General features: G+C 71.4%; 51 protein-coding genes (1 of these 51 running past the window's edge). 21 read left to right on the top strand and 30 right to left on the bottom strand.

Features of this window, described 5'->3' with window-relative positions:
- The 3 genes in view from JKJ07_RS43000 to JKJ07_RS42990 are tightly spaced (each overlapping or abutting the next) and all read right to left on the bottom strand, a layout consistent with a single transcriptional unit that may run on beyond the window.
- A protein-coding gene (locus tag JKJ07_RS43000) for an ABC transporter permease (RefSeq protein WP_202997799.1) crosses the window boundary here: on the bottom strand, positions 1-450 show its 5' portion. It extends 207 nt beyond the left edge of the window; the window shows 450 of its 657 coding nt (coding positions 1-450); the start codon lies at positions 448-450; the stop codon falls past the left edge of the window.
- Entirely contained in the window at positions 447-1,097 is a 651-nt protein-coding gene (locus JKJ07_RS42995; RefSeq protein ID WP_202997798.1) for an ABC transporter permease, read from the bottom strand. The genes JKJ07_RS43000 and JKJ07_RS42995 overlap by 4 nt, the downstream gene beginning before the upstream one ends.
- On the bottom strand, positions 1,094-2,107 hold the full coding sequence (locus JKJ07_RS42990; protein ID WP_202997797.1) for an ABC transporter ATP-binding protein: 1,014 nt from the start codon (positions 2,105-2,107) through the stop codon (positions 1,094-1,096). Before JKJ07_RS42990 ends, JKJ07_RS42995 begins: the two co-directional genes overlap by 4 nt.
- Before the next feature lie 119 nt (positions 2,108-2,226).
- Between JKJ07_RS42990 and JKJ07_RS42985 the strand changes: the two genes are divergently transcribed.
- The gene (locus tag JKJ07_RS42985; protein WP_202997796.1) at positions 2,227-3,675 is read left to right on the top strand and encodes an aromatic amino acid lyase; all 1,449 of its coding nucleotides are present in this window, start codon (positions 2,227-2,229) and stop codon (positions 3,673-3,675) included.
- A 15-nt stretch (positions 3,676-3,690) separates the two neighbouring features.
- Here JKJ07_RS42985 and JKJ07_RS42980 read toward each other — a convergent pair whose 3' ends face one another.
- The 3 genes from JKJ07_RS42980 to JKJ07_RS42970 all read right to left on the bottom strand — a co-directional run bounded on the left by JKJ07_RS42980 (position 3,691) and on the right by JKJ07_RS42970 (position 6,536).
- Positions 3,691-4,221: a cysteine dioxygenase gene (locus tag JKJ07_RS42980; RefSeq protein ID WP_202997795.1), complete on the bottom strand. Its 531-nt coding sequence runs from the start codon at positions 4,219-4,221 to the stop codon at positions 3,691-3,693.
- Positions 4,218-5,096 (bottom strand): amidohydrolase family protein, encoded by an 879-nt coding sequence (locus JKJ07_RS42975; RefSeq protein ID WP_202997794.1) that lies wholly within the window; start codon positions 5,094-5,096, stop codon positions 4,218-4,220. Before JKJ07_RS42975 ends, JKJ07_RS42980 begins: the two co-directional genes overlap by 4 nt.
- Before the next feature lie 345 nt (positions 5,097-5,441).
- Positions 5,442-6,536, bottom strand: a complete 1,095-nt coding sequence (locus JKJ07_RS42970; protein WP_202997793.1) for an FAD-dependent oxidoreductase — start codon at positions 6,534-6,536, stop codon at positions 5,442-5,444.
- Between the two features lie 30 nt (positions 6,537-6,566).
- On the opposite strand from JKJ07_RS42970, the gene JKJ07_RS42965 reads away from it, so the two are divergent.
- Together JKJ07_RS42965 and JKJ07_RS42960 are read left to right on the top strand one after the other, a co-directional pair.
- Positions 6,567-7,316, top strand: a complete 750-nt coding sequence (locus tag JKJ07_RS42965; RefSeq protein ID WP_236030919.1) for a TetR/AcrR family transcriptional regulator C-terminal domain-containing protein — start codon at positions 6,567-6,569, stop codon at positions 7,314-7,316.
- A gap of 239 nt (positions 7,317-7,555) precedes the next feature.
- Complete coding sequence (locus tag JKJ07_RS42960; RefSeq protein ID WP_202997792.1) at positions 7,556-8,536, top strand: LacI family DNA-binding transcriptional regulator; 981 nt, start codon at positions 7,556-7,558, stop codon at positions 8,534-8,536.
- Here the strand turns inward: JKJ07_RS42960 and JKJ07_RS50710 are convergent.
- Positions 8,533-10,278: an aromatic amino acid lyase gene (locus JKJ07_RS50710; RefSeq protein WP_236030917.1), complete on the bottom strand. Its 1,746-nt coding sequence runs from the start codon at positions 10,276-10,278 to the stop codon at positions 8,533-8,535. The two genes, JKJ07_RS42960 and JKJ07_RS50710, sit on opposite strands and share 4 nt — an antisense overlap.
- Positions 10,275-11,297, bottom strand: coding sequence for an ornithine cyclodeaminase family protein (locus JKJ07_RS42950; RefSeq protein ID WP_202997791.1), 1,023 nt, complete (start codon positions 11,295-11,297; stop codon positions 10,275-10,277). Before JKJ07_RS42950 ends, JKJ07_RS50710 begins: the two co-directional genes overlap by 4 nt.
- A gap of 48 nt (positions 11,298-11,345) precedes the next feature.
- Here JKJ07_RS42950 and JKJ07_RS42945 point away from each other — a divergent pair, with 48 nt between their 5' ends.
- Complete coding sequence (locus JKJ07_RS42945) at positions 11,346-12,356, top strand: SIS domain-containing protein (RefSeq protein WP_236030915.1); 1,011 nt, start codon at positions 11,346-11,348, stop codon at positions 12,354-12,356.
- Between the two features lie 7 nt (positions 12,357-12,363).
- On the opposite strand, the gene JKJ07_RS42940 is transcribed toward JKJ07_RS42945, so the two are convergent.
- Positions 12,364-13,029, bottom strand: coding sequence for a hypothetical protein (locus JKJ07_RS42940; RefSeq protein ID WP_202997790.1), 666 nt, complete (start codon positions 13,027-13,029; stop codon positions 12,364-12,366).
- Between the two features lie 118 nt (positions 13,030-13,147).
- Here JKJ07_RS42940 and JKJ07_RS42935 point away from each other — a divergent pair, with 118 nt between their 5' ends.
- From JKJ07_RS42935 to JKJ07_RS42925, 3 genes are all read left to right on the top strand, one after another.
- Entirely contained in the window at positions 13,148-14,473 is a 1,326-nt protein-coding gene (locus JKJ07_RS42935; protein WP_202997789.1) for an FAD-dependent oxidoreductase, read from the top strand.
- Positions 14,474-14,534: 61 nt separating this feature from the next.
- On the top strand, positions 14,535-15,032 hold the full coding sequence (locus JKJ07_RS42930) for a SigE family RNA polymerase sigma factor (protein ID WP_307834714.1): 498 nt from the start codon (positions 14,535-14,537) through the stop codon (positions 15,030-15,032).
- A complete protein-coding gene (locus tag JKJ07_RS42925) occupies positions 15,029-15,997 on the top strand; it encodes a hypothetical protein (protein WP_202997787.1) in 969 nt (322 codons plus the stop codon). The genes JKJ07_RS42930 and JKJ07_RS42925 overlap by 4 nt, the downstream gene beginning before the upstream one ends.
- 129 nt (positions 15,998-16,126) lie before the next feature.
- Here JKJ07_RS42925 and JKJ07_RS42920 read toward each other — a convergent pair whose 3' ends face one another.
- Complete coding sequence (locus JKJ07_RS42920) at positions 16,127-17,335, bottom strand: MFS transporter (protein ID WP_202997786.1); 1,209 nt, start codon at positions 17,333-17,335, stop codon at positions 16,127-16,129.
- 172 nt (positions 17,336-17,507) lie between these two features.
- On the opposite strand from JKJ07_RS42920, the gene JKJ07_RS42915 reads away from it, so the two are divergent.
- Positions 17,508-18,662 carry a molybdopterin molybdotransferase MoeA gene (locus tag JKJ07_RS42915; protein WP_202997785.1) on the top strand — a complete coding sequence of 385 codons (1,155 nt, stop codon included), beginning with the start codon at positions 17,508-17,510 and terminating at the stop codon, positions 18,660-18,662.
- Positions 18,663-18,687: 25 nt separating this feature from the next.
- Here JKJ07_RS42915 and JKJ07_RS42910 read toward each other — a convergent pair whose 3' ends face one another.
- The 3 genes from JKJ07_RS42910 to JKJ07_RS42900 form a co-directional block, all read right to left on the bottom strand.
- Positions 18,688-20,322, bottom strand: coding sequence for a thiamine pyrophosphate-binding protein (locus JKJ07_RS42910; RefSeq protein WP_202997784.1), 1,635 nt, complete (start codon positions 20,320-20,322; stop codon positions 18,688-18,690).
- Positions 20,319-21,092 (bottom strand): cyclase family protein, encoded by a 774-nt coding sequence (locus tag JKJ07_RS42905; protein ID WP_202997783.1) that lies wholly within the window; start codon positions 21,090-21,092, stop codon positions 20,319-20,321. Before JKJ07_RS42905 ends, JKJ07_RS42910 begins: the two co-directional genes overlap by 4 nt.
- A 71-nt stretch (positions 21,093-21,163) precedes the next feature.
- On the bottom strand, positions 21,164-21,781 hold the full coding sequence (locus JKJ07_RS42900; RefSeq protein WP_202997782.1) for a flavodoxin family protein: 618 nt from the start codon (positions 21,779-21,781) through the stop codon (positions 21,164-21,166).
- 96 nt (positions 21,782-21,877) lie between these two features.
- Here JKJ07_RS42900 and JKJ07_RS42895 point away from each other — a divergent pair, with 96 nt between their 5' ends.
- From JKJ07_RS42895 to JKJ07_RS42880, 4 genes are all read left to right on the top strand, one after another.
- Positions 21,878-23,635: a GAF domain-containing SpoIIE family protein phosphatase gene (locus tag JKJ07_RS42895; RefSeq protein WP_202997781.1), complete on the top strand. Its 1,758-nt coding sequence runs from the start codon at positions 21,878-21,880 to the stop codon at positions 23,633-23,635.
- Positions 23,636-23,720: 85 nt separating this feature from the next.
- On the top strand, positions 23,721-24,404 hold the full coding sequence (locus JKJ07_RS42890) for a response regulator transcription factor (RefSeq protein WP_307834713.1): 684 nt from the start codon (positions 23,721-23,723) through the stop codon (positions 24,402-24,404).
- Positions 24,397-26,250, top strand: coding sequence for a sensor histidine kinase (locus tag JKJ07_RS42885; RefSeq protein ID WP_202997779.1), 1,854 nt, complete (start codon positions 24,397-24,399; stop codon positions 26,248-26,250). Before JKJ07_RS42890 ends, JKJ07_RS42885 begins: the two co-directional genes overlap by 8 nt.
- Positions 26,247-26,498 (top strand): type B 50S ribosomal protein L31, encoded by a 252-nt coding sequence (locus JKJ07_RS42880; protein WP_202997778.1) that lies wholly within the window; start codon positions 26,247-26,249, stop codon positions 26,496-26,498. The genes JKJ07_RS42885 and JKJ07_RS42880 overlap by 4 nt, the downstream gene beginning before the upstream one ends.
- A gap of 51 nt (positions 26,499-26,549) precedes the next feature.
- Here JKJ07_RS42880 and JKJ07_RS42875 read toward each other — a convergent pair whose 3' ends face one another.
- The 4 genes from JKJ07_RS42875 to JKJ07_RS42860 form a co-directional block, all read right to left on the bottom strand.
- Positions 26,550-27,932, bottom strand: a complete 1,383-nt coding sequence (locus tag JKJ07_RS42875; RefSeq protein WP_202997777.1) for a CHASE domain-containing protein — start codon at positions 27,930-27,932, stop codon at positions 26,550-26,552.
- Positions 27,929-28,558 (bottom strand): RNA polymerase sigma factor, encoded by a 630-nt coding sequence (locus tag JKJ07_RS42870; protein WP_202997776.1) that lies wholly within the window; start codon positions 28,556-28,558, stop codon positions 27,929-27,931. Before JKJ07_RS42870 ends, JKJ07_RS42875 begins: the two co-directional genes overlap by 4 nt.
- Before the next feature lie 60 nt (positions 28,559-28,618).
- On the bottom strand, positions 28,619-28,792 hold the full coding sequence (locus tag JKJ07_RS42865) for a hypothetical protein (RefSeq protein WP_202997775.1): 174 nt from the start codon (positions 28,790-28,792) through the stop codon (positions 28,619-28,621).
- Positions 28,793-28,900: 108 nt separating this feature from the next.
- Positions 28,901-29,434: a GNAT family N-acetyltransferase gene (locus JKJ07_RS42860; RefSeq protein ID WP_202997774.1), complete on the bottom strand. Its 534-nt coding sequence runs from the start codon at positions 29,432-29,434 to the stop codon at positions 28,901-28,903.
- 43 nt (positions 29,435-29,477) lie between these two features.
- Between JKJ07_RS42860 and JKJ07_RS42855 the strand changes: the two genes are divergently transcribed.
- The gene (locus JKJ07_RS42855) at positions 29,478-30,041 is read left to right on the top strand and encodes a hypothetical protein (RefSeq protein WP_202997773.1); all 564 of its coding nucleotides are present in this window, start codon (positions 29,478-29,480) and stop codon (positions 30,039-30,041) included.
- A 7-nt stretch (positions 30,042-30,048) separates the two neighbouring features.
- Here JKJ07_RS42855 and JKJ07_RS42850 read toward each other — a convergent pair whose 3' ends face one another.
- The 3 genes from JKJ07_RS42850 to JKJ07_RS42840 are packed head-to-tail and all read right to left on the bottom strand — an operon-like array spanning position 30,049 to position 31,915.
- Positions 30,049-30,570 (bottom strand): GNAT family N-acetyltransferase, encoded by a 522-nt coding sequence (locus JKJ07_RS42850; RefSeq protein WP_202997772.1) that lies wholly within the window; start codon positions 30,568-30,570, stop codon positions 30,049-30,051.
- A 1-nt stretch (position 30,571) separates the two neighbouring features.
- On the bottom strand, positions 30,572-31,354 hold the full coding sequence (locus tag JKJ07_RS42845; protein ID WP_202997771.1) for an SDR family NAD(P)-dependent oxidoreductase: 783 nt from the start codon (positions 31,352-31,354) through the stop codon (positions 30,572-30,574).
- 3 nt (positions 31,355-31,357) lie between these two features.
- On the bottom strand, positions 31,358-31,915 hold the full coding sequence (locus tag JKJ07_RS42840) for a TetR/AcrR family transcriptional regulator (protein ID WP_202997770.1): 558 nt from the start codon (positions 31,913-31,915) through the stop codon (positions 31,358-31,360).
- 61 nt (positions 31,916-31,976) lie between these two features.
- On the opposite strand from JKJ07_RS42840, the gene JKJ07_RS42835 reads away from it, so the two are divergent.
- Positions 31,977-33,155 carry an MFS transporter gene (locus JKJ07_RS42835; protein ID WP_202997769.1) on the top strand — a complete coding sequence of 393 codons (1,179 nt, stop codon included), beginning with the start codon at positions 31,977-31,979 and terminating at the stop codon, positions 33,153-33,155.
- Here the strand turns inward: JKJ07_RS42835 and JKJ07_RS42830 are convergent.
- Positions 33,142-34,074 carry an NADP-dependent oxidoreductase gene (locus JKJ07_RS42830; RefSeq protein ID WP_202997768.1) on the bottom strand — a complete coding sequence of 311 codons (933 nt, stop codon included), beginning with the start codon at positions 34,072-34,074 and terminating at the stop codon, positions 33,142-33,144. The two genes, JKJ07_RS42835 and JKJ07_RS42830, sit on opposite strands and share 14 nt — an antisense overlap.
- Positions 34,075-34,209: 135 nt before the next feature.
- Here JKJ07_RS42830 and JKJ07_RS42825 point away from each other — a divergent pair, with 135 nt between their 5' ends.
- A complete protein-coding gene (locus JKJ07_RS42825) occupies positions 34,210-36,063 on the top strand; it encodes a M48 family metallopeptidase (protein WP_202997767.1) in 1,854 nt (617 codons plus the stop codon).
- Here JKJ07_RS42825 and JKJ07_RS42820 read toward each other — a convergent pair.
- Both JKJ07_RS42820 and JKJ07_RS42815 read right to left on the bottom strand, forming a co-directional pair.
- Positions 36,060-36,740, bottom strand: coding sequence for a GTP pyrophosphokinase (locus JKJ07_RS42820; RefSeq protein ID WP_202997766.1), 681 nt, complete (start codon positions 36,738-36,740; stop codon positions 36,060-36,062). The genes JKJ07_RS42825 and JKJ07_RS42820 overlap by 4 nt on opposite strands.
- A gap of 114 nt (positions 36,741-36,854) precedes the next feature.
- Entirely contained in the window at positions 36,855-39,779 is a 2,925-nt protein-coding gene (locus JKJ07_RS42815; protein ID WP_202997765.1) for a M36 family metallopeptidase, read from the bottom strand.
- 119 nt (positions 39,780-39,898) lie between these two features.
- Between JKJ07_RS42815 and JKJ07_RS42810 the strand changes: the two genes are divergently transcribed.
- Together JKJ07_RS42810 and JKJ07_RS42805 are read left to right on the top strand one after the other, a co-directional pair.
- On the top strand, positions 39,899-40,912 hold the full coding sequence (locus JKJ07_RS42810) for an alpha/beta fold hydrolase (protein ID WP_307834712.1): 1,014 nt from the start codon (positions 39,899-39,901) through the stop codon (positions 40,910-40,912).
- Between the two features lie 48 nt (positions 40,913-40,960).
- On the top strand, positions 40,961-41,353 hold the full coding sequence (locus tag JKJ07_RS42805; RefSeq protein WP_202997764.1) for a hypothetical protein: 393 nt from the start codon (positions 40,961-40,963) through the stop codon (positions 41,351-41,353).
- Here JKJ07_RS42805 and JKJ07_RS42800 read toward each other — a convergent pair.
- Both JKJ07_RS42800 and JKJ07_RS42795 read right to left on the bottom strand, forming a co-directional pair.
- Complete coding sequence (locus JKJ07_RS42800) at positions 41,341-42,159, bottom strand: polysaccharide deacetylase family protein (protein ID WP_202997763.1); 819 nt, start codon at positions 42,157-42,159, stop codon at positions 41,341-41,343. The two genes, JKJ07_RS42805 and JKJ07_RS42800, sit on opposite strands and share 13 nt — an antisense overlap.
- Before the next feature lie 130 nt (positions 42,160-42,289).
- Positions 42,290-42,760 (bottom strand): MarR family winged helix-turn-helix transcriptional regulator, encoded by a 471-nt coding sequence (locus JKJ07_RS42795; RefSeq protein WP_202997762.1) that lies wholly within the window; start codon positions 42,758-42,760, stop codon positions 42,290-42,292.
- An 80-nt stretch (positions 42,761-42,840) separates the two neighbouring features.
- Here JKJ07_RS42795 and JKJ07_RS42790 point away from each other — a divergent pair, with 80 nt between their 5' ends.
- Both JKJ07_RS42790 and JKJ07_RS42785 read left to right on the top strand, forming a co-directional pair.
- Entirely contained in the window at positions 42,841-44,418 is a 1,578-nt protein-coding gene (locus JKJ07_RS42790; RefSeq protein WP_236030911.1) for an FAD-binding oxidoreductase, read from the top strand.
- Positions 44,415-45,260 (top strand): LLM class flavin-dependent oxidoreductase, encoded by an 846-nt coding sequence (locus JKJ07_RS42785; RefSeq protein ID WP_202997761.1) that lies wholly within the window; start codon positions 44,415-44,417, stop codon positions 45,258-45,260. Before JKJ07_RS42790 ends, JKJ07_RS42785 begins: the two co-directional genes overlap by 4 nt.
- 55 nt (positions 45,261-45,315) lie before the next feature.
- Here JKJ07_RS42785 and JKJ07_RS42780 read toward each other — a convergent pair whose 3' ends face one another.
- From JKJ07_RS42780 to JKJ07_RS42765, 4 genes are all read right to left on the bottom strand, one after another.
- The gene (locus JKJ07_RS42780) at positions 45,316-45,972 is read right to left on the bottom strand and encodes a hypothetical protein (RefSeq protein ID WP_202997760.1); all 657 of its coding nucleotides are present in this window, start codon (positions 45,970-45,972) and stop codon (positions 45,316-45,318) included.
- Positions 45,973-46,093: 121 nt separating this feature from the next.
- The gene (locus tag JKJ07_RS42775) at positions 46,094-47,788 is read right to left on the bottom strand and encodes a glycerol-3-phosphate dehydrogenase/oxidase (RefSeq protein ID WP_202997759.1); all 1,695 of its coding nucleotides are present in this window, start codon (positions 47,786-47,788) and stop codon (positions 46,094-46,096) included.
- Between the two features lie 4 nt (positions 47,789-47,792).
- Positions 47,793-49,310 (bottom strand): glycerol kinase GlpK, encoded by a 1,518-nt coding sequence (glpK, locus tag JKJ07_RS42770; protein WP_202997758.1) that lies wholly within the window; start codon positions 49,308-49,310, stop codon positions 47,793-47,795.
- The gene (locus tag JKJ07_RS42765) at positions 49,303-50,148 is read right to left on the bottom strand and encodes an MIP/aquaporin family protein (RefSeq protein WP_202997757.1); all 846 of its coding nucleotides are present in this window, start codon (positions 50,146-50,148) and stop codon (positions 49,303-49,305) included. The genes glpK (JKJ07_RS42770) and JKJ07_RS42765 overlap by 8 nt, the downstream gene beginning before the upstream one ends.
- A gap of 126 nt (positions 50,149-50,274) precedes the next feature.
- Here JKJ07_RS42765 and JKJ07_RS42760 point away from each other — a divergent pair, with 126 nt between their 5' ends.
- Positions 50,275-51,027 carry an IclR family transcriptional regulator gene (locus JKJ07_RS42760; RefSeq protein ID WP_202997756.1) on the top strand — a complete coding sequence of 251 codons (753 nt, stop codon included), beginning with the start codon at positions 50,275-50,277 and terminating at the stop codon, positions 51,025-51,027.
- Between the two features lie 63 nt (positions 51,028-51,090).
- Positions 51,091-52,581: a glycerol kinase GlpK gene (glpK, locus tag JKJ07_RS42755; protein ID WP_202997755.1), complete on the top strand. Its 1,491-nt coding sequence runs from the start codon at positions 51,091-51,093 to the stop codon at positions 52,579-52,581.
- Between the two features lie 297 nt (positions 52,582-52,878).
- On the opposite strand, the gene JKJ07_RS42750 is transcribed toward glpK (JKJ07_RS42755), so the two are convergent.
- Entirely contained in the window at positions 52,879-55,275 is a 2,397-nt protein-coding gene (locus tag JKJ07_RS42750; RefSeq protein ID WP_202997754.1) for an ATP-binding protein, read from the bottom strand.
- Positions 55,276-55,832: the final 557 nt, after the last annotated feature.

The following is a 55,832-nucleotide window of genomic DNA, read 5'->3' as shown; positions in this document are numbered from 1 at the left end:
GGCGGCGCTGCGGAAACCGCTCATCAGCACGGGCAGCGCCATCGGCAGCTCCACCCGGAACAGCACCTGCATCGGGCGCATGCCGACACCCCGCGCGGCGTCCACCACGCCGGGGTCGAGGGTCCGCAGACCCGCGTACGCGGAAGTCAGGATCGGCGGAATGACCAGAACTGTCAGCGCGATCAGCACCGGGAGCAGGCCCAGGCCGAGCAAAGTGACCATCAGCATGAGCAGGCCGAGCGTCGGCAGCGAACGGCCGGCGTTGCCCGCGTTGATGGCGATGAACGAGCCCCGGCCGGTGTGCCCGATGTAGAGGCCCACGGGCAGCGCGATGACCGTGCCCAGCGCCAGCGCGAGCAGCACGTACCACAGGTGGGAGACGATCAGCTGCGGGATGCTGCCCGAGGCGAAGTCCCAGTGGGCGCCGTCGAAGAGGTAGTCGAGATTCACGCCCGGCTCCTCTGCACGCGGGTCCACGGCGTGACCGCCCGCTGGATCAGCACGATGATCAGGTCGGCGATGCCGGCCAGCAGCACCGACAGGATGATGCCGACCAGGATCGGCTCGATGTAGAACAGCTGGAAGCCCCGGGTGAACAGCTGGCCGAGGCCGCCGATGCCGATCAGGGCGCCCACGCTGACCAGGCTGATGTTGGACACCGTGGCGACCCGCAGGCCGGCCAGGATGACCGGCAGCGCGACCGGCAGCTCGACGTCGAAGAGCCGCCGCAGCCGCCGATAGCCCATCGCGGTGGCCGACTCGGTGACCAGCCGGTCGACGGAGCGAAGACCATCGGCGACCGTACGGGCCATGAGCGCGACGGTGTAGATGGTGAGCGCGACCACGATGTTGAGCGGCGACAAGATCTTGGTGCCCAGGATCACCGGCAGGAACACGAACAGCGCGAGCGACGGGATCGAGTAGAGCACGCCGGCCACGTTGATCAGCGGGTGGTAGAGCCACGGGAACCGGACGCCGAGATAGCCGATCGGCAGCGCGATGAGGAAGCCGAGCAGCACCGGGATCAGCGCGAGCGTGATGTGCTGACGCAGCGCGGCCAGCACCGTCTCGGAGTTGTTGGACAGATAAGTGATCATGAAGCCCGCCGCGCCGCCAGATAGTCGGCGAGGTCGTGATGACGTACGACGCCGTCGGCCTTGCCCTCCTCGTTCACCCGCACGGCGATGCCGACCGGGGAGCTGATCGCGAGGTCGGTCACCAGGCGCAGCGAATCGGCCGCGGTGAACGTGCCGCCGGTCGGCAGCACCTGGCCCGACTCCATGAGCCAGCCCGTCGGGCGCCCGGCCTCGTCGAGCGCGAGGGTGCCCGGCAGATCGGCGACCGGCAGCGCGGCCGCGGAGTCGAAGGACAGGCTGCGGATGCCGCGGTCACGACCGACGAACTCGGCCACGAACTCGTCGGCGGGCGCGGTCAGCAGCTCCTGCGGGGTGCCGACCTGGGCCAGCTTGCCGCCCTGGCGGAAGATCGCGACGACGTCGCCGAGCTTGATGGCCTCGTCGATGTCGTGGGTCACCATGGCGATCGTCTTGCCCAGATCCTGCTGCAGGCGCAGGAACTCGCGGTGCAGGCCCTCGCGGACGACCGGGTCGACCGCGCTGAACGGCTCGTCCATCAGCATGATGGGCGGGTCGGCGGCCAGGGCGCGGGCCACGCCGACGCGCTGCTGCTGACCGCCCGAGAGCTGCGCCGGGTAGCGCTTGGCGAACTCGGCCGACAGGCCGACCCGCTCGAGCAGGCTGAGGGCGGCGGTGCGGGCCTCGCGGCGGGTCTTGCCCAGCAGCACCGGCACGGTGGCCACGTTGTCGAGCACCGTGCGGTGCGGGAACAGCCCGGCGCTCTGGATCACGTAGCCGATGCCCCGCCGCAGCAGGGCCTCGTCCTGACCGGCGATGTCCTTGCCGTCGATCAGCACGCGGCCCGATGTGGGGCTGATCATACGGTTGATCATGCGGAGCGAGGTGGTCTTGCCGCAGCCGGACGGCCCGACCAGGACCGTCATCTTCCCGGTGGGCAGTTCGAGCGACACGTGGTCGACCGCGGTGCTGCCGCCGGGATAGACCTTCACGACGTCGTCGAATGTGATCATGGCACTCCTGCGGCAACAGATTTATGAATACGGCTATTCATACTTCAGGTGTAGTGAATAGAATGTCAACGGCCTCGGGGCGGCCTTTACGGTCTGGTAACACTGGTGATGGTGGCGCTATGCAGGCAGAACGGCTCGACGGGGCGAACCTGACGATCGGTGGTCTCGTGGCCATCGCTTCCGGTCGAAGTGGGGTCGAGGTGGAGTCGGCGGCCCTGCGTCGGGTCGGGGAAAGTAACGCGCTGCTGCAGCACGCCCGGGCGCATGGCGCAGTCTACGGGGCCAACACCGGGGTCGGCGCCAACAGGCACGAGCGCGCCGACGACGAGGAGCGCGGGCTGCGCCTGTTGCGGAGTCACTGCGCGGCCGTCGGGCCGGTCGAGGACGACATGACGGCGCGCGCGGTCATGACCGTACGGCTCAATCAGATCCTCGCCGGCGGCTCCGGCATCTCACCGCGCGTGGCGGAGGCGCTGGCCGAGGCGCTGCACGACGGGGCCGTCCCGACGATCCACTCGTGGGGCGCCATCGGCACGGCCGACCTGGCCGCCCTGGCCGAGCTCGGCCTCACCCTGGCCGGCGAGCGGCCCTGGCAGAACGGCAAGGGGCCGACCACCACGATCGACGCCACCGACGCGCTGCCGCTGATCAGCTCGAGCGCGCTCACGGTGGCCACGGCCGCGCTCGCGCTGCAACGCATGCAGAGCCAGCTGCGCGCGTCGGTGGTCGTGGCGGCGCTGAGCTTCCTCGCGCTGCGGGGCAACCCGGAGGCGTACGACGTCGCGGTCCATCGCAATCGTGCGCACCCCGGCCAGGTCGAGGTCGCGCGGCTGATGAGCCGGCTGGTGGCGGGGGCGGCGGCGCCGGTGCGCATCCAGGACCCGTTCGGCCTGCGGGTGCTGCCGCAGGTGTCGGCCCCGGCCATCCACGCCGCCCGCATCCTCGACGACGTGCTGACCGAGGAGGTCAACGCGGCCGTCGAAAACCCGCTGGTCACGCCCGAAGGTGTGTTGCATCACGGCCAGTTTCACACGGCGACGCTGGCCTCCAGCCTCGACGCCGCCCGCGGGGCGTTCCTGCCGGTGCTGTCGCTCTCGACCGCGCGGCTCGGCCTGCTCATGCGGCCCGACCTGACCGGCCTGCGGGCGTTCCTGGCGGCCGGCCCGGTGGGCAGCTCGGGCCTGATGATCAGCGAATACGTCGTGCAGGACGTGCTCACCCAGATCCGTGTCGGCATGACCCCGACCGCGGCCGGCACGCTGAGCATCTCGCTCGGGCTGGAGGAGCACGCCAGCTTCGCCACCCAGGGCGCGCGGGCGCTGCGCACGATGACCCGGCTCGCCCCGACGCTGCTGGCCGCCGAGCTGGTGGCGGCCGTGCGCGCGCTGCGGATGGCGCCCGGGCGGCTCATCGTGGGGCCGCTGCGGGACGCCTTCCAGATGGCCGACGAGGCGCTGGATCCGTCCGAGGACGACCGGCCGCTCGGCATCGACCTCGAGCGGGGCGCCGACCTGTTGCCGCAGCTCGGCGCGGTGCTCGACTACTCGTCGATGGGCCTCAGCGCGTAAGCGCCGGGCCGCCGCCTACCCGTCGATGGGCCTCAGCTCGTCCGCGTAACTGACTGCCCGGCGCCGCAGGACGCCGGCCGGGCTGATCGAATATTGGCCCATACGCCACAGCGGCGGCGAATACGCATGAATGGACACCGAGCCGTCGACCGCGCCGCCCATCCGGTGGATGTGGTCGGGCCCGAACGCGAACGCCCGCCCCGCCTCCACGACCCGGGTCACCGGCTCGCCGCCCATCCGCGGGGTGGCCTCAGTGACCGCGCCCCGGGTCACGGCGACCGCGCCCGAGCTCGTGTCGTGGTCGTGCCAGCCGGTGTCGTCGGCGACGTTCCAGCAGAGCACCCAGACGTCCACGTCGCTGTCGCGGTAGAGCGACGCGTAATGCCGGCTGCCCGTGTCGTGCTTGACCAGGTGCTCCCACATCTGCGGCTGGGCGGCCAGCTCGGCCACCCAGCTTTTGAGCTCTTGCAGATCGAGAACCCGACCGGGTCCGTGAACCTGTCCGGCTTCGGTGACCCTACCGGTCAGGGCCGGCAGAACAGTCATCGCGCTTCTCCTGTCAGGAAGTGATGCGGGTTGGCGGTGAACAGGGCGTGCGTGAAGGCCGCGCCCAGATTCGGGTCGGTGGCCTCCGCGTACGGGCGGTCCGAGCCGGAGACGATCGGGTCGACGCCGACCACGCGGACCAGGGCGTCGATGGCCCGGGTGCCGTACGAGGAGGTCTCGTAGAAGACGTTGGCGTTGAGCGCGCCCAGCCGGCCCCCGCGCGCGGTCAGGCGCTCATGGTGCAGCGGGGCCAGCCCGGCCAGCGCGACGAAACCGATGCGCACGTCGGGTAGACCGGCCACGTGCCACGCGAGCCAGGCCTGGTGCATTTGCGACACGTACGGCACCAGGGCCGGCCACCACGCGGGCAGGCCCGGATCGCACGCCGGTGCGGGGCCGGGGTGCACGAGCACGGGCTTGTTCGCTTTGCGCGCCTCGTCGAGCAGCGGGCCGACGTGCTCGATGCCCTGCGGGTCGGCGAGAGCGGTGGCGGGGAGTTGCAGGCCGGCGACGCGCTCCTCGCGGAGGACCTTGGCCAGCCCGTCCGGGTCGGGCTCGGTCACCCCGGCGGCGGCCCAGACGTGGAAGGGGCCGCCCAGTTCGAGCGCGCTTTCGTGCCAGATGCCGATCAGCTCGGCGCCGTCGTGGGCGGGCAGGTGCTCGATGCCGAGCGGGCTGGAGAGCGAGACCAGGACGCGGTCGGCGCGCTCGCTGGTGCGGCGATGCTCGACGTCGTGCGCGAGCGGATCGACCTCGTACGGGTTCTCGCCCGGCAGATGCAACGTCCAGCCCCGCATGAACGGAAACGCCTGACGGCGGCGCAGCGCCTCAACCAGCCGGGCGGGCCACAGGTGCTGATGGCAGTCGATCAGCATCGTGTCTCCTCGTCAGGTGGGTGAAGCGCTTCACTCACATGAGAAGTGAAGCGCTTCCCTGTCGAAAAGGCAATGTGTTCTCAGGCACCGGAATTACGTGACTCCGGCTCCCGGCCCTGGCCCGGACTGGCCTCGGGTTTCCGCCCCCGCCCCTGCCCCCGCCCCAGACCCGGGCCCCGGCCCCAGTCCTAGCCCCAGCCCCGGCCCTAGCCCCGTCCCAGCCCCGTCCGAGCCCCGGCCCCAGCCCACCCCCAGCCCCAGCCCAACCCCAGCCCCAGCCCGGCCCCGGCCCCGGCCCCGGCCCAGCCCACCCCCAGCCCCAGCCCCAGCCCCGGCTCCGGTCTTCTACCTCGTCGGTGCGAAGAAGTGGACGATCTCGTCGGCCGCGGTGGGGGAGAGCATCATCGCCTGGACTCGTGCGGACATGGCGGCGATCGGGCCGATGCGGGCGAACATCGCTTCCTCGTACGTCTTGATGGCCGAACCGGGGTCGGTGGCGAACGCGGCGGCCAGCTCGGCCCCGTCGAGCATGGCCTGGTTGGCGCCCTCGCCGACCGGCGGCATGAGGTGCGCGGCGTCGCCGACGAGGGTCAGGCCGGGCCGGTGGGCCCAGCGTGTGCCGGCGGGCATCGCCTCGATTCGCCGTACGACCGGGGGCCCGTCGGCGGCCTCGATGAGCGCGGTGAGGCCGGGAGCCCACCCGTCGAACTGCTCGAGCAGTGCGCGTTTGCTGCCGTAACTGTGCAGATGGCGTTCGTCGGCGCGCAGAGTGACGCCGACCCGGAGGTCGCCGCTGCCCTGGTGTTGCGCGGCCAGAATCCGGTTCGCGCCGACGCACCACAGGTTGCCGGGACCGACCAGAGCGGCCAGCTCCGGATGGCGCCGGTCGGCGTCGTGGGCGGTCAGCTCGGCCAGGACGGCCACGGCGGACAGGGGTGCGTCGGTCAGCAGCGGCCGGACGACCGAGCGGGCCCCGTCGGCGCCGACGAGGACGTCGCAGTCCGCGCCGCGGCCGTCGTCGAACGTCAATCGGAAACCGCCGCCGAGCCGGGGCGTCGCCTCGACGATCCGGTGCCGCCAGGCCACCGCGTTGCCGGGGAGCGAGTCGAGCAGGATGTCGCGCAATACGCCGCGGTCGATCTCGGGCCGCCCGGAGAAGTCGCCGGGCTCGGGCCGATGGTGCACGAGGATGCGCCCGGCGGGGTCGAGGATGCGGTGCTCCTCGCCCTCGGGTCGCGCCTCGGCCCGGAACCGATCGGTGAGCCCGGCCTTTTCGAGGGCGTGCTGGCCCGACTCCGGGTGCAGGTCGAGCAAGCCGCCCTGGGTGCGCGCGAACCGGTCGGCCTCGCGCTCGTACACCACCGCGTCGATGTCATGCCGCCGCAGGATCCGGGCCAAGGTCAGGCCGCCGAGACCACCACCGGCGATCGCGATACGCATAGTCGAGTTCCTTGCCGTACGCTGTACCTCATGGATACGCCGTACGGTAGCGCGCCTTCGCCCGTCTGGGAACGCCCCGAACCCCAGCCACGCGCGGCGCCGGTCCCCCTGAGCCGCGCGAAGATCGCCGCCACGGCCGTCCACCTGGCCGACTCGCAGGGCCTCGACGGCCTGTCCATCCGCAAGATCGCCAAGGAGCTCGGCGTCGGGCCGATGCGCCTGTACGACTACGTGACCAACCGCTCGGAACTGCTCGATTTGATGGTCGATGCCGTGTACGCCGAGATCGCCGAGGCTGCCCCGCAGTCAGAGTGGCGGGCCGCCGTGCTGGCCGTCGTGCACCGCACCCGTGCGGCCGCGCTCGACCATGAATGGTTCGCCGACCTGCTCGGCGCCCGCCCCCACCTGGGTCCGCACGCGCTCGCCGTGGGGGAGTCGACCGCGGCCGCCCTCAGCCAGGCCCCCGGCCTGCACGACGTGGACGCACTGCAGCGGGCCCTGGGCGTCCTGAACGCGTTCCTGGTCGGGGCACTGCGCGCCGAGATCACCGAGCGGCAGGTCGCCCGAGCCACCGGCACCGACGAGTCCGAGTGGCAAAGCGCCCTCGGCCCCTACCTGACCCGCATGCTCGAAACGGGCCGCTACCCCACCGTGTCCCGCCTCGTCCACGACGGCGCCCACCTCGACGCCGCCGAGACGTTCCACCACAACCTGACAACCATTCTCGACGGCATCACCACTACCTCGCCAAGAGAGAACCCAAATCTCCCGCCCGGTTGATCTACCTGCTCGGCGGAGCGCCCCGCGCGGATCGTGGCGCCCAACCGGTCCGGCGTGCGCGGGGTGCGGTTATGGGGCGCGCGGCCGCCCTCAACCGAGCCGACGTGACCCAAGGGCCGGTCGGGCGTGCGCGGGGTGCGGGTTGTGGGGCGCCGCCGGTCGTGGGGCGCGGCCGGTCCGCCGCCATCCTCAGCGGCGGCGGGGCCGTGGAGGCGGAAGGGCAGTGTTACATTCGGCCGATGTCACGGCAGCAGGGGCGGCGGACCCTGCAGGATCTTGCCACCGCCGCGGGGCTCTCGCTGGCCGCGACCTCGTACGCGTTGCGCGGCATCCGGGGCTCACCGGCCACCATCGACCGCGTTCGGCAGCTCGCCGACGAGATGGGCTACACCGTCGACCCGATCGCGCGGGCGCTGGCCAGTGGGCGTACGGGGTGGATCGGGGTCTCCGGCTCGCTGCGCGATCTCTGGCAGCAGGACTTTTCGGTGCTGCTCACCCGGGCCCTGCGCGGCAAGGGGCGGTTCGCCACGATCGCGGACGCGGACGCCGACCCGGAGCTCGAGCGCCGCATCGTCGAGCAGTTCGTCGCCCAGCGCGTGGATGGCGCGCTCGTCTCGCCGGTCGACCCCACCGCGGCCTACTGGCGACTGCTCGGCGCCGAGGTCACGGTCGTGTCCATCGGGGATGCGCTGACCGCCCGGCCCGGCTCGGGCAGCGTGCTGTTCGACAACGCGTACGGGGTCCGCACGGCCCTCGCCCACCTGGTCGAGCTGGGTCATCGGCGCATCGGGCTGCTCGCGCCCGCGCTGCCGTCGACGCCCGGCCGCCCGGCCCAGCTGCTCGCGCCCGAGATCGCCGAGGCGCTCGGCGTCGACCTGGTCGCCATCTCGGCCCCCGCCGCTACCAGCGAGGCCGTCGAGATCGTGGCCGACCTGCTGGCCGGCTCGGGCCGCCCGACCGGCGTGTTCTGCCTCAGCGACTCGCTGGCGTTCGCCGTCTACCGGGCCGCCCGCGACGAGGGCCTGCGCATCCCCGAGGATCTGTCCGTCATCGGCTACGACGACCACCAGCTCGCCGTCCTGGTCGAGCCGGGCCTGACCACGATGGCCTGGGACGAGGACGCCATCGTCGAGGCGGCGATCAACCAGCTGGAGACGCCCGGGGGAGTGCCGCTGTTCCGGCCGGAACTGATCGTTCGCGGTTCCACCTGCGCGATCTAGCGTTCGGCCAGCCTGCCGACGATCGTGTCGATGTCTCGCCCCCAGGGCCGGTCGGCTGTGCCCGGCGGCAGCAGGGCGTCGAACTCGGGCAGCGTCACCGGCCCGCCGAGCCGGCCCGCCTGAACGACCGCCAACAGCTCACAAGCGAGCACCTCGCGCAGCCCGGTGATCACCTCGTCGAGGCATTCCGCGGCCTCGAAGCCGAAGCTCTGCACATCCTCCTGCCCGAGCGACGTCTCGATCGCGCCGCTGAGCGCGGGGACCGCGAACCGCCGCAGTCGATGAGTGACGCCGACTGCGCGTTTATGCACGGTTGCCATGCCCGCGTGCAGCCCCGGGGATTCGGAAAGCTGCCGGTTGAGTCCGGTCAGGTTCGCATCGAGCAGCCGGTGCAGCCGGGCGGTGCCCAGCTCGGCCAGATGCACCAACGCGGTGGTCAACGCCGACACTGCCGCAACAAGGTCAGTCCCAGCAAACCCGAATGTGCCCACGAACTCGCCCTCGAGATGCGCGGGAGAGTCGGTGACCGCCTCAAGCGCACGATCAACAGCCGCCTCAAGCCCATCAACGGCCCGCAAGGCAACGGCCAGAGCCGGCGCAGTAACCCGGAACGACACAGGCGCCTGCAGGGCCCCGACTATATTCGCGCGCGACTCGCTCAATACTGTGCGTGGTTCGCTCACCTCGCCGTGCGGCTCGCTCGCGAACTCGCGCGGGCTGCTCGTTCGGCTTGGCGGTTCGCTCAGGTCGGGCGGGTCGCTCACTTGGCTGTGCGGTTCGCTCAGGTTGTGCGCGTCGGTCGCTTGGCTGCGTGGTTCGCTCAGGTTGTGCGCGTCGCTCACTTGGCTGTGCGGTTCGCTCAGGTTGTGCGCGTCGGTCGCTTGGCTGCGCGGTTCGCTCAGGTTGCGTGGGGCGCTCGCCTGGCTGCGCGGGTCGTTTATCTTGGCGCGCAGGTTGCGTATTTTGTCGAGGACTGCGCGTAGTTCGTCGCTGTCGGCGAGTGCTGCGTGCAGAGGGTCGTGGCTGGCGTGGATGACTTCGTGCGAGGCCGCCGTGGCCAGGATGACTTGGTCGGTGAGCGAACGGGTGGCTTCGGCGGCGAGCACCGCCAAGCCGGTCAACCCGGGCACGCCCTCCAGGAACGCGATGCCCTCCTTGGGGCCGAACGGGCGGGGCGCGAGGCCGGCCTTTGCGAGGGCGGTCGCCGCGTCGATGACGGTCGCGTCTTGTCCGATGGTGTTCGTGACCTGGCCGGTGCCGTTGAGGACCGCGCCCGCGTGGGCCAGGGGGATGATTTCGCCGGCTGCGCCGTTGCCGCGGGCCGGGATCGCGGGGATGACGTCGCTGTCGAGCAGGTCGATCAGGGCCTGGCACAGCGACGGTGACACACCGGCGGCCGGATGCAGGAATGTGCGCAGGCGGGCGGCGAGTAGTGCGCGAGCCTGTTCGGGGCGCAGCCAGGGAGCGGAACCGACCGAACGTCCGGTCATGAGCGTGTCCTGGTGGCGGGCCTGGGCGTCCGGGTCCAGCCGCAGGCCGGCAAGGGCGCCCATGCCGGTGTTCACGCCGTACACGGTCTTGCCTTCCAGGTCGTGCAATGTTGCGCGGCGGCCGGCGGCCAGGGCGTCCAGGAGCGCCGGAGCGAGCACTATGCGACAACGTCCGCGGGCCACCTCGGCGATTACTGCGCGGTTGAGGTCGGCCGGGTGCTCGATGGTGCGTACGGGCAGGGCCGGGGTCATCGGTAGCGCAGCATCGTGCCCGCGTCGGCCTCGGAGGCGCGGGTCAGGATGAGGTGGGCCAGGGCCACGTCGAGGATCGACAGGCCGCGGTGCCAGAACAGGATGCGTTCGTCGTCGCGTTCACGGCCTGGCTTCTGGCCGCTCACGATCTCGCCGATCTGCGCGTAAAGCGTCTGTTCGCTCAGCCGTCCGGTGTCCACATGTGCGCGCAACGCTCCGAACCGGCCGGACTGTGACTCGCGCCAGTCGTCGACGACCACCTTGTCCATCACGTCGAGCAGGTCGAGCTCCACCGCGCTGACGGTGCCGTAGGGGACGACGAACGCGCCCGGCTTGACCGCCGCCGTACGCAGCAGTGGGGTCGGCTTTTCCAGGCGGGACGCCTCGACCAGGATGTCGGCGCCGTCGAACGCCTCGTCGGCGGTGGCCACCGCGCGCACGGGAGTGCTCGTAACTGCGCGCAACTGCTCGGCGAAGGCCTCGCGCGACTCGGCGCGGCGGCTCGTCACCCGGATCTCCTCGAGCGGGAACAGGCTGTCGAGCATCGTGACGTTGGCGAACGCCGTGCCCCGCGCGCCCACATGGCCGAGAACCTTCGAGTCGGGCCGGGCCAGATGCTTCGCGCCGACCGCGGTCATGGCCCCCGTACGCACCTCGGTGATCCACGTGGCATCCATGATCGAGAGCGGGACGCCGGTGGTCGGGTCGTACACGTTCATCAGCGCGAGCTCGCTCGGCAGCCCCTTCTGGTAGTTCGGCACGAAGTCGCCGACCACCTTCACCCCGCTCAGCCCGCGCTCGCCGAGCGTGTCGACATGCCCGCGCAGCACGTTGAAGTGGCCGACCCCGCCATTGTTGGGCACCAGGTGCGTACGGGGCTCGAAAACGGTCTCACCGCGACCGTGAGCAGCGACGACGTTCTCCACCGCCGCGATCACGTCGGCCGGCGTGATGGCCAGGGCGTCGATGTCGGCGCCGTTGAGAAACCGGATCCAAAGCGCCGCTCCCGTGTGAATCATGTAATGCACCCTATAACCTTGGTGTTTCGAAGTATTCAGCTTGCGCGCATGGGCGGTCCGATGACGCTGGAAAAACGGGCGGTGGCCGAGCGGGCCGTGGACAAGCAGGCGGTGGACGAGCAGGCGGTGGACGAGCAGGCAGTGGATAAACGGGCCGTGGCCGAGCGGGCCGTGGCCGAGCAGGCGGTGGATAAACGGGCCGTGGCCGAGCGGGCCATGGATGAACGGGCGGTGGAGAAGCGCTTGGATACCGGCCGCGCCGAGGACTGGCTGCTCGACCTCGCGCAGCGGCACCGCCTCTCGCCCACCCAGCGTCAGATCGTGCAACGGATGCTCGGCATGTTCCCCGACGTGGCGTTCCTGTCGACGATCGAGATCGCCGAGCAGACCGGGGTGTCGCAGCCGACCGTCACCCGGCTGGCCACCGCGCTCGGTTTCGCGGGCTATCCCGAGTTCCGCGCGTCCATGCGCGAAGTTGTCCTTTCGCGCAACACCGACATCCCCGACCGTCACAGCGCCGTCGATCTCGAGGTGGCCAACCTCGGTGCGCTCAAAAGAGTGCTCGATGCTGAGCGGATGACCGCCGCCGTGCAACTTCTGGCCGCCACCTCGCCGCTCGGCGTGATCGGTCTGCGCGCCTCCGCGGCCCTGGCCGACTATTTCGGCTATTTTGCGCGGCGGGTGCTGCCCGCCGTGCACGTCGAGACCGACGCCAGCTGCGTCGACGACACCCTGCTGGAGCTGCGTCATCAGGGCGCCACGGCGGTGCTGGTCTTCGCGATGCCGCGCTACCCGGCGGCCACGGTCGACGCGCTGAGATCCGCGCGTCGGCTGGGCCTGGCCACCGTGATCGTCACCGACAGCGCGCTGGTGCCGTTCGCCCCGGACGCGGACGTGCTGCTCGTCGCGCCCGTGGGCACCGGACTGGTCTTCGACTCACACGCCGCGGTGGTGGTGCTGGCGATCAGCCTGCTCGACGCGATCGCCGGCACCGACCCGGTGCGTACACAGGAAAGGCTGGAGGCCCACGAAGCGCTCGTCGACCGATGGGCGTTCTGAGGCAAAGCTACTGAAGCTTGCACTCCTCCTTGATGCCCGCGTCCCGCCAGATGCGCTTGAACTTCCCGCCGGTGTATTCGTAGCGGTAGAAAAGGATCAGATCGGGGCACGCCCTGGCACCCTTCGCGCTGGTGCCGTAGGCCTTGATCCCGATGATGCCCTTGTTGAAGAGCACCTGCTCAACCACCGGCTCGTCCATCTTGGCGACGTCCTCGAGCAGTGTCCCGACGCGCTTGGCGCCCCGCGGCTCGGTCGTGTTCTTGAAGACCTCGACCGTATTCGCCCAGTACGAGGTCGATGCCTCGCAACTGCGGGTGACGATCGTGTCCATGATCCCGTCCTTGGTCACGTCCTCGTGGACGGCGTCCAGGATTTCCACCTTCTGACCCTCGTACGGGCATGGTTTGACGACGTCGGCCCAGTCCTTGACCTGCGGCTGCCGGGTCTTGGTGGCAGTCGGCGAGGGCGAGCTCCGCACCGGCTTGGGAGCGCTGGTCGTAGGGGCTGTCGTCGGCGGCGTCGTGGGGCTGCCGCCGAATCCGCTGTCCGCCGAGGCGGTCGGGCTGGGCGTGCCGGGCGCCGCGGTGGTCGGAGTGTCGCGCACCCCGCAGGCGGCCGTAGCCGTGAGTGCCAAGGCGAGAGTCGCAAGAAGGGTTCCCCGTGTGAATCGCATGCCGGTGACCCTACGTAGGTGATCGGCCACGGCGGATCCCCGATTGATGCCATCGACGCGCCGTCGGGTTCGCGACGTAGGGCGTTGAGTGTCGGTGGGTGGGCCTACCCTCGGCGCCATGGATGTGGCAGTGGTGGGTGCCGGGCCGACCGGCCTGTTCATGGCGGTCGCCCTGGCCCGTCGCGGCCATCGGGTGACCGTGGTCGACCGTGACCCGGGCCCGGCCCCCGACGGCAGCTGGGAACGTCGCGGGGTCATGCAGTTCCACCACCCGCACGGTTTCCGGCCGCAGATCCACCAGGCGCTGCAGGGCGAGATGCCCGAGGTGCTGACGGCGCTCGACGAGGCCGGCGCCGAGCGGGTCGTGTTCCGTGGTGGCGACGGACTGCCGGCCCCGTACGCGGCCCTGCGCTGCCGTCGCGCGCTCTTCGAGCAGGTGCTGCGTGCGTTCGCCCTCGCCGAGCCGGGGGTCACGCTGGCCCACGGTCACGTCGACGATGTGCTCCGCGAGAACGGGCGCGCGGCCGGGTTGCGGGTCGACGGCCGCGACGTCTCCGCCGATCTGGTGGTCAACGCCTCCGGCCGGGCCTCCCGCATCGCCGCCGACCTGCGCGCGCCGGCCGAGGGCGGTGACTGCGGCCTGTCGTACGTGTCCCGGCAGTATTCGCTGCTCCCGGGCGCGGAGCCGGGCCCGATGAACGCGCCCGTCGGCATCATCCAGACCCTGACCGGCTATCTGATCGCGGTGTTCCTGCACGACCACCGCACGTTCTCGGCCCTGTTCATCCGGCCCGCCGACGACCGCCGGTTCGGTGCGCTCCGCTTCCCGGCGGCGTTCCAGGCGGCCGCCCTCGCCGTCCCCGCGCTGGCCGCGTGGGTATCGTCCGACCGCAGCGAGCCGATCACCCCCGTCCTGCCCGGCGGGCGGCTCCACAACACGTATCGGGGGCAGCTCGACGCCGACGGCCGGGTCGCGCTGCCCGGGCTGCTGCACGTGGGCGACTCGGTCTGCACGACGAACCCGTCGGCCGGGCGGGGCATCGCGGTCTCGCTGCGCCAGGCGGTGGCTCTGCTGAACCTGCTCGACGCGCATCCGGGCGACCCGGCGGCGGTGGCGCTCGCGTTCGACGAGTGGTGCCTGGTCAACGTGCGGCCCTGGTACGAGGACCACGTCTACTGGGACACGGACATCTTGCGCCGCTGGGCCGGCGGCGACGTCGACGTGACCCGGCGGCTGCCGAGCGACCTGATCATGGAGGCCAGCGAGAAGGACCAGTCGCTGCTGCGCGTGGTCGGGCCGTACATGGCGATGGAGGCGTTGCCGTCCACGCTGGACGAGGTGGAGCCGCAGGCCCGCGCGCTGTTCGCCTCGGGCTGGCGTCCCACACCCCATCCCGGCCCGACCCGCGACGAACTGGCCGCAACTTTCCAGGAATTCTCGTAAGCACTTCCGTCTGTTCGAGGCGTCTTTGTATATGAAGGCTCGCGAACACACGGGAGGGCGAGTGCACACCGGATTCGAGGAGTATGTGAGGGCGCGCGGCGATGCGCTGCGCCGCTTCGCCTATCTCCTCTGCGGCGACCGGCACCTCGGCGAGGATCTCGTTCAGGAGGTCCTGGTCAAGGCCTATCGGCGATGGCCCAAGATCGAGCACGACCAGCCCGACCATTACTTACGCACGGCCCTGGTTCGCTCGCACGTCTCCTGGCTGCGCCGCCGCTCCCATGCCGAGCAGCCCGAGCAGATCAAAGACGATTCCGCCGTATGGGGTGACTTCGCCGACGAGCAGGCCGTGCGCGACGACCTGTGGTCGCGGCTGGGCGGCCTGACCCGGGCCCAGCGCGCGGTCCTGGTGCTGCGCTACTACGAGGATCTCGGCGACCAGCAGATCGCCGACGTGCTCCGCTGCTCCACCAGCACCGTCCGCGTGCACGCGTCCCGGGGCCTGGCCCGCCTGCGCGCCGACCTCTCGCCCGCCTCGTTGAAGGGAGTGCCGCTGTGACTCTGGAAGAAGACCTCCGCACCACCCTGCAGGACAGGGCCGCTCGCCCCTCCGCCCATCCCGACCCCGACCTGTGGGAGAACGTCGCCGCCGGGGTGTGGCGTCGCCGTCGCCGGCAGCGGGCCGCCGCGATCGGGTCCGCCGCGCTGGCCCTGATCGCCGTCGCGGTGGTGCCGCCCCTGCTGACCCGCAGTTCGGCCGCCCCGATCCCCGCCGTGTCCGTCCCGCCCACCGCCGACTGGGAAGCGCCGGACTGGCCCCCGGTCGTCTTCCCGATGCGCCCGTCGTGGGTTCCGCCCGGCGCGGGCACCCGGTCGGTGTCGCTCCTGGGCCCCAACACCCACCTGTCGTACGAGCGGGAGGGCAGCGTCCTGTCGGCCGAGGTGGGCCCGCTGGTGGGCTCGTGGGAGGTCGAGGCCGAAGGCACCCACACGTCCACGGTCAACGGCCGCCCGGCGGAGGTCCACGTCTCCAGCACGTATGACGGGGCCGGCCCCGGCGACGAGTTCGTCGGCGTCCGCTGGCGACTGCCCGACGGCCGCTGGGTCCAGGTGCTCAGCATGGGCCCGCGCTCCGAACCCGACGTGTTGCGCTTCGCCCGCGGGCTGACCGGCGGCAGCATCCCCGGCGCCCGGCCCTCGTTCGACTTCGTCGCCGTGCCGCCGGGCTTCACGCTGCAGCACGAGAGCGAGGGCTACACCTGCGTGGCCCCCGCCGCCACGGTCCCGCGCGACCGCAACCCGAGCGGCGGCGTCTGCGTTCAGCTGCTGTCCGAGTTGGAGCCGCCCGTCGAGCCCGGCATGGCCACCACCGTCAACGGCCGCCCCGCCGAGTTCCACTCGACCACCCTGACGATCGAGCTCGGCCGGAGCCGCTGGCTCGAGCTCGCCTGGGATCAGGACGTGACCCCGCTGTCCAGCGACGAGATCGTCCGCTTGGCCGCCGGCATCACAGTCCGACCCTGACGGCGTTCCCCGGGCTGGAGGCGGCGCGGCCCGGGGCCCACCGTGCCGGCCCAACCGGGTGCCGGCCCAACCGGGTGCCGGCCCTCGACGACATCGTGCTCCTGGCCGGCGGGCGTCGCCGGGCGGTGGCTACTGAAGGCGATCGCCGGTGGTGGGTGGTCCTGCGGACGCGACGCGCTGGATCAGGAGGGCGGCCGCGGCGAGCAAGACGCCGCACGTCAGCAGGGCCGTGGGTGTCGTGGCGTGGGCGGCGACTGCGGCTATGGCGAGCCCGCAGGTGATCTCGCCCAAGTACTTGGCCTGCGCGGCCAGTGAGTGCACTGTGGCTCGGACGGCGCTGCCGGCCTGCTGGTTGACCCAGATCGTGGTGAAGGCGCGGGTCAAAGGCAGCGATCCGGCGGCCAGCACCACGGCGAGGCTGCCGCTGAGCTCCTCGGGCGTGACGGCCAGCCCGGCCGCGCCAAGAGCGGCGATCACACACGTGGCGACGAAGCCGCGCCGCAGCACGGTGGGGCCGTTGATGTGGGGCCGCACCACGTGGAGCGCGGCCGCGCCGGCCAGGCTCATCAGCACGCCGAGGGCGCCGAGCCAGAGCACCGGGTCGACGGCGAGGCCGAGGTCGACGAGCCGCAGCGGGTAGAGCCGGCCGAAGGCGCCGGTGACCCCGTTGACCAGGAACGTGGCCGCGAAGATGCCCAGCACCAGGCGGCTGCCGCGCACCAGGGACGAGCCGCGGCGCAGGATCGACCGGGCGGCCCGCCAGCGGTGTGCGGCGACGGGCCGGAACCGGCGCTCGGGGAAGCGGGCCACGACGTACAGGCCGAGCAGGAGCATCGCGACCCCGGCCGACACCATCGCCGGGCCGGGGCCGATGAGCCAGGCCAGCCCGCTCACGGCCACCAGCCCGGCCACCGTCCCGGTGAGCTGGGCCTGCTCGGCGCGCACCAGCACGACGGCCACGCCCGGCGGATCGTCCAGCTCGTCGCTGATCCAGGCCACGTCGGCCCCACCGGCGAAGTTCCACGCCAGCCCCCACGCCATCTGCGTCACCAGCAGCGGCCAGAACCCGTCGACCAGGGCCGTGGCCAGCATCGACGCGCCCATGAGGACCTGCGAGACGACCAGCGACCACTTCCGGCTCACCGTGTCGGCCAGCACGCCCGCGGGGATCTCCAGCACCAGGGCGGCCAGCGACTGCCCGACCCCGATCAGCACGAGCTCGGACGCCGTCAGGTGGGCCACGGTCACCAGATAGACGCTGGTGACCGCCCACCACCCGCGATGCAGCAGGGCGCGCCACCAGGTCCACCGCACGAACACCGTGGCGAGCCCGGTCACGTTCACGCAACCTACAGGCGCGGCCCGGCGCCGTCGCCGCCGCGAGAAGGTGACATCTTGGTAGGCATGCAGTCACAACCAGCGCGGCGGGCGAAGTGAGCTTTCGGTCGCACGACCGCCGTGGCGCCGGCACGACGCCGACATGCCGGCCGCGTCTACTGGTGCGGTGCCCGTGACCCAGCAGCGTCCGCCCGCGATCGGCCTGGCGTGGGCCGACGCGTACGCCGCCGCCCGTGACCTGCCCACCGCGCTGCCCGCCGAGACGTGTGCGCCCGAGGACGCCCACGGGCGCACGCTGGCCGAGCCCCTGCTCGCCGCCGCGCCGGTGCCCGCCTTCGACGCCGCCGCGATGGACGGCTACGCGGTGGCCGGCCCCGGCCCGTGGCAGGTGGCGGGCCTGATCCTGGCCGGAACCCCGGATCCGGCCCTGCTCGCCGCCGGCACCGCCGCCGAGATCGCGACCGGCGCCCCCGTCCCCGCGAACACCGAGGCCGTGCTGCCCTACGAGGACTGCCACGTCGACGGCGCCACTGTCCACGGCGCCCGCGGCCCCCGTACGCACATCCGCCGCGCCGGGGACGACGTCGAGCCGGGCGCCCTGATCGTCCCCGCCGGCCGCACCCTGACCGCCACCCGGGTCGCCGCCGCGGTCCAGGCCGGCGTCGAGCAGGTGCGGGTGCACCGCCGCCCGTCCGTCACCCTGCTGGTCACCGGCGACGAGGTCGTGCTCGCCGGCCGCCCCGGCCCCGGCCAGGTGCGCGACAGCTTCACCGGCATCGTCGCCGCCGTCACCACCCGCGCCGGCGGCGCCCTCGAACACTCCCGGCACGTCGGCGACAACCCGGCCGAGCTGCGCAAAGCCCTCGACCGAGCGGACACGGACGTCATTGTGGTCAGCGGTTCGTCCTCGGCCGGCGCCGCCGATCATCTGCACGCGCTGCTCGACGAGCGCGGCGCCGAGTGGCATGTCCGGGGCGTGGCCTCGCGCCCGGGGCATCCCCAGGCCTTGGCGTCGCTGCCCGGCGGGCGCTGGGTCGTCAGTCTGCCCGGGAACCCGTACGCGGGAATGGTCTCGACTTTGACCCTGCTCGAACCCCTGCTGGGCACGCTGGCCGGACGCCCGCCCGCGACCTTGCCGGCCGTGCCCGTGACCGGCAGCGCCAAGCTGATGCCCGGTGGCGTGCGGATCGCACCGCAGCGAAACGGCGTGCTGCTGCCACCCGGCGGTTCGGCCGGGCTGGCCGCCGTGGCCGACGCCGACAGCCTGGCCGTGCTGTCCGACAACTGGACCGAAGGCGACCCGGCGCCGCAGTTGATCATGCCGTAGGGGGAAGGAGAGGCCGCATGAAGAACTAGTGGCCCCGGAACGCCTCCTCCAGCCACCAGGACGGCCGTCCGGCGGCGACCTTCGCGTCCACCACCATCGGCACCTTGCGCGGCCCGGCCAGCCAAGCCGTGACCGGCGCCAGATCCGGCACCCGGCGCACGGTGACGGCCTCACACCCGTACCCCCGGGCAATGGCGGCCAGATCGGTCTCCGGGAACGTCACCGTCGACAGCGGATGCCCGTGCGGCCCGAAGTGGTGCACCTCCGCCCCGTACGCCTCGTCGTTGTAGACCACGATCAGCATGCCCAGCCCGAGCCGCCGTACGGTCTCCAGCTCGGCGATGCTCATCAGGAACCCGCCGTCGCCGCAGGCCGCCACCGGCACCCGCCCCGGCGACGCCAGCGCCGCCCCGAGCGCCGAGGCCAGCCCCAGCCCGACCGACTGGAACGCCTGCGTGAAGCAGAACCCGCGCTGATCCGGAACGGACAGGAACATCGACGGGTAGCCCATGAAGTTGCCCGAGTCGACCGCCACCACCCGTTCGCGGGGAAGCAGGTCGTCCAGCGCGATGCTGACCGTGCGCGGATCGATGTGCTTCTCGTCGCCGTCGTCGTCGTACGCGACGTCCCGCCACCGCCCGGCCGCGCCGATCCGCTCCTGTACGCCCGCCGTCCGATACCCCTCGTTGCGCATGGGCAGGGCCGTGCGCACCGACCGGGCGGTGCTGCCGACGTCCCCGACGATGCCCAGGTCGACGCGGTGGTGCGCGCCGAGCGCGGCCGGGTCGAGGTCGACCTGCACGACCGTCGCCGACGGGCCGACCAGCCCGCCGTGCCGGGTCGTCCACATGTTGAGCGACGCGCCCCAGCCGACCACCACGTCGGCCGCGCCGATCAGCTCGGCGGCCAGGGGAGTGGCGAACCCGCCGGACACGTCGAGGTTCCACGGACCACCGGCGAACAGGCCCTTCGCCGCGGCCGAGGTCGCCAGCAGCGCCCCGCACGCCGCGGCCAGCGACGACAGCGGGTCGCGGCCGTTGATCGCGCCGCGGCCGGCGATGAACACGGGCCGTTCCGCGGCGGCCAGCAGCGCGGCCAGGGCGGCGACCGCGTCGTCGTTGGCCTGCGGCCGCTCGACGGCGACGGCGGGGCGCGGCTCGGTCATCTCCGCCTCGGCCGCCTGCACGTCCAGGGGCAAGTTGAGCACGACCGTACGCCGTTCGCTCGTGGCCAGCCGCCAGGCCCGTACGGTGTCGGCGACCGCCGTGGCCGGGCCGTGCACCCGATCGCTCGCCGCCCCGACCGCCCGGGCCAGCGCGTCCTGGTCGACGCGGAAGTTCGACCGCAGCGCCGTGGCCGCGGGTTCGGCCGCGAGCACGAGCATCGGCGTCCGGCTCTTGGCCGCCTCGGCGATCCCGGTCATCGCGTTGGTCAGCCCGCAGCCCTGGTGCACGGTGACCACCCCGACCCGGCCGCCGACCCGCGCGTACGCGTCGGCCGCCGTCGCCGCCCCCGCCTCGTGGCGCGTCGCGACGAACCGGGCGCCGTGCTTGACCAGGGCGTTGGTGACGTGAAAATTGCCGCTGCCGACCACGCCGAACACGTGCCGGGCGCCCAGCTTGGCCAGGGTCGCGCCGACTATCTCGGCGACTGTGGTCATCGCTCGACCAGGGCCAGCACCCGGGCCGGGCTGCCCGAGCCGCCGACGATCGGCAGCGGCGCGGCGATCACGACGGCCCCGGTCGGGGGCAACGTGGCCAGATTCTGCAGCTGGGTCAGGCCGTATTTGCCCGCCCCGAGCACGTACGAGTGGCAGGGGAACGCGGGGTCGAACCCGAACGCCTGCCCCGCGTCGGTGCCGACGGTCTCGACCCCGACGCCGACCACGGGCGCCTCCTCGGCGAGCCATTTCGCGCACTCGACGGAGATGCCCGGGGTGTGCGGGCCGGTCTCGTTCGCGTTCAGGAAGCCCGCCTGGTCGTCCGAGCGCGCGTCCCAGCCCGTACGGACCAGGAGCCACCCGCCGGTGGGAAGCGGCCCGTGCTGGGACTCCCACGCCCGTACGTCGTCGATCTCGAGCAGGAAGTCGGGATCGGTGGCCACCCGGTCCGACACGTCGATGACGGCGGCCGGCGCGACCAGCTTGAGCGGCGCGATCTGCGAGACGTCCTCGCCGTCCTTGGCCGTCACCCAGTGGACCGGGGCGTCCAGGTGGGTGCCGGTGTGCTCACCCGTGTGGATGTTGTTCCAATACCAGGCGGGTCCGCGCTCGTCGTACCGGCTGATCTCCTCGAGGCCGAAAGTGATCGTGTCGGAGAACGGCGGCGGCAGCTTGAGGATCGGAGTCTCGCTGGACAGCGGGGCCGTCAGGTCGACCACTTCGACCGACCCGGTCCGGATCGCCGTCACGAGCTCCTGCAGAACGCTCATCGTCACTCCACCCTGTGATCACCGCCACGTCGCCCAGAGCCTACGGCGACGTCACGCGCTCAGGGGAGTGCCTATTCGGCCGGGTAAGGGTTTTCGGTCAGGGCCCGCGCCAGGTGGGAGACAGTGGAGGCGAGCGACTTGACCGACTCGCCCGTGGTGTCGGGCTTGGGACCGGCGTCCTTGTAGTCGACCTTGCCCAGCGCCTCGCCGACCCAGTAGGCGGACGCGGCCGCGGGGATGGTGAAGCCGACGTCGTTGAGGGCCTGGATGACCTCGGCGATCACGTGGTGGGCGCCGTCCTCGTTGCCGACCACGACGACCGCCGCCACCTTGTCGTACATGGACGGGCGGCCGCGCGAGTCGGTCTCCGACAGCTCGGCGTCGAGGCGTTCCAGCACCATCTTGGCCACGCTCGACGGCTGACCGAGCCAGATCGGCGTCGCGATCACCAGGATGTCGGCCGCGAGAAGCTTCTCCCGTACGGCGGGCCAGCCGTCCCCGCCGCCCTCGTCGGTGCTCACGCCGAACTTGATGTTCTGGTCGGCCACCCGGATCAGCTCGCCGTCGACGTCGTGGTCGGCAAGCGCGTCGAGGACCTGCCGGCCGAGCAGGTCGCTGCTGGATTCCTGCGGCCCCGGCTTGAGGGAGCAGCCCAGCACCAGGGCACGCAGCGTACGGGAGTCGGACATGATCCCCACCTCGAATTGATCACGATTGTCGGCGGGTCGGGTGCCCAGCGCCGGGCAGATCAAACGCTTGTCCCAGGGAAACTGTACGGTACGACCATGAACGACCGCGGCCTTGGCGACCGGTCCCGGCTGGACGCCCTGGCGCGCACCGGGCTGGGTCCCGTCCCCGATCCCGTTTTCGACCGATTCACGGCAATGGTCCGTACGGTCCTGCGCGTCCCCGTCGCTTTGGTGTCGCTGGTCGACGAGTCGCGGCAGGTTTTCCCGGGCGCCTGCGGGCTGGGCGAGCCGTGGCTGGGCCGGCGGCAGACCCCGCTGTCCCACTCGTTCTGCCAGCACGTCGTGATCAGCGCCGAGCCGCTCGTCGTGACCGACGCCCGCACCGACCCGCGGGTGACCGGCAACCTGGCCATCGCCGACCTCGGCGTGGTCGGCTACGCCGGGATGCCGCTGACCGACGCCGACGGCCACGTCCTGGGGTCGCTGTGCGCCATCGACACCGAGCCCCGGCAGTGGACCCCGGCCGAGCTCGACCTGCTCGCCGACCTGGCCGCGGCCTGCTCCGACAGCCTGCGCCTGCGCATCGCCACCCGGTCGGCCGGCCGCCGGGCCGAGGACGCCCACGCCGCCCTCGACCGCACCCAGCTGCTGCTGCGCGCGAGCGTGGCCCTGGCCCGCACGGCCACCGTCACCGACGTCACCGACGCGGTCCGCACCCTGGTCGGCGGCACCCTCGACCCGGATTACGTGGGCATCTCGCTGCTCGAGCCGGACGGGCGGATCAGCCTGCAGTCCGGCGAGTCGCTGCCCGCCGCGGTGGCCGGCCGCTGGCAGCGGTACGCCGGCGACGTGCTCACCCCGTCGGGGCTGGCCGCGGCCACCGGGCGCCCGGTGCTGCTGCCCGACCTCGCCACCGTGGCCGCGCGGGTGCCCGACGCCCTGGCGACGTTCCGCGAGATGGGCTGGGAGTCCGGGGCGAGCGTGCCGCTGCCCGGCCCGGCCGGGCCGATCGGGGCGCTGACCTTCGTGTGGAAGCAGCGGTTCGAGGTCGACGTGCTCGACGAGGCGGTGCTGGCCGCGCTGGCCGGCTACGTGAGCCAGGCGGTGCAGCGGGCCGACTACTTGTTCTCCCGCGAGCAGGTCGCCGCTGTGCTGCAGCGGGCCATGCTCAGCGACCTGCCCGACGCCGCCCCGCTGCAGCTCGCGGCCCGCTACGAGCCGGCCGCCCGCGGCGAGCACGTGGGCGGCGACTGGTACGACGCGGTCAGCGTCGGGCCGGGCGAGCTGGCCCTGGTCGTCGGCGACGTGACCGGGCACGACATGCGCGCGGCGACCACGATGGGTCAGTTGCGGAGCATGCTGCGCGCATATGTGATCGACCGGCACGAGCCGCCGTCCGCGCTGCTGCGCCGCCTGGACAGCGCCATGCAGGTGCTGGGCGACCGCATCCCGACCACCGCAATCCTGGCCTACGTGCAGTCGGTCCCCGGCGGGCACCGCCTGCAATGGGCCAACGCCGGTCACCCGCCGCCACTGCTGCTCGAGGCCGACGGCACGGTCAGCCCCCTGCCCGGGCGCGACATCCTGCTCGGGGTGCAGCGCCGGATGCCCCGCACGAACCACACGCGCGACCTGCCGCCCGGCTCGACCGTCCTGCTCTACACCGACGGGCTGATCGAAACCCGGCACGACGTCATCGACGAGCGCAAGGTGCACCTCCGCCGGACCCTGAGCGGCCTCGCCGGGGCGCCGCTGCCCGAACTGCTCGACACAGTTCACCACCGCCTGGCCGGCAACGACCACGAGGACGACGTGGCCATGCTGGCCGTGCGCACCCCGGGGCCCGCCGTCTGAAGCCCTGACCGCGACTTGTCAGGATCCTGTTGTCATCCCGTTGTGCTCCCGTTCCGGCATGCGCACGCGTCCTAAACTCGCCGCCGTGTGTGCGTATGTGCTCGTGGCCGAGGACGATCCCAAGCAGGCCGAGCTTCTCCGGCGCTATCTCGAGCACGAAGGTCACACGGTGCTGGTCGCCGAGGACGGCCGGGCCGCGCTCGAGCAAGTTCGCGCAACTTCGCCCGACCTGCTCGTGCTCGACGTGATGATGCCGCGCGTGGACGGGCTCGACGTCTGCCGGATCCTGCGCCGCGACTGCGACCTGCCGATCCTCGTGCTGACCGCCCGCGGCACCGAGGACGACCTGCTGCTCGGCCTCGACCTGGGCGCCGACGACTATCTGACCAAGCCGTACAGCCCGCGCGAGCTCGCCGCCCGCATCCGCACCCTGCTGCGGCGCGCCAAGCTCACGGTCAAGACCCCCGACCCGGTGCTGCGGCTGGGCGATCTGCACGTCGATCCCGTACGGCACGAGGTGCGCGCCGACGGCCACCCGGTGACGTGCACGCCCGGCGAGTTCCAGCTGCTGCACGCGCTGGCCGCCCAGCCCGGCCGGGTGTTCACACGTGAGCAGTTGGTGCTGCGTCTGCACGGCGACAACTTCGTCACGGCGCGCACGGTCGACGTCCACGTGATGAACCTGCGCCGCAAGATCGAGCCAGACCCTTCCCACCCCGTACGCCTGCTGACCGTCTACGGCGTCGGCTACAAGCTCGCCGATGCGTAGGTCGAGCCTGCTCCTGCGGCTGCTCGCGCTGTCGGCCGTCGTCTCCGTGCTCTCGGTCGCGGCCACGGCCTGGCTCGCCGTCCGCACCACGACCCGCGCGATCCAGCAGGAGCAGGTGCAGGCGCTCACCGACGACGCCAGGATCTACGACGCCCTGCTCGGCTACGCGGCCACGCACAAGGACTGGTCCGGCGCCGGCCCACTCGTCGACCAGCTCGCGGCGAGCACCGGGCACCGCATCGCCCTGACCACCCGAGCCCGTACGCCCCTGGCCGACTCCGGCGGCGGCACGCTCCCGGCCCGCGTGTCGGCCACGGTCGACCCGCTCGGCGTCGACACCGCCCTGCTGCCCGGCGCCCGCGACGACCGCATCGACGCCCGCGCGGTCGGCCCCTTCCGGCTCACCCCGGCCGAACGCGCGAACCTGCGCGCGATCGCCTCCCGGGTCGCGGGCTGCCTGCGCGAACCCACGGCCGCCCCGGCCCAGGAGGGCGAGCCCCGGTCGGTCTACCGCAACGCCGTGGTCGTCGACGGGCCCAGCGGCCGTCCCCACATCGAGACCCCCGGCAACGACGTCTCCACCGACCTGGCCTGCTCCGGGCCGCGGGCCACGCTGGCCGAGCCGACCGAGACCGAGGCGCGGGCGCTGCGCCGGCTCGACACGCTCGTCGACGCCTGTGTGCAACGTCAGCGCCTCCCCGCCGTGCGGGTCGGCCTCGACAACACCTGGACGTGGGCCGACCAGGCCGCGGCGCGGGCGGGCCAGGCGCGGGCCGGTGCGGTCGCCGACTGCCTGGCCGGCGCGCGGCGGGAACAGCTCACCGGGCACGTCGCCCCCGCGGCCCTGCTCTTCGTGACGACACCTGGCACCACCGCGCCGCCCGGGTTCGACCTCTCGCCGCGCAACCGCTGGCGCGTCATCGGGGTCGCGGGGGTGGTGCTGCTCGTCGCGGTGGGCGTGACGGCCCTGGTCGGGGTGCGGATGGTGCGGCCGTTGCGCGCTTTGACGGCGGCGGCCGGCCGGATGCGCGACGGCGACGACGGCACCCGGGTGGCGGTCACCGGCCGCGACGAGATCGCGCGCCTGGGGACGGCCTTCAACGCGATGGCCGAACGCCGGCACGAGGTCGAGCAGTTGCGCCGCGCGATGGTGAACGATGTCGCGCACGAGATGCGCACCCCGGTGACGAACATCCGCGGCTGGCTCGAGGCGGCCGACGAGGGGGTGGTGCCGCTCGACCGTGAGCTGACCGCGTCGCTGCTCGAGGAGGCGCTGCTGCTCCAGCACGTCATCGACGACCTGCAGGATCTGGCGGCGGCCGACGCGGGTGAGTTGCGGTTGCATCCCATTCCCGTACGGGCGGAGGAACTGCTCGGGGCCGTCGCCGACGCGTTCGCCGAGGCCGCCGATCGGGCCGGGGTCGCATTGATCGTCGACGCCGCGCCTGTGGTCTTCCCGGCCGACCCGATTCGCCTGCGACAGGCCCTGGGCAATCTTGTCGCCAACGCCATCCGGCACACGCCCCCGGGCGGCCGGGTCACGCTTTCCGCCCGTACGGGGGAACTCGCCGTCGCGGACACGGGACCCGGCATTCCCTCCCACCAGCTGCCGATGGTTTTCGAGCGTTTCTGGCGGGCCGAGCCGTCGCGCAACCGGCGCACCGGGGGCAGCGGACTGGGGCTGTCGATCGTTCGCAAACTGGCCGAGGCGCATGGCGGTTCCGTGGCCGTGACCAGCACTTATGGGCAGGGTGCGACCTTCGTCATAACCCTGCCCGGGGGCGGAAATAATGCCGCCCCTCCCGAGGTTCTACCGGTCGATCTCCTCGGGAGGACAGAGACATGAAGAACGGCATTCACCCCGACTACCACACCGTCGTCTACCGCGACCGCAACGCCGACTACGCGTTCCTCACCCGGTCGACGGAGAACAGCGACAAGACCGTCGAGTGGTCGGACGGCAACACGTACCCGGTGATCGACGTGCAGATCTCGGCCGCCAGCCACCCGTTCTGGACGGGCCGCACGCGGGTGCTCGACACCGCCGGCCGCATCGAGAAGTTCCGCGCCAAGTACGCGAAATACGCCAAGTAAGGCAGCCGAACGCCCGGCACCCCTCTCCTGGGGTGCCGGGCGTTTCCGCATTCAGCTCGTGTTGCGGGTCGCCAGCACGCGCGCCGGGCCCGTCGGCTCGGGCGCGACCGTTTCCAGCTTCGCCGGCGGTTCTTCTCGCCGGGCGGGGCGTTCTCGGCCGACGGTGGTGGCTCCGTCACTACCTCGGGACGGGTCGGCGGAGCGAGTCGCCGCTGCGACCAGAGCAAGAAGAAGCAGCGTGATGAACGACCCGATCATCCATGCCGCGACTTCCAGATGATCTGACGGCGTTCGCAGTTCCTCGATCGGTGTCAACTCGAGCTGCCATTGGCGCTGGCCGGCGGTGAAGTTCACCATGCGCGCAGCCGACGCCTCCTCCGTGCCGGGCCACTCATACGAGGCGACCATTCTGGGTGCGGCCTTCACGGTGATGTCGCGCAGCCGGACGGTGAAGGAACCTCCGCCGCCCCTACCGCCCTGCCGAAGCAGGTCATCCAACCTCAGGCCCGTGACGACCCAGCCCCGGAAGAGGTTCCCCCCGGGCTTGCCCGCCGACTGGGTGAAGACCGGAGCGGCGAGAACCAGCGCCTGCTGCCGCTCCTCCGCTGGTATCGACGCGTCGCGCAACAGGAAGCTCGGGCTGCTCGCAGCCATGACGCCGGTGTCGCGCGATTGGCGCAGTGCCTCGGCGGCCTGCGGTGAAGCCGAGAGGTCCAGGCCGGAGGAAGTCCCACCACCCAGAGCGGCCGTGAGGACAACGACAAAGTGCTCATCGGACGTCTTGGTCGGCTCAAGGGTCAGACCGGTCGCGCCGCGGTCACGCCATTCGGACTGTACCTGGGGAATCTGGGCCGAGTTGGCTGCGACGACGTAATGGACTCCAGACGCCGCGGATGACGAGCTCCATGCGGGACTCGTCAGTGTCTCGAATGTCGAAGCGTCCAGCTCGGGCTGAACGCTCAAAGCGACCGCAAGGGAGTTGAGCGAATCGGTGTACTGCGTGAGGGCCGCTTGGAACGCCTGCTCCGCAAGATCGGCTTTCTCGGACGTCACCTGATTCGCCCGGATGTGATCGGCCCGCCGCAAGCCGGCCACCGAAAGGCCGGTGCCCACCAGTCCCAGCAGCACAACGGCCACGAGCGCCAGCGACCGGCTTCGCGCGGACGCTACCTTCTTGGTCGCGGCCGCGGCTCGCCGCGCCCACGCCTTGGCGCCGACCCGCCGGTGAAGAACGCGGTTACGCCCGGTGGCTGACGGCTCCGCGTCCACTTCGCGTTCGATCAGGTCGAGTTGGCGGAGCAGTTCGTCGTCGGTCAGGCGGGCCGTCACCGCCTCGTCGGCCAGGTCGATGACCTGGGTCATCAGGTCGTGGAGGGGCGTCTCGGCGTCCTGGTGCGGGATGTCGACCGGGTCACGGTCATCGAATGGACTCACCGTGCGACCTCTCTGGGTGTGGACGTGACGACCGGGACGGGATGCCGCCGGGGGAGATCCGGGACCCGTTCCCGCTCGAGTTCCTGTTGCAGGCGCCGCCGGGCCAGTTGCAGATTTTTGCGGACGGCGGCCTCGGTCTTGCCGATGGCGGCGGCGATGTCGGCGGTCGGCACCTGGTCGAAGAAGCCGGCCATCACGGCCCGCTGGGCGGGCGGCAACGTGGCCAGCAGCTCCGTTATCCATTGCCGCTGCACGCATTCGGTCACCGAGCCGTCGTTGCTGTCGGCGTAGGAGCCCGCGGGTCCGGCCTGATTGAGCTGGTCGGCGCGCCGGGCGGCATTCTTGCGGAGCCGGCCGATGGCCCGGGTCACCATTGTCCGGGCGTACGCGTCTTTGTTGTCGATGTCGTGCCAATGCCGATAGATGTAGACCAGCGAATCCGATGCGGCTTCCTCGGCGTCGGGAATGCTGCCCCAGATGACCGCGCCATAGTTCACCAGCACCGGATACAACCGGTTGAAGAACACCTTGAACTCGGCCGCGGGCGGTCGTTCCGCTGGTGGGCTGATCTCCTCCTGGCCCATCGGCACCTGCTTCCGCTCGTCATCGCGTGAACCGGCTGTCATCCAGAAGAGGTGCCGGACTTGCACGAGTGCGAAGTCTTTGGTGCCGTTTTATGGGGAAGTTCAGCGATGGGCCAGCACGATCACCGAGGCGAGCAGCACCGCGGCGATCGCGGCGACGACGGTGGCCGGCAGGGAGGTGGTCAGCAGGAACACCCCGCCGACACCGGTGAGAATGCCGTTCACCACGATGACGACACTGGCGGCCGACCATTGCGAGGCCCGCGCCCGTTTCACCGAACGCCGATTGTCATTGATTCCCATCGCCACACGCCCCTCGTTCCATGGCACGACAGTTATGCCCCATAGAGGAGCGGCGACGGCCATTTCGTGAAGCGAGACCTTTCAGAAGACGTGGCCGAGCAAATCGATCTCGCCCGTCGGCCAGACCATTTCTCCCACCGGCCGAACCATCATCTCGTGCGGCGTCACCGCCTGGGCCAGGCCGATAGTGTGATGTTCGTTGATCTTCACCCAGGTCAGCGGATTGTCCACCCGCGCGAACCCGTGGCGCCGATAAAGGCCGTCGTCATCGGCGAACAAAATGACGAAATCCATTCCGCAGCCGCCGGCATAGCCCACGACCTCGTCAAGCAACCGGCTCGCCAGCCCCCGCCCGCGGCGGTCCTCCCGGACACACACATCGACCACCCCGAACGTCCGCAGCACCTGCTCGCCGACCCTGATCACGCGAAGCTCGACCCCGAGCTGCGCCACCACGGCGGGTCCGTCGCTGACGACGTACCGGAAATGGGGTGGAATCTTGAAATAACTGCGCTCCGGATAGCCGGGGAAACAGGCCCCGAGCAGCCCCTGCAGAGCCAGGTGCAAGGAGGAATCGATCTCGGCCTCGGGCAACCGCCGCACATCCGTAGTCACCCGCAGACCCTAACGAGACCCTTGTCGATGGCACGATCGGCCCGTGCGAGTTCTCTTCGACGGGCTGGTCCCGGTGGCGTACCGCCAGATGTACGTGTGCAGCCGTGAGATCCCGGACATGGCCAAGGCGTTCGCCGGTCAGGTCAACGGGTTGTGCGGCGCGGCCCAACCGGGGGAGCTGTTCCTCATGACGGGCACACACAGCGGCAGCGTGCGGCTGACCGTCGAGCGGCACGACACCGAACCGCCCGCCGCGGCCGCTGAGTGGCAGGAGGTGGTCGAGGTGCCCTTCCAGCCCCGGCGGGCCACGGTCGACCTGGTGCCGTGGGGTGCCGCCGCCCTGGCCGCGCTGCCCCTGGTGCCCGACGGGCAACCACTGCCTGCCTTCCGCGTGCGCTACTGCGCCCTCGGCATGGACGAAGGCCGGAACCCCTTCGGCACGTACGACCCCGACGAGCTCGCGGACGACGACTACACCTACATGAACGACCGCCCTGACCGCTACCTGCTCGCGCTGTGGCCCGACGAGAGGCTACGTGACGTGATCGTGCAAGAGACCAGCAAAGCGGCCGCCACCTGGCATCGGTGGGCCGCGAAACTCATGTGAGAGCTGGTCAGGGCGCGACCGTGCGGCGCAGGCGCAACGACTTCACGCCCTGCTCGGCGCCGAGGCCGTCCCACGGGGTCACGGCCTCGACGAACTCGAAGCCGCGGGCTCGGTAGAACGGCTCGCCCTTCGGGTTGCCCTGGTAGACCGAGACCCACTGCTCGCGGGCGCCCCGGCCGACCTGTTGGCCGGTGACGAAGTCGAGCAGGCGGCTGCCCAGGCCGCGTGCTTGCACGTCGGGGCGGACGTACAGGACGAAGAGCTCGCCGACGCCGGGGCCGGTCAGGCCGCCGCCGGCCGCGCCGAGCACCTCGCCGTCCGAGACTGCGACCGCGTAGCCCAGCCACCCGTCCGACGCGCCGCCGCCGACTTCGCCCTCGATGCGCGTGGGCGTGTAGTAAGTGGCGATCGCCTCGTCGATGGCCGCGGGCGGCAACAGGCCGGCATACGTGTCCCGCCATCCCGCGGCGCACACTGCGGCGATCTGCGCGGCCTCGTTCGTACGGGCCAAGCGAACGATGACTGCCATGTCAGGGGAGGATAGCGTCCACGTAGCCGCCGTCGACGCGTACGGCTCCGCCTGTGGTGGCCGACGCGAGCGGGGAAGACAGATAGACCACCATGTTGGCGATCTCCTCGGGCTCGATCAGCCGTTGCAGCAGTGACTGCGGGCGGTGCCGGCGCATGAATTCGCGCTGAGCCTCGTCCCAGGGCAGATCCTTGTCGACGAGGGAGTAGACGAAATCCTCGACGCCGCCGGTGTGGGTCGGGCCGGCGATGACGCTGTTGACGGTCACGCCCGAGCCCGCCGCCTCCTTGGCGAAGCCGCGGGCCACGCCGAGCAGGGCGGTCTTCGAGACGCCGTAGTGGATCATCTCGGCCGGGATGACGACCGCCGAGTCGCTGGCGATGTAGAGCACGCGGCCCCAGCCCCGGTCGCGCATGCCGGGCAGCGCCGAGCGGGTCAGGCGGATCGCGGCCAGCACATTGACCTCGAAGTAGCGCCGCCAGTCGTCGTCGGTGATCTCGAGGGCGGGTTGCGCGCCGAAGATGCCCAGGTTGTTGACGAGGATGTCCACTTCGCCGAGGGCGTCCAGCGCGGCGGCGGCGCCCTCGTCGGTGGTCACGTCGGCCGGGGCGGGCACGAAGTCGCCGTCGCCCAGCTCCGCGAGCGCGCGTTCGACCGAGGCGGGGGAGCGGCCGTTGACCCCGACCCGGGCGCCGGCCGCCGCCAGCCCGGCCGCGATGGCCCGTCCGATGCCCTGGGTGGATCCGGTGACCAGGGCGGTCTTCCCAGCGAGGTCAAGGCGCATGCGTTATCGAACTCCTTCGGCTACTACGGTCACGGTCGTGTGCACGAGCGCGCGGTCGAGGGGCTTGCGCTCGACGAACTGGTGGATCGTCCAGCCCTCGATCAGCGCGTCCAGGGCCCGGCAGGCGGGCGGGGTGAAGTGCAGGGCCAGGCTCGCCCAGCTGCGTTCCAGCCACTGCCGGCCGAGCTCGCCGACGTCGTCGTGGTGATTCCCGTACGCGTACATCTCGTTGATCAGGGTCAGCTCGCGCGGGGTGGCGTACGTCTCCCCGCAGATCAGATCGGTGACCGCGTCGATCGCGCCGGACCGGTCGGCGGCGCCGCGCAGGACGGCGTCGTAGTGAGCCGACATCGACTCGCCGAGCCGCCGGAACGCCTCCGTGAGGATCGTCTCGAGGCTGTCGAAGTGGTAGGTCAGGGAGCCCAGCGGCACCCCGGCCGCCTCGGCGATGCGCCGGTGCGTCGTGCGGTGCACGCCGTGCTCCGCGATCACGGTAAGGGCCGCGTCGAGGATCCGCTCCTTGCGCAGCGGGTCGTTGGCCACGCGCCTGGACCCGCCCATCGGCCTATTGTAGGGCCCGCCCCCAAGTGTGTACGTTCGTACGCACTTGGAGAGGGAGCTCATGGACCGCACCACCACGCACCGCCGCAACGCGCTGTTCGCGCTGTTCTTCCTGCCCGGCCTGGCCATCTCGTCGTGGGTGACCCGCACGCCGGACATCCGCGACCAGCTCGGCGCGTCGACCGCCCAGATGGGCCTGGTGCTGTTCGGCCTCTCCGCCGGCTCGATGCTCGGCATTCTCAGCTCGGGCCGGTTCGTCTCCCGCTTCGGCACCCGTCCGGTCGTGACCGCCGGCATCCTGACCACCGTGGCCAGCATGCCGGTCGTCGGGCTGGGCGCCGGGTTGTCGCAGTTCTGGCTGGTCACGCTGGGGCTGTTCCTGTTCGGCCTGGGCATGGGCGGCGGCGAGGTGGCCATGAACATCGAGGGCGCCGACGTCGAGCGCCTGCTGGAGCGGGCCGTCCTGCCGACCATGCACGGCTTCTTCAGCCTGGGCACGGTGGTCGGCGCGGGCATCGGGATCGGCCTGACCGCCACCCGGTTCTCCGTGACCTGGCACCTGATCGCGATCGGCCTGATCAGCGTGCCGGTCGCGCTGGGCGCCATCCGGCGGATCCCCGCGGGCGTCGGCCTGACCGCCAGCGGCAAAGCGAACAAATCGCCCAACGAAGCGGTCTGGCGCGACAAGATCCTCTGGCTCATCGGCATCGTCGTCCTGGCCATGGCCCTCGCCGAGGGGGCGGCCAACGACTGGCTCCCGCTCATCATGGTCGACGGCCACGGCCTCGACGCCGCCCTGGGCTCGGCCGTCTACACCGCGTTCGCCGCGGCCATGACGATCGGCCGGTTCGGCGGCGGCTGGTTCCTGACCCGGTTCGGCCGCCCCGCCGTGCTCGGCGCCAGCGCGATCATCGGCGGCGTCGGCCTGCTGCTGGTCATCGTGGCCGACAACCAGGTCGTGGCCGGCGCCGCCGTCCTGCTGTGGGGCGTCGGCGCCGCCCTCGGCTTCCCGGTCGCGCTCTCGGCCGCGGCCGACTCCGGCGCGAACCCGACCGCCCGGGTCTCGCTGGTCGCCACCGCCGGCTACGTCGCGTTCCTGGTCGGCCCGCCCGCGCTCGGCTTCCTGGGCGAGCACTACGGCCTGCGCAACGCGATGATCGTCGTGCTGGCCCTGCTCGCCGCGGCCGCCGTGGTCGCGCCCACGCTCAAGAAGAAGGAGGCCGTGCTCAGTCCACGGTGAGGACGACCTTGCCCTGCACGTGACCCTGCTCGATCAGCCGGTGCGCCTCGGCCGCCTGCTCGAGCGGGAACTCCTTGGCCACCTGGATCCGCAGGCGCCCGCCCGCGGCCAGCGAGCCCAGCGTCTCCAGCTCGACGCCGTCGGGGCGCACGAAGACGTACCGGCCGCCCTGCTGCTTGACGGCGGGGTCGACCACCGACGCGTGCCGGATCGGGTGCCGGACCAGGGCCGCGATGGCCTTGAGGTCGTCGCCGCCGTGGAAGTCGACCGCCACGTCCACCCGGCCGTCGCCGCCGACCAGGTCGGCCAGCTGCTTGGGCAGCTCGTCGCCGTATTCGACCGGCTCCACGCCGAGCGAGCGCAGGAAGTCGTGGTTGGCGTGCGAGGCCGTGCCGATCACCCGGGTCACGCCGAGCGCCCGCGCGATCTGCACGGCGATGTGCCCGACGCCGCCCGCGGCCGCGTTCACCAGCAGTACGTCGCTGGGGCCGACACTGGCCGCGGTCAGCGCCTGCAGCGCGGTCAGCCCGGCCAGCGGCAGCCCGCCGGCCTCGGCGAACGAGATGGCGGCGGGCTTGTGCGCGCACGCCCGCTCGGTGACCGACACCAGTTCCGCGTACGTGCCGTGCTGGATGCTGTCCTTGCGGGCGTACGCCATGACCTCGTCGCCGACCCGGAAGCGCGTCACCGCGTCGCCGATCTGGTCGACCACGCCCGCCACGTCCCAGCCCGGGATGAGCGGCAGGTGGTGCGGGTAGGCGCCCTGCAGATGCCCGGCCCGGATGACGTGGTCGACCGGGTTCACCCCGGCCGCGCGCACCCGGATCCGCACCGTGTCCGGTCCCACCAGCGGATCGGGGAGCTCCCGCAGCGTCATGACGTCCGGGTCGCCGTACTCGTCCAGCGCAATTGCCCTCATGACAGGCATATTTCCCTATCCGGCGCGTTCATTCGGCGGATGCGCCGAAATCCTGATTGCCCCTCGATCGACAGCGCTGTAAATTCCGCTGGCCGTCCGGCGGTCAGGCGGTGTCACGGGGAGGAAGAACCGCTCATGAATGCTGCCCTGCGCGCGGCACTGTCGGTCGCCATGCTGATCGGCTTCTACGTTCTCGGGGTCGTGCAGCTGGCCGTGGCCGGCTTCCTGCTGTACGAGATCTGGACGCACCTCAGCGGCACCGGCGCGGCCAAGCTGAGCTGGCTCGTGATCGTCGGCTTCGGCGCCGTCGCGGTCGGCCTGTGGAAGGCCCTGCGCACCAAGCCCGGCGAGCCCGAGGGCCTGCTGCTCACGCCGCAGCACGCCCCCGACCTGTGGCGCCTGGTCGGCGACATGGCCGTCGCGGCCGGCACCCGCGCCCCCGACGAGATCCGGCTCGTGCCCGAGGTCAACGCGGCCGTCACCGAGGACACCAAGCTGCTCGGCCTGGCCGCCGGCACCCGCCGCCTCTACCTGGGCGTCCCGCTGCTGCAGACGTTCACGATCGACCAGCTCAAGTCGGTGATCGGTCACGAGCTGGGCCACTACTCGGGGTCGCACACGCGGCTGGCCGCCGTCACCTATCGCGGCCGCCTGGCGCTGCGCGAGACGTTGAGCCGCGTGGGCCGCTTCAACGTGGCGGGCTGGGTCTTCAAGGCGTACGGGTGGCTCTTCCTGATCGTCAGCAACGCGGTCACGCGCCGCCAGGAGCTCGAGGCCGACGAGGTGTCGGTGCGGGTGGCCGGCGTCGACGCGGCCACGTCGGCGATGCGCGAGATCCCCGTCGTGGCGGCCGCGTGGAACTTCTACTTCGGCCGCTACATCGCGTACGGCTGGGAGCAGGGCTTCGCCCCCGACGACGTGTTCGGCGGCTTCCGGCACCTCTACTACGCCCGCGCGGCCGAGCTGGCCCGGATGCGCGCCGAGGAGCCCGACAGCGAGACCTCGCGCTGGGACACGCACCCGTCGACCGGCGAGCGCATCGCGGCCATGCGGGCGCTGCCGGCCATGCGCCACCCGGCCGACGACCGCTCGGCCACCATCCTCTTCTCCGACCTGCACCGGGCCGGCCTGGCCCTGCAGGGCGAGGTGGTCGACTTCGGCGACCGTCAGGTGCTGCCCTGGCCGCAGTTCACCGCGGCCGCGATGGGCAAGCAGATGCAGAATCGGGCCGACCGCGTCTTCCGCTCGGCCGCCCGCCTCACCGGCGTCCCCGAGAGCGGCCTGTCCGAGATCTTCGGCCTGGTCGCGGCGGGCCGGCTGGGCGAGCTGGCCGTCGAGTTCTTCCCGCAGAACTCGCGGGCCGAGGCCCCGGCCCTGTTCGCCGACATCATGGAGGACCTGATCGCGCTGGCCGCCCTGCACAGCAACGTCGTGCACTGGCAGCACTCGTGGTCGGAGCCCGCGCGGCTGGTCGACAACTGGGGGCACCCGGCCGACCTGACCGAGGTGGCCAAGCTCGCGGTGGCGCCCGAGACGCTCGACCTCGCCCTGGCCCGCATCCACCACGCCGGCGTCGACATCCAGGCGGCCCGCGTGGTCGAGGCGAAGGCCACCGCGACCGGCGCCGACGTGATCGGCCTGATGGCCAACGTCAAGGTCGACGGGCAGGAGACCGACCTGATCCTGCTCAGCCGCGGCTTCCTGTTCGTGCCCGCGCCCAAGGACAAGGACAAGGGCGAGGAGCGGATCGGCCGGATGCTCGCCTCGAACGACGTGGCCGAGCTGGCCCGCACGTACAGGTTCGTGCCGTTCGAGGAGGTCGTGGGCACGCAGGTGCACAAGGCGGTCCCGATCAACGCCGAGCTGCGCCTGCACAGCGGCACGACGATCACGCTGAAGGAGAGCTACACGGGCGACACCGTCGGCGACAGCCGCGACACCCTCGCCGACGTGCTCCGCCAGCTGGGAGAGCGCGCCAACCGCGCTTAGACGCGGGGGCCGTGGATCTCGCGGTGCAGGCGTTCCATGCGCCGGTCGAGGCGGGCGGCGTCCTCGGCCGCGGCCGCCAGCTCCTCGCGCAGGGCGCCCGGCACCGCGGGGTCGTACTTGTAATGGATCTTGTGTTCCAGGCTGGCCCAGAAGTCCATCGCCGCCGTGCGCAGCTGCACCTCCACCGGCACGTGGACCACGCGCTCGGACAGGAAGACCGGGATCTCGACGATCAGGTGCAGGCTGCGATAGCCGTTGGCCTTCGGCTTGGCCACGTAGTCCTTGGTCTGCAGCAGCGTGACGTCGGGCTGGCGGGTCAGCATGTCGGCCACGGTGTAGACGTCGGAGACGAAGCTGCACACGATCCGGATGCCGGCGATGTCACGGATGCGCAGCCGCAGGTCGTCCAGCGTGAGCGGGCAGCCGATCCGCTTCGCCTTGGCCGTGATGCTGCTGGTGGTCTTGAGGCGCGGGCTGACGTGCTCGATCGGGTTGTGCCGGCCGCGGTGGGTCAGCTCCTCGGCCAGAATGCCGATCTTGGTGCCGATCTCGGCCAGCCCGAACTTGTAAACCAGGAGGAAGTGGGACAGTTCCTCACTGATGTCGCGAAACGGCTCGGGGAGGGGGTGCCCGCTCGCCCAACGCGTGATCTCGCGATCGGCGTCCTCGGTCGTCACTTTTCCCGTCTCCTGAGCCCGGTGTCCGCACCTAACCGTAGGCGCAGCGTGCCACCATTCTCCTGCAGACGGGTGAAGTGGGCGGACCGGGGCCCGCCCACTTCTTTTCAATACCTATTTCCCGTACGCCTGGAACTCCGCGACGCGCACGTTGAGCGCCTGCGGGCTGCCCGTCGCGCAGTCGGTGACCGCCCGCGGGTCGGCGTCCTGCTCACCGGCGTACTCGGGACCGCCGGTGCACTGGTTGGTCACGACCTCGAGGCGCAGGTGCGTGGCCGTCGTCGGCTTGATGTCGAACGACTTCACGACCAGGTCCTTGACCCGGGGCCGCGGCGCGCCGGCCGGGAAGGCGTCCGGCTTGCTCGTGTAGACGGTCTTGAACTCCGAGCCGTTCGCGCAGGTCACCGTGGCGGTCGCGGTGCACGCGAGCACCTTGAACTGCCGCAGCGCGGTGTAGCGGTTCTGCGTGAGCGGGTCGGGGTCGCCGGTGATCGCGGGCCGCAGCTGGGCGCTGACCTGCACCCGCCGTACGGTCTGAGCTCCGCCGGCCAGGTCGACGGTGACCTGCTTGCCGGCCACCGCGCTGCCCAGCGAGGCCCAGTTGGTGGCCTCGTCGTCGTCGGTGATCCGGGCCAGGTTGATGCCGTCACCGGTCGCGACCGCGCCGGCGGCGCCCGAGGCCAGGTTGTGCGGCATCTTGACCGTCAGCGTCCGGGTCTGGCCGGCCTTGAGCGACGTCGAGCCGACCCGGGCGTGACCGTAGCCGGCCGCCTGGGTCAGGAACCCGTACGAGCCCGCGACCAGCTTGACCTCGTCGGGCAGGGCCGTGGCGGGGTCGGTGTCGGCCACCGCGACCGCGCGGGCCTGGTAGTCGCCCACGTAGAGCTTGGCGTTCGGCACCGGCCGGCCGTTCTCGTCGACCGGCTTGAACTTCACCGTCGCCTCGGTGGCGTGCGGCGACGAGAAGCTGGGCGTCGGGTTGGCGTCGCCCGCGCCGTTGCTGACCGCGCCCTCGCCGAGGCCGCGCTTGGCGAACGCGTTCCAGATGATGTCCTGGTTGGCCCCGCCGAAACGCACCTGGTCGGCGCCGAGCAGCGCGTTGCGCGCGTCCACCTGGCTGTTCGCGCTGTTGGCGAGCAGCAGGAACGAGTCGACCACGAGCTGGATCCAGCGCCGGTTGCCCGGGCACTCGGTGACGGGCCGCTTGCCGTTCGCGCACGCCTTGTTGACCGCGGCCGAACCCGAGCCGTAGCGCTTGAGGAACGCCTCGCGCACGTCGAAGTTCGTGGCGCTCCAGAGCTCACCGGAGGCGTGCACCTGCAGGCCGACGAAGTCGTAGTCGACGCTCGAGTAGTTGAGCGGGCTGTCGCTCATGTTGTAGTTGCGGATGCCGGCGATCGGGTCGGTGGTCACGTACTGACCGATCGTGTAGCCCTTCTTGCCCTTGGGCGCGTAGCCGTACTCCTGCAGGTATTCCATCGCGAGCAGGTCCGACCAGCTCTCGCTCATGCCCTGCGGCGAGCTCAGGCCCGCGTCCGGCCCGGCGATCATGCGGTTGGTGATCGCGTGGGTGTACTCGTGCCCGATCACGGACATGTCGTAGTCGCCGTCGACGCAGGCGCCGTAGAAGGCGGCCGCGACCGGCTGCCACAGGTACATGTTGGTGATCGGCGCCTCGCCGTCGGGCGGGGTGATCTGGTTGGCGTTGTTGCGCGCCTCGAAGTTCGGCGGGCCGCCGCTGATGCCGCCGGCCTGCGCGTTGCCCTGCTCGTAGTCGTTGCCGAGGCCGCCCGCGGTGCCGTTGTCGTCCTGCATGTTCCAGGTCGCCTCGGTGAAGCCCAGGTGGTACGACCAGTCGTGCATGCGGTTGTGCATGCCGAACAGGTTCGCGCGGGCCGCGTCGATGTCGTTGCGCTGCGGCGTGGTGAACACGTCCGGCGAGCAGCGCTCCCGGTACCACTGGTTCGTCCACTTGTAGTCGTAAGCGCGGTCGGGCTTGGGCGTGGCCGTCTCGGTGCCCACGCTGAACGCGTCGTTGGAGTTCCAGTTCTCCACCGCGATCGCGTTGTTGCCACGCGTGGTGAACGTCGGCTCGTTCGTGGCCGGGTCGACGTCCCAGGGCAGCTTCGACGCGGTGGTCGCCACGACCTCGTCGCAGCCCCGCAGCGGGCCCCAGCACCAGGTCAGCCGGTCGTCGGACGAGGAGTAGTCCAGCGGCGGCGAGCTCGGGAAGACGTCCCACGACGGGTCGTCCTCGCTGTGGTCGACGATGCTCTCGCGCACCAGCACGCCGCCGTCGCGGGCGTCGACGTAGGTGGTGAAGGCCTCGGGGTCGGCGCCCTGCAGGTCGGCGCCGAAGGTGACCTGGTACGCCGCGCGGGCGCCCTCGGTCGCGGTCGGCACGGCGACCAGCTTGTTGGCGATGACGGTCGGCGCGGCGATCCCGGCGTCGCGCGCGGCCAGCGTCACGGCCTGCTCGGCGGTCAGCGTGGCCGGATCGGGCGCGACCGCGTCCCGCGAGAGCGACGAGCTGACGAACCACACCTTGCCGTCGCGCACGCCCACGTTGAGCAGGCCGTCGCGCCCGGCGACGAGGTCACCGAACTTCTGCCGGAACACGACCGCGGCGCCCTCACCCAGCTTGGCCGTGGTCAGCACCTCGAGGGCGGCCGCGCCCCGGGCGGTCAGGCCGAGAACATCCAAATTCTTTCCCACGTACGCCCTGGCCGCCGCGACCGGATCGGCCGGGAGCCCCGCTTCGAGCGGCTCACCGGTGGTGGTCAGCGAGGCCGGCGTGCCGAGCGCGTTCCAGCGGGCCTCCGCACCCGCCGCGGCCGCACGCTGGCCGCTGGTCGGGGCGAGCCGCCCCTTCCGGTTGTCGATCACGTGGTCGTGGTGATTGTCGCCCTGAACTTTCGCCTTCTCGGCCTGGGCCGGGGCCGCCGGGGCCGCGTTTCCGCCGGATGCGGCGGTCAGCACGATCGCGGCCGCCAGGAACCCGGCAGCGGTTCCCGCCAACGCACGGGGTGGGGTGCGCACGGTACCTCCTTTGTGGAACGGCTGTTACCACCAAACATCCGATCGCACCCGGGACCTGCGCGACATAGTACAAACATCTAAATACATCTATAAGTATGTGATGCTGTTTTACTGATCGGGTGGAGACCCGCTTCGCCCGCACCGCCGACGGCGTGACGATCGGCTATCAGGTGCTGGGCCGCGGCCCCGCCCTCGTCTGGATGCCGTCGCTCAGCAACGTCACCGCGCAGTGGCGCATCCCCGCGCTCCGGGCGGCCTATGAGGCCCTGGCCCGCGAGTGCACGCTGGTCCTCTACGACGGCCGCGGCACGGGCGCCTCCAGCCGCGAAATCGACCTGTCCGACCTGGGCGTCGAGGCCCACCTGCGCGACCTGACCGCCGTGCTCGACGCCACCGGCCTGCGCCGCGCGACGCTGCTCGGCTACTACCACTCGGTGGCGACGGCCATCGCGTACGCCGCCGCCGAGCCCCGTCGCGTCGAGCGCCTGATCCTGTACGGCGGCGCCGCGCGGATGGACGAGGCCATGCAGCCGGCCCAGACCCGGGCCCTGCTGTCGCTGGTCGACCAGGACTGGTCGCTGTTCGCCGACGCCGCCGCCACGGCCTGGCTGGGCTGGGACGGCACCGAGTCGGGCCGCTGGACTGCCGAGGCCTTCCGCACCGCGACCACCCCCGCGATCGCCAAGGCCTGGTTCTCCGCCGCCCGCGACATCGACGTGACGCCGCTGCTGCCGAAGATCGAGGCGCCGACGCTGGTCCTGCACCGTCAGGGCACCCAGCAGATCCCGGCCGACGTCTTCCGCCGGCTCACCGGCGCCATCCCCGGCGCCCGCCTGGTCGAGCTGCCGGGCTCGACGCCCACCCTCTTCGTCGAGGACCCCGCAGCCGACCTGTCCCTGGTCACCGGCTTCGTCACCGACGGCCGGATCAGCCGCACCACGGTCACGGGCGCGCTCACCCGGCGCGAGCACGAGGTGCTGCACCGCCTGGCCGCCGGCGACTCCAACGCCGAGATCGGCGACAAGCTGGGCATCGCCGTGCACACGGTCGAGCGGCACCTGGCCAACATCTACCGCAAATTAGGCGTACGGGGGCGGACCGCCGCCGTGGCCTACGCGCTGCGCGGCGTCTAACGGATTTCCGGGAAGCGAACCGGCTCCCCGCGGCCCGACACTGCTCCCATGACCACCGACACGTCGTGGCGTTTCGCCCGCGCCACCACCCCGTACGTCCGTGCCCTGGCCGGCCGCCGCTTCTCGCCGTGGGCCGTGGTGCACCACCGGGGCCGGGTCTCCGGACGCGAGCTGGCCGTCCCGGTCGTGGTGATGGCCACCCCGGACGAGTTCGTCATCAACCTGCCGTGGGGCGCGCGCACCAACTGGGTCCGCAACGTCCAGTCCGCCGGGAGCTGCACGATTCGCTGGAAGGGCGCCGACCACCGCGCCGACTCCCCGGCGATCCTCGACGAGGCGGCCGCCCGCCCCTACTACTCCCGTACGGCCTGGTGGATCGCCCGGAAGCTGTTTCCGGCCGACGCCTGGCTCCGGCTGCGCCGCGCTGGTCAGGGGATGTAGTCCTCCAGCCGGGCCGGGGTGAGGCCGGCCTTGTGGATGGCGTTGAGCACGGCCAGGAAGTCGTCGACGAACCGCGGCCGGAAGTGCATGAGGATGATGTCGCCGGGCTGCACGGCCGTGCCCTCCTGGAAGCGGACCTTGCCCTTGTGGGTGGTTTCCTTCCAGAAGAACGCCGCCTTCATCCCGCAGTCGTGGGCCGCCCGCAGCGTGGTGGCGTCGTGCGCGCCGCCGGGCGGCCGGAACAGGGTCGGGCGCTTGCCGTAGAGCCGGCCGAGCTGATCGGCGCCGCCGCAGATCTCGTGCTTCTGGAACGCGTACGACCGGCCCTTGAGCACGGGGTGGCTGATCGTGTGGTTCTGGATGGTGGCGCCGGTCGCCTGCAGCTGCTGGAAGTAGCCGGGGTTGTCGCTGATCGCGTTGACCTCGAGGAACAGCGCGATCGGCACGTCCGCGGCCTGGAACAGCTTGACCGCCAGCGGGTTCTTCTCCCAGCCGTCGTCGATCGTGATGAAGGCGACCTTCTGGTCGGTCGGGATCCGGCTGAACCACCCGGCGGTGCCGTTGGCCGGCAGCGTCACCTTCGTCGCGGGCGGCGGCGGGGCGAAGCGGGGCACGCGCGGCCGCAGGTTGGCCGGCAGGGCGGCGCGCGGATCGGCCACGACGGGCGCCGACTCGATCGACGGGGCGGCCGACGGCGACACGCTCGGCGAGGACTCCGGCACCGGCGTGGCGTGGTCACCGCAGGCGGCCATCACGGAAAACAACCCTGCGATCGCCAACGCGCGATATGCCCTGCTCAGTGTCATGTGTGCGCCCTTGGGGTAGATGGTTCTCCCTCACAGAGACGCGCACAACGGACGAGCTGGTCACCTGATCCGCTGAATTGTGCTCTCGGTCACGCTGTGCCGGATCCGCGCGACAGCGGACGGTGACGGGTCAGGCCTCCAGGGCTTCCGTGACGATCGCGCACGCCTCGGCGGTGTGCATCGGGCCGAGGCCGGCCGCCTTGTCGAGCAGGCGGCGGAACAACGCGCGTTCGCGCTCGTCCAGGCTGCCCAGCGCGGCCTGCTCGGCCTCGGCGACCTGGCCGCACAGGGCGGCCACGGCGTCGCGGCCGCGATCGGTGGCGACTATCTGCCGCTGGCGGCGGTCGGCCGGGTTGGGCTGCCGTTCGACCAGGCCGGCTTCGACCAGATCGTCGATCAGATACGTCATCATGGTGCGGTCGATACCGAGCTTGGCCGCGAGCACGGCCTGGCTGGGCGGCGTGCCCTGTACCACCTCGCAGAGCGTCTGATAACCGCGCTCGCCCTGCGGGAAGTCCTTCAGCTTGGGGCCGACCATCTCCGCGTACGACCGCAGCAGGAGGCCGAGGGCCGCTCCGAAGTCCGCTGTCGTGTTGCTCACCGCGCTATCCTATCTGTTGGACAGATCGTCTTCTCGCAATACTATCTACTCGCACGACGATCGTTTCTGCGGAGGATTCGTTGATCACGGAACAGAAGATCGCGCTGGACCCCGCGACGTTCGCGGAGTCGGCGGTCCACGTCGACGGCCCGGTGGTCCTGGAGGATCGCGAGGGCGGGCTCGACCCGTGGACGGCGGCCGTCTGGCTGGCCGCCCGCGACGAGAACGTACGGATCACATTGCCCGCGGCCCCGGCGGCGGTCTCGGAGGAGATGGCCGACAAGGCCCTCGACACCCTGAACACCCTGGCCGGCTCGCGGGTGACCACGCCCGGGGCGGCGAGCCGCTTCGACGACCTGCCGGCGTCGCTGATCAAGCTCGAGCCGGGCGATCCCGGTTATCGCGGCCGCAGCTCGACCTACATGCGCGGCGGCCGGCCGGCCCTGATCCTGCGCCCGCGCACCCCGGCCGAGGTCGCCGACGCCCTGGCCTTCGCCCGCCGGCATCCGGAGCTGCAGCTCGGCCTGCGCAGCGGCGGACACGGCATCAGCGGCCGGTCCACCAACACCGGCGGCCTGATCATCGACGTCGGCGCCATGAACAGCATCGAGATGCTCGGCACCGGGCTCGTCCGGGTCGAGCCCGGCGCCACCTGGAAGCAGGTCGGCGCGTTCCTCGACAAGTACGACCTGGCGCTCGGCTCGGGTGACTACGGCGGCGTCGGCGTGGGCGGGCTGGCCACGGCGGGCGGCATCGGGTTCCTGTCCCGTTCGCAGGGTTTGACCATCGACCGGCTGCGCGCCGTCGAACTCGTGCTGGCCGACGGCAGTCAGGTGCGGGCGAGCGACACCGAGAATCAAGACCTTTTCTGGGCCGTACGGGGTGCCGGCGCGAACTTCGGGGTGGCGACCGCGTTCGAGTTCGAGGCCGAGGAGGTCACGGAGGTCGGCTGGGCCCAGCTCGCGCTGGTCACGGACGACCTGGCCGAGTCCCTGCGGCAGTACGGCGAGGTGGCCCGCGCCGCGCCCCGCGACACCACGGTCTTCTGGCTCACCGGTCAGCCCCGCCAGGGCCAGTCCGTGATCCAGATGTACGGGCTGGTCGACTCGGGCGACCCCGACACGATCATCGAGCGGCTCACCCCGTTCGCCACGACGGGCATGCTCGCGCAGCAGCAGGTGGTCGTGGCCCGCTACACCGACGTGATGGCGCAGGCGGCCGACGTCGGCGCCGAGGGGCACCACGGCCGCGGCGAGCCGATCTCGCGGTCCGGGTTCCTGCCCGAGCTCACCGAGGAATTCGCGCGCGACGTCGTCCAACTGCTGCGATCCGGGCAGACGTTCTTCTTCCAGCTGCGGCACATGGGCGGCGCGATCGCCGACACCCCGTCCGACGCCACCGCGTTCGCGCACCGTACGCCCGAGTTCTCGGTGACCGCGATCGGCATGGACCGGCAGGGCCTCGACGCCGCGTGGGACCTCTTCCTGGCCAAGCACTTCGACGGGCTCTACCTCAGCTTCGAGACCGACCAGCGGCCCGAGCGCCTGCACGACGCTTTCCCGCCCGAGACGCTGGGCCGGCTGCGCGAGCTCAAGCGCCGCTACGACCCGGCCGCGCTGTTCCGCGACAACTTCCCGATTCCTTTGGAGACGTCATGACCGACTACGGGCACGATCTGCTCTTCGGCACCTTCGTCACGCCCAACGCGCGGGCCGTCGACCTGGCCGTCGCGGCCGACCGGGCGGGCCTCGACCTGGTGACGTTCCAGGACCATCCGTACCAGCCGGCGTTCGTCGACACGTGGACGCTCATGTCGTGGGTGGCCGCGCGCACGTCGCGGATCCGGATCAGCGGCAATGTGCTCAACCTGCCGCTGCGCCCGCCCGCGGTGCTGGCCCGGGCGGCGGCGTCGCTCGACATCCTGAGCGGTGGCCGGATCGAGCTCGGGCTCGGCGCGGGCGCCTTCCCCGACGGCGTCGCCGCGATGGGCGGGCCCCGGCGGACTCCCGGCGAGGGGATCGAGGCGCTGACCGAGGCGATCGGGATCATCCGGGACCTGTGGCACACCGACACCCGCGAGCGGGTCGACCACAAGGGCGAGTATTACCAGGTCAGCGGGGCCAAGCGGGGCCCGGCGCCGGCGCACGACATCGGGATCTGGATCGGCGCCTACAAGCCGAAGATGCTCGCCTTGACCGGCCGGCTGGGGGACGGCTGGCTCCCGTCGCTGTCGTACCTGCCGGACGGGGCCGCCTCGCTGACCGGGATGAACGCCCGCATCGACGAGGCCGCCGCGGAGTCGGGCCGATCGCCGTCGAGTGTGCGACGGCTGCTCAACATGGGTCCGCAGGACGCCGGGGTCGAGCAGCTGGCCGAGCTGGCGCTGACCTATGGGATCAGCGGCTTCATCGTGGCGTCGGATGACGCAGCCACCGCCGAGCACCTGGCGGCCGAGGTGGCCCCCGCAGTCCGCGATCTGGTCAAGCGCGAGCGCGGCTGACGCCCCTGGGCGGGGTGCTGCCGGCGCCGGGGTTCGGCGCCGGCTGTGCGGCCCGTCAGGCGCGGGGGCGGGCGGTGCCGAGCTTGGCGTCGATGCCGGCGACCGTGGCCCCGGCGGTCGTCTCCGTACCGTTCAGGTTGACCGTGGCGCCCACCGGCAGGTTGGACAGGCCGACCTTGACCCCGTTGAGCTCGATGTTCGCCTTCGGGTCGACGTTCAGCTTGACGGCGGCGGCCGGGGTGCCGGTGTTGACGGTGACGGTGCCCTTGGCGGCGTCCACGGCCGAAACCGTGCCGTTGAGGTTGAGCTGCCAGCGCGAGAGCGCGGTCAGCGACTTCGCCGAGTACGTGGTGCCACCGGTGACCGTGCCGACCACGACGATGCGTGCGCCGGCGGGCAGGGCGGACAGCGCGACCGTACGCCCGTCGAGCAGGATGACGGCCTTCTCGGCGACCGGGTACGTCGCCGTGCCGCCCTTGCCGTCGAGCGTGACCAGCTTGACCGTGACCTTGCCGGCGCCGGCCGACACGACCGAGCCCGCGCCGGCGAACGGCGCCGGAACGTTCGCGCCCACGTTGACGTTCACGTTCGCCCCGGTGCCGGTGCCGGTGCCGGTGCCGACGCTGGCGGTCGCGGCCAGGGCCGGCGACGCGGCGGCGAGGGCGACGCCGGCGACGGCGGTGATGACGGCGGCACGGTGACGGAGGCGCATCGAAACTCCTTGGGGCTGACTCGGTTGAGGTGCCCCCAGTGATCGGTCGCCGCCCGATCACATGTAGTGCTCTCCTGGTGACGTTAGGTAGCGGATTGGTTGACCGCCCGGCGTCCGTTTCTCAGTCGGAGACGGGCACGACATCGGGGGCGCCGAGCCGGGTCGCGTCGGCGGTCTCGTCGTCGGGCTGCTCCTGCGACTCACGTTCGGCCTCCACGCGTACGCGGTAGTTCTCCACCTCCCGGGCGGTCTGCTCGGCCGTCCATCCGAGCACCCCGGCCATCAAGTCGGCCGTTTCCTGCGCGCAGACGGTTCCCCGGTCGAAGGTCTCGATCGAGATCCGCGTACGCCGGGTCAGCACGTCCTCCAGGTGCCGGGCGCCCTCGTGGCCGGCCGCATAGACGATCTCGGCCCGCAGATAGTCGTCCGCGCCGGTGAGCGCCTGCCCGAGCGACTTGTCCGCCTCGATCAGTCCGAGCACCTCGTGCACGAGCGACCCGTACCGGCCGAGCAGGTGCTCGACGCGCGCCACGTGCAGACCCGAGCGGGAAGCGAGCACTCGCCGCTGGTTCCACAACGCCGGGTAGCCCTCCGCGCCGACCAGCGGCACCCTGTCCGTGCACGACGGCGGCACCGAACGGCCAAGACCGTGCACACAAGCGTCCACCGCGTCCTTGGCCATCACCCGGTACGTCGTGTACTTGCCGCCCGCTACCACGACCAGCCCCGGCACGGGACTGCCGACCATGTGCTCGCGCGACAACTGCGATGTCGCCTCCGACTCGCCCGACAGCAACGGACGCAGTCCCGCGTACACACCTTGCACGTCTGTGCGCGAAAGCGGCGTCGAGAGCACGGAGTTGACATGTTCGAGCAAGTAGTCGATGTCCGTACTGGACGCTGCCGGGTGCGCCTTGTCGAGCGACCAATCGGTGTCGGTCGTCCCGACGATCCAGTGGCGGCCCCACGGGATCACGAACAGCACGCTCTTCTCGGTGCGCAGGATGAGCCCGGTCGACGACTGAATACGATCGCGCGGCACGACGAGGTGGATGCCCTTCGACGCGCGTACGTGGAACTGACCCCGCTCACCGACCAGCGCCTGCGTGTCGTCGGTCCACACGCCGGTCGCGTTGATCACCTGTTGCGCGCGCACCTCGAACGTACGGTCGACCTCGAGGTCTTTGACCCGGACGCCGGTGACTCGCTCACCTTCGCGCAGGAAACCGACAACTTCGGTGCGCGAGGCGACGTGCGCGCCGTACGCGGCGGCCGTGCGGGCCAGGAACATGGTGTGCCGGGCGTCGTCCACCTGCGCGTCGTAATACTGCAACGCGCCGACCAGAGCATCTTTGCGCAATGCCGGGCAGACCCGCAGTGCCCCCGTACGAGTGAGGTGCCGGTGCCGCGGCATGCCGCCGCCCAGCGCCAGCGTGTCGTAGAGCGTGATGCCGGTGGCCGTATATGCGCGTTCCCAGGCGCGATGCTTGAGCGGATAGAGGAACCGCACGGGCCGCGCGAGGTGCGGCGCCAGGCGCGTCAGGCTCAGGTCGCGCTCGTGCAGCGCCTCCCGCACGAGGCCGAAGTCGAGCATCTCGAGGTAGCGCAGGCCGCCGTGCAGCAGCTTGCTCGAGCGGCTCGACGTGCCGGACGCGAGATCGCGCGCCTCGACCAGGCCGGTGGACAGGCCCCGGGTGACGGCGTCCAGCGCCGCCCCGGAGCCCACCACTCCACCGCCCACCACCAGGACGTCGAGCTCGGCGCCGGCCAGCGCGGCCAGCGCCGAGTCCCGATACTGCGGAGAAAGTGCAGTCATCAGCTCAGTCCACGTCCACCCAGTCCAGGGTGCGTTCGACGGCTTTCTTCCACTTGCCGTAGCCCTCGGCCCGCTGCTCCTCCGACCAGGACGGCTGCCAGCGTTGCGACTCGTTCCAGTTCTCGCGCAGCTCGTCGGTGTTCTTCCAGAACCCGACGGCCAGCCCGGCCGCGTACGCGGCGCCGAGCGCGGTCGTCTCGGCCACCACCGGCCGGCTGACCGGCACACCGAGCACGTCGGCCTGGATCTGCATGGCCAGGTTGTTGGCCGTGATGCCGCCGTCCACCTTGAGCACGTCGAGCGTCACGCCGGAGTCCTGCGCCATGGCGTCGACGACGTCGCGGCTCTGATAACAGATGGATTCGAGCGTCGCCCGCGCAATGTGCGCACTTGTGTTGAAGCGGGACAGGCCGACGATCGCCCCGCGCGCGTCCGACCGCCAATAGGGAGCGAACAGCCCGGAGAAGGCGGGCACGAAGTAGACACCGCCGTTGTCCTGCACCTCGGACGCCAAACGCTCACTTTCCGCGGCGTCGTTGATGATGTGCAACTGGTCGCGCAGCCACTGCACGGCCGACCCGGTCACCGCGATCGAACCCTCGAGCGCGTACACCGGCGCGGCGTCACCGAACTTGTAGCACACCGTCGTGAGCAGGCCGTTCTCGCTGCGGACGAGTTCGTTGCCGGTGTTGAGCAGCATGAAGTTGCCGGTGCCGTACGTGTTCTTGGCCTCGCCGGGCGAGAAGCACACCTGCCCGACCGTGGCCGCCTGCTGATCGCCGAGGTCACCGGTGAGCGGCACCTCGCCGCCGAGCGAGCCGGGCCACCGCGCCACCCCGTACGTGTTGGGGTCGGACGACGGCCGGATCTCGGGCAGCATCGAACGAGGAATGTTGAAGAACCCGAGCAGCTCGTCGTCCCAGTCGAGCGTCTCCAAGTTCATCAGCATCGTGCGGCTGGCGTTGGTCACGTCGGTCAGGTGCTTGCCGCCGTCGACCCCGCCCGTCATGTTCCACAGCACCCAGCTGTCGGTGTTGCCGAAGATGGCGTCGCCGCGCTCGGCCGCCTCCCGGACCCCGTCGACGTTCTCCAGGATCCACTGGATCTTGCCGCCGCTGAAGTAGGTGGCGGGCGGCAGGCCGGCCTTGCGGCGGATCACGTCGCCGCGGCCGTCGCGCTCGAGCGCCGAGGCGATCCGGTCGGTGCGCGTGTCCTGCCAGACGATGGCGTTGTAGTACGGCCGGCCGCTGGTGCGGTCCCACACCACCGCCGTCTCGCGCTGGTTGGTCACACCCAGCGCGGCCAGGTCGGTCGCGCCCAGGTTGGCCTTCTGCATCGCCGTACGGATGACCGTGACCGTGCGCTCCCAGATCTCGGCCGGATTGTGCTCGACCCAGCCCGCCTGCGGCAGGATCTGCTCGTGTTCGAGCTGGTGGCGGGCCACCTCGTTGCCGCCGTGATCGAAGATCATGAAGCGGGTACTGGTCGTGCCCTGGTCGACGGCGCCGACGAAGTCAGCCATTACGTGCCTCCACGCTCTCTCGGGTCTCCTGCTCGGGCAGCCGTCCCGGCTCCGGTGCGCCGAGCTTGGGCAGGAATCGGCCGATCAGCCCCTGATAGAGGCCGGCGCCGAGCACACCACCGATGATGGGCGCCACGATCGGGATCCAGAAATAGAGATACCCCGTCTGGTCGCGCATTGCCCCGCCATAGCCGGTCAGGAAGCTGGCGAGTCGCGGGCCGAAGTCGCGGGCCGGGTTGATCGCGTAGCCGGCGTTGGTGCCCCAGGCCATGCCGATGGCCACCACGATCAGGCCGATGATGAACGGCGCCATGTTGGCCTGCGGGGGAGTGCCGAGCGCGTCGGTGACCGCCAGGATCAGGAACAACAGGATCGCGGTGCCGATGATCTGGTCGCGGAACGCGCCCCACTCGCCGACCGGCAGCGCCCCGTTGCCGGGCAGCGTCGAGAAGACGCCCTGCGTCTTGATCGTCAGATTCGGGTCGGCGGCGTGCAGCACCTCGGTGTAGTTCCACCGGACGAGCAGCGCCGCGACGAACGCACCCAGGAACTGCGCGATGCTGTACGGAAGCACCTTGCGCCACTCGAAGCCTTTGAAGACCGCCAGCGCGACGGTGACCGCGGGGTTGAGGTGCGCCCCGCTGATGCGCCCGGCCACGTACACACCGAGCACCACGCCCAGGCCCCACGCCCAGGCGATGCTGTCGTGATCGCCGATGCCGCCGCCGGCCACCTGGGCCACGACGCCGACACCGAACAGGATGAGGATCATGGTCCCGGCGAACTCCGCGGCCAGTTCTGCGAAGAGTCCTCCCGGGATCTTCAATCGTGCTGCCATGTGCCCTCCCGAGGGTTGTGACCTTCAGGACGCTAGGTAGCCAGACCAGCACGGACAATGAACGCCATTCGACAATGTCGAACGGTGGTCTCGGGGCATCGCTACTGATCGTCATATGGTCGTTACGTGCCGGGAACAGTGCAGTCCATCGAGCGCGCCGCGGCCGTCCTGCGGTTGCTCGCGGGAGGCACCGGCCGGCTGTCCCTGGCCCAGATCTCCCGCTCGCTCGACCTGGCCAAGGGCACCGTCCACGGCATCCTGCAGACACTGCGCAAAGTGGGCTTCGTCGAGCAGGATCGCGCATCCGGGCACTACCAGCTCGGGGCGGCCATGCTGCGGCTGGGCACCGGCTATCTCGACGTCAACGAGCTGCGCTCGCGCTCGATCAACTGGGCCGACCCGCTGGCCGCGCGCAGCGGGGAAGCCGTCCGGATCGGCACCGTCCTGGACGGACAGGTGCTGGTCGTCCATCACGTCTTCCGGCCCGACGACACCTTTCAGACCCTCGACGTGGGCAGCCTGCTGCCGATCCACGCGACGGCCTTGGGCAAGGCGCTGCTCGCGTACGGGGCGTCCGTGCCGAACCGCCTCGACCGTTTCACCAGCCGTACGCTCGTCAACCACCGCGACCTGGCCGGGGCGCTGCGCGACGTGCGGGAGGCCGGCTGGAGCGCGGACATCGAGGAGCACACGCCCGGCGAGGCGTCGATCGCCGCGCCGATCCGGGCGTACGGGGGGCTGGTGGTCGGCGCCATCGGCATCTCCGGCCACGTCGAGCGGATCTGCGACAGCCGTTATCGGCCACGGCCGCCGCTGGTGGCCAACGTTCGCGACGCCGCCCGTGCGGTGTCCCGTGATCTCGGGGCCGCCCGACGCTGACCTTCTTAACGCCCGCGCCGCCTTCTTGCGCAGCCGCCCGACATCGAACGACCTGGGGGAACCATGACCGAGCGCTATGTCGTCGCCATCGATCAGGGCACGACGTCGACCAGGTGCATCGTGTTCGACCGGCGCGGCCAGCTCGTCTCCCTGGCCCAGCAGGAACACAAGCAGTACTACCCGCGGCCGGGCTGGGTCGAGCACGACGCGGCCGAGATCTGGCGCAACGTGGAACGGCTCGGGCCCGAGGCGCTGCGCCGGGCCGGGGCCACGATCGACCAGGTAGCGGCGGTCGGCATCGCCAACCAGCGGGAGACCACGGTGCTCTGGGACCGGGTCACCGGCAACCCGATCGGGCACGCCGTGGTCTGGCAGGACACCCGGACCGACACGATGGTCGGCGCCCTCGACGACGCTCCCGGCGCCGACGGCGTACGGCATCGGTCCGCCCTGCCGCTGGCCACGTACTTCTCCGGGCCGCGCGTGCGGTGGATGCTCGACCACCATCCCGGACTGCGCGAACGCGCGGAAAGGGGCGAAGTTCTGTTCGGCACGATGGAGACCTGGCTGATCTGGAAGCTGACCGGCGGCCTGCACGTCACCGACGTGACGAACGCGAGCCGCACACTTCTGCTCGATGTGCACACTCTCGACTGGTCGCCGGAGTCGCTCGAGTTCTTCGGCATCCCGCGCGCGATGCTGCCCGAGGTGCGCCCGTCGATCGGCGTCTTCGGCACGGCCACCGCGGCCTTCCCCGGCGTGCGGATCGGCGCGGCCCTGGGCGATCAGCAGGCGGCCCTGTTCGGCCAGACGTGCTTCGCGCCCGGCGAGGCCAAATGCACGTACGGGACGGGCAGCTTCCTGCTGCTCAACACCGGTGCGGAACTGGTGCGCTCGACCCACGGCCTGCTCAGCACCGTGGCCTATCAGATCAAGGGCGAACCGGCCGCGTACGCCCTGGAAGGCTCGATCGCGATCACGGGCTCGCTGGTCCAGTGGTTCCGCGACCAGCTCGAACTGATCGCCAGCGCCCCCGAGATCGAAACGCTCGCCCGGACAGTCACGGACAACGGCGGGTGCTACATCGTGCCCGCCTTCTCCGGCCTGTACGCCCCCTACTGGCGCAGCGAGGCCCGCGGCGTGATCGTCGGCCTGACCTCCTACATCACCAAAGGCCACCTGGCCCGCGCAGTCCTGGAGGCCAGCGCTTGGCAGACCCGCGAGGTGGTCGACGCCATGAACGCCGACTCCGGCCTGGCCCTTTCCACGTTGCGCGTAGACGGCGGAATGACGGCCGACAACCTGCTCATGCAGTTCATCGCCGACGTCCTCGACGTCCCCGTGGTCCGCCCACTCGCCGCCGAAACGGTGTCGTTGGGCGCCGCATATGGCGCAGGCTTGGCCGTCGGTTACTGGCCGGACCTGGAAGGCCTTCGCCGCAACTGGCACCGAGCGGCCCAATGGCTACCCAAGATGGAAACCCAGAAGCGCGAAACCGAATACGGCAACTGGCAACGCGCAGTCTCCCGCACCTTCGACTGGATCCAAGCCTGACCCGTGATAGCCAGCCCCCGCCGCCCCGCCGCCCCGCCGCCCCGCCGCCCCGCCGCCCCGCCGCCCCGCCGCCCCGCCGCCCCGCAGCCCTGCAGCCCCGCATCCGCAGCCCGTTGTCCCGCAGCCCGTAGTCCCTCAGTCCGCCGTCCCGCTGTCCTACTGCCCGCCGTTCGCCCGATCCCGCTGCTTTGTCGCCCGCCCGCTGCTCCCCGCGCCCGACCCCGCTGCCTCCATTGCTCACTGTCCGCCAGCCCCACCGTTTCGCCAGCCGCCGCATTCGAGTGGCCGGCGCGGGTGTCAGCTCCGTTCTGCGTGGTCGCAGGCGGGCGTCAGGATGGCCAGGTACTTCGCGGCCGCGCGGGCCCGGGGCAGGAAAGCCGTCAGCGCCGCACGGTCACCGGCCGCCGCCAGCGCCTGCACCAGGGCCAGGGCCTCGTGCGGGATCTCCTCCGGGCCGGGGCGGCGGTTCATGCTCATCAACTGCTCGGCCAGTGAGCGGGCGGTTGCGACGTCGCCGAACTCCAGGGCGAGGCGGGACCGCAGCACCTCGGCGTTGCCGGGGTGGGCGAGGTCGGCAGTGACCGTCGCGGCCACCTCTTGTGCGCGTTTGTGCTCGCCGCGCCGGGCCAGGGCGAGCGCCCCGGCCAGCGGCCCGCTGCGGATGTACGGGCAGGCCATCTCGGCGACCGGCCCCTGCCGCAGGCGCAGATGCTCGTCGAGGTAGCGGTCGACCTCGTCGTACCGGCCGAGCTGTTCCAGGCAGATCATGACGACCGCGGTGCCGTGCAGACGGTCGTGCGGCGACAGTCCACGGGCCCATTCGTATGACCGGAGCGCGTGTTCCAGCGCCAGCTTGTAGTCGCCGCGGACACCCCCGATCACCAGGCACGCGATCGTGTGGCCGAGTGCGCGATCGCGATCGCGGCCGTCCTGCTCGACCAGCGCGACCTCCTCGAGCACGGCCTCGACCGCGTCCTCATATCGTTCCTCCAGGAAGTGGACAGCGGCCACGCCGAGCAGCGCCAGCCCCCGCAGCGGCGCCGACCCGATCCGGCCGGCCAACGCGGACGCATCGGTCGCGGCCCGCCGACGGTCGCGCACCGGAAGAGGGTCGGATTGCCCAGTCCACGCCCAGCGACCACCGCACAATGCGCGCAAAGCGAGCAGCTGCGCCTTCGTGGACGGATCGGTCACCGCGGCCAGCCCCTCGTCGACCACCCGATCGCCCAGCGCGGGATCGGCCGGCGTGCGGAACCCACCCCACCGCGCGATCACCATCTGAGCCGTCTTCAGACACAGACGCGCACGCCGGTCGTCCTTGGGCAGCGCCGTGATCGCCTCCCGCCAGGCGGCGACCGCCTCGTCCCCGGCGTACGCGGTCTCGTGGTCGTCGCCCATCGCCTCGATCGCCTCGGCCCGCTCGGCACGGTTGGCCGCGTACCCGATCGCCCTCCGATGCAAATCGAGCGCCCGCCGCACCGCAAACCGACGACGGGCGCTCACCCCGGCGGCGATGAGTGAGCGAAACGCCTTCCCGCGGATCCAGTCGTCCGCCTCCGGCCCGTCCGCCGCGGCCGCATAGTGCACGGCGATCAGTTCGATGACCTCACCGACGCGCTCGCGTGACACCTCCTCGAGCCAGGCGGCGGCCTCGGCGTGCCCGGTCGCCCGCTGTGCTCGCGGCAGACCGGCATAAGCTACATCGCGCAACAACGCATGCTCGAACGCGTACTCGTCCTGACCCGCCACAGCCGACGCGGGCCGAGCCCGGATCAGGCCGCGACTCTCCAGCGCCTCGAGATGCTCCGAGCCGGCGTGCAGGGGAGTGGCCCAGAAGATCCGCCCGATCACGGCCGCTCGCTGCAGGACCTGCTTCTCGGCGGCCGGCAGTGCGTCCACCCGGGCCGCCAGCAGGGCATGCAGCGTGTCGGGCAGGGTGCCGCGGCCGCCCTCGGCCAGATGGGCCGCGAGCTGCCCGAGGAAGTACGGGTTGCCGTCGGCGCGAGCGAGGATCCGGGCCAGGTTCTCCGGTGAGGTCCGGTGCGGCAGGGCCGCCAGCAGGGCGCGCCCGTCGGCGTCGGTAAGCGCGCGCAAAGAGACAACATCGGCCGGCCGCGGATGCTCGTACTCCGGCCGGGCCGTGGTCAGCACGACGACCGGTCCCTCGGCCCGCGCCACCAGCCGGGACAGCATCGCGATCAGTGGCGCGCCGGCCCAGTGCAGATCCTCGACGACCAGAAGAAGCGGTTCCCGTACGGCGAACGCACTGGCCAGCCGAGGCCACGCCCGCCCCAGCTCATCGTCGACGTCGCGCGGATCGGCATTGTCGAGCGGATTGCCCGGCAACCGAATCCCGGCGGTCGTCGCGAGCGCATAAACGGTCCGATCGGGCAGGGCCGGAGTGAGCGTCTCGCGCAGCCGCCGTTGCGCGACCTCGCCCGAATCGCCGAGCGTGATCCCGCAGGCCTCGCGCAGGATCTCGCCCAGAGCCCAGTAGGTGATGCCGTCCCCCGCGGCAAGGCACCGCCCGCGCAAAACGCGCATCTTCGGCCGCCGAGCAATCACTTCCTGAACAAGCCGAGTCTTCCCGATCCCAGCCGGCCCAGCCACGGTGACCAGCCGAGGACGCCCACCACTCGCCGCCTGATCAACCAGGCTGAGCACAGCACTGAGCTCCCCCTCCCGCCCCACCATGACCGGTCCCGCAGCCCTTTCGGCAACCACCCGAGAAGCCCCAACAAGCCGTCGCCCAGCCTCGCCACTCGGCCCCACCGGCCAATGCCCAGCCTGCCTTCGACCGCCGACTCCGCTGTGTCCGTCAACCGCGCTCGCTACCCCGCCGGCCCCGACCCGTTCCCCGGCTCGACCTGCGCCCCCGCCCCTCGCAACGTCCCCGGCTTCGGCGCTCGTACTGGCCCTGGCCTCGGCTTCGGCGTCAGCCCCGGCCCTCGCAACGCCCCCGTCTTTGGCCTCGGTCCCTGTCTTCGTGCTGGCGCCGGCTTCGGCCCCGCTCTCGCCCCCAGCCTTGGCTCTGGTCCCAGCCCCGCCTCCAGCTCCGGCGTCGGCCCCGGCCCTCACAACAGCCTCGGCCTCATCTTTCGCCCGAGTCCCGGCCCCAGCCGCGGTCCCGGCCCCAGCCGCGGTCCCGGCCCCAGCCGCGGTCCCGGCCCCAGCCGCGGTCCCGGCCCCAGCCGCGGTCCCGGCCCCAGCCGCGGTCCCGGCCCCAGCCGCGGTCCCGGCCCCAGCCGCGG

The sequence above is a fragment of the Paractinoplanes lichenicola genome (assembly GCF_016785085.1).
In the GTDB taxonomy this organism is placed as follows: domain Bacteria; phylum Actinomycetota; class Actinomycetes; order Mycobacteriales; family Micromonosporaceae; genus Actinoplanes; species Actinoplanes lichenicola.
Note: the sequence above shows the minus strand (reverse complement) of the source record. Positions and strands in the feature narration are given on the sequence as shown.

Excerpts from the sequence above, each read along its gene's own strand:
- JKJ07_RS42935 (WP_202997789.1), top strand. The coding sequence starts at position 13,148 with ATGGATGTGGCAGTGGTGGGTGCCGGGCCGACCGGCCTGTTCATGGCG.
- JKJ07_RS42950 (WP_202997791.1), bottom strand. The coding sequence starts at position 11,297 with ATGATTCACACGGGAGCGGCGCTTTGGATCCGGTTTCTCAACGGCGCC.
- JKJ07_RS42960 (WP_202997792.1), top strand. The coding sequence starts at position 7,556 with ATGTCACGGCAGCAGGGGCGGCGGACCCTGCAGGATCTTGCCACCGCC.
- JKJ07_RS42905 (WP_202997783.1), bottom strand. The coding sequence starts at position 21,092 with ATGAGCGTTCTGCAGGAGCTCGTGACGGCGATCCGGACCGGGTCGGTC.
- JKJ07_RS42895 (WP_202997781.1), top strand. The coding sequence starts at position 21,878 with ATGAACGACCGCGGCCTTGGCGACCGGTCCCGGCTGGACGCCCTGGCG.
- JKJ07_RS50710 (WP_236030917.1), bottom strand. The coding sequence starts at position 10,278 with ATGACCCCGGCCCTGCCCGTACGCACCATCGAGCACCCGGCCGACCTC.
- JKJ07_RS42970 (WP_202997793.1), bottom strand. The coding sequence starts at position 6,536 with ATGCGTATCGCGATCGCCGGTGGTGGTCTCGGCGGCCTGACCTTGGCC.
- JKJ07_RS42825 (WP_202997767.1), top strand. The coding sequence starts at position 34,210 with ATGAATGCTGCCCTGCGCGCGGCACTGTCGGTCGCCATGCTGATCGGC.
- JKJ07_RS42885 (WP_202997779.1), top strand. The coding sequence starts at position 24,397 with ATGCGTAGGTCGAGCCTGCTCCTGCGGCTGCTCGCGCTGTCGGCCGTC.
- JKJ07_RS42850 (WP_202997772.1), bottom strand. The coding sequence starts at position 30,570 with ATGGCAGTCATCGTTCGCTTGGCCCGTACGAACGAGGCCGCGCAGATC.
- JKJ07_RS42985 (WP_202997796.1), top strand. The coding sequence starts at position 2,227 with ATGCAGGCAGAACGGCTCGACGGGGCGAACCTGACGATCGGTGGTCTC.
- JKJ07_RS42990 (WP_202997797.1), bottom strand. The coding sequence starts at position 2,107 with ATGATCACATTCGACGACGTCGTGAAGGTCTATCCCGGCGGCAGCACC.
- JKJ07_RS42765 (WP_202997757.1), bottom strand. The coding sequence starts at position 50,148 with ATGGCAGCACGATTGAAGATCCCGGGAGGACTCTTCGCAGAACTGGCC.
- JKJ07_RS42975 (WP_202997794.1), bottom strand. The coding sequence starts at position 5,096 with ATGCTGATCGACTGCCATCAGCACCTGTGGCCCGCCCGGCTGGTTGAG.
- JKJ07_RS42835 (WP_202997769.1), top strand. The coding sequence starts at position 31,977 with ATGGACCGCACCACCACGCACCGCCGCAACGCGCTGTTCGCGCTGTTC.
- JKJ07_RS42805 (WP_202997764.1), top strand. The coding sequence starts at position 40,961 with ATGACCACCGACACGTCGTGGCGTTTCGCCCGCGCCACCACCCCGTAC.
- glpK (WP_202997755.1), top strand. The coding sequence starts at position 51,091 with ATGACCGAGCGCTATGTCGTCGCCATCGATCAGGGCACGACGTCGACC.
- JKJ07_RS42845 (WP_202997771.1), bottom strand. The coding sequence starts at position 31,354 with ATGCGCCTTGACCTCGCTGGGAAGACCGCCCTGGTCACCGGATCCACC.
- JKJ07_RS42750 (WP_202997754.1), bottom strand. The coding sequence starts at position 55,275 with ATGGTGGGGCGGGAGGGGGAGCTCAGTGCTGTGCTCAGCCTGGTTGAT.
- JKJ07_RS42800 (WP_202997763.1), bottom strand. The coding sequence starts at position 42,159 with ATGACACTGAGCAGGGCATATCGCGCGTTGGCGATCGCAGGGTTGTTT.
- JKJ07_RS42785 (WP_202997761.1), top strand. The coding sequence starts at position 44,415 with ATGACCGACTACGGGCACGATCTGCTCTTCGGCACCTTCGTCACGCCC.
- JKJ07_RS42870 (WP_202997776.1), bottom strand. The coding sequence starts at position 28,558 with ATGACAGCCGGTTCACGCGATGACGAGCGGAAGCAGGTGCCGATGGGC.
- JKJ07_RS42940 (WP_202997790.1), bottom strand. The coding sequence starts at position 13,029 with ATGCGATTCACACGGGGAACCCTTCTTGCGACTCTCGCCTTGGCACTC.
- JKJ07_RS42965 (WP_236030919.1), top strand. The coding sequence starts at position 6,567 with ATGGATACGCCGTACGGTAGCGCGCCTTCGCCCGTCTGGGAACGCCCC.
- JKJ07_RS42910 (WP_202997784.1), bottom strand. The coding sequence starts at position 20,322 with ATGACCACAGTCGCCGAGATAGTCGGCGCGACCCTGGCCAAGCTGGGC.
- JKJ07_RS42995 (WP_202997798.1), bottom strand. The coding sequence starts at position 1,097 with ATGATCACTTATCTGTCCAACAACTCCGAGACGGTGCTGGCCGCGCTG.
- glpK (WP_202997758.1), bottom strand. The coding sequence starts at position 49,310 with ATGGCTGACTTCGTCGGCGCCGTCGACCAGGGCACGACCAGTACCCGC.
- JKJ07_RS42780 (WP_202997760.1), bottom strand. The coding sequence starts at position 45,972 with ATGCGCCTCCGTCACCGTGCCGCCGTCATCACCGCCGTCGCCGGCGTC.
- JKJ07_RS42775 (WP_202997759.1), bottom strand. The coding sequence starts at position 47,788 with ATGACTGCACTTTCTCCGCAGTATCGGGACTCGGCGCTGGCCGCGCTG.
- JKJ07_RS42900 (WP_202997782.1), bottom strand. The coding sequence starts at position 21,781 with ATGTCCGACTCCCGTACGCTGCGTGCCCTGGTGCTGGGCTGCTCCCTC.
- JKJ07_RS42945 (WP_236030915.1), top strand. The coding sequence starts at position 11,346 with ATGGGCGGTCCGATGACGCTGGAAAAACGGGCGGTGGCCGAGCGGGCC.
- JKJ07_RS42840 (WP_202997770.1), bottom strand. The coding sequence starts at position 31,915 with ATGGGCGGGTCCAGGCGCGTGGCCAACGACCCGCTGCGCAAGGAGCGG.
- JKJ07_RS42980 (WP_202997795.1), bottom strand. The coding sequence starts at position 4,221 with ATGACTGTTCTGCCGGCCCTGACCGGTAGGGTCACCGAAGCCGGACAG.
- JKJ07_RS42830 (WP_202997768.1), bottom strand. The coding sequence starts at position 34,074 with ATGAGGGCAATTGCGCTGGACGAGTACGGCGACCCGGACGTCATGACG.
- JKJ07_RS42880 (WP_202997778.1), top strand. The coding sequence starts at position 26,247 with ATGAAGAACGGCATTCACCCCGACTACCACACCGTCGTCTACCGCGAC.